44 protein-coding genes and 1 pseudogene (1 of these 45 running past the window's edge) are annotated in these 57,671 nt (G+C 32.8%); 24 read left to right on the forward strand and 21 right to left on the reverse strand.

Features of this window, described 5'->3' with window-relative positions:
• The 5 genes from MODO_RS19320 to MODO_RS04800 all read left to right on the forward strand — a co-directional run.
• A partial coding sequence (locus MODO_RS19320; RefSeq protein WP_059050776.1) for a hypothetical protein occupies window positions 1-3,904 on the forward strand: 3,904 nt, incomplete at its 5' end.
• A 26-nt stretch (window positions 3,905-3,930) separates the two neighbouring features.
• The gene (locus MODO_RS04785) at window positions 3,931-6,417 is read left to right on the forward strand and encodes a phage tail-like protein (protein WP_016649266.1); all 2,487 of its coding nucleotides are present in this window, start codon (window positions 3,931-3,933) and stop codon (window positions 6,415-6,417) included.
• A 53-nt stretch (window positions 6,418-6,470) separates the two neighbouring features.
• Window positions 6,471-9,038, forward strand: a complete 2,568-nt coding sequence (locus MODO_RS04790; RefSeq protein WP_059050944.1) for a phage tail-like protein — start codon at window positions 6,471-6,473, stop codon at window positions 9,036-9,038.
• Between the two features lie 956 nt (window positions 9,039-9,994).
• The gene (locus tag MODO_RS04795) at window positions 9,995-10,924 is read left to right on the forward strand and encodes a PorP/SprF family type IX secretion system membrane protein (protein WP_059050779.1); all 930 of its coding nucleotides are present in this window, start codon (window positions 9,995-9,997) and stop codon (window positions 10,922-10,924) included.
• A 30-nt stretch (window positions 10,925-10,954) separates the two neighbouring features.
• On the forward strand, window positions 10,955-12,964 hold the full coding sequence (locus MODO_RS04800) for an OmpA family protein (RefSeq protein WP_059050781.1): 2,010 nt from the start codon (window positions 10,955-10,957) through the stop codon (window positions 12,962-12,964).
• Window positions 12,965-13,115: 151 nt separating this feature from the next.
• Here the strand turns inward: MODO_RS04800 and MODO_RS18960 are convergent, their stop codons facing one another.
• Both MODO_RS18960 and MODO_RS04805 read right to left on the reverse strand, forming a co-directional pair.
• Window positions 13,116-13,448, reverse strand: coding sequence for a HipA N-terminal domain-containing protein (locus tag MODO_RS18960; protein ID WP_081316889.1), 333 nt, complete (start codon window positions 13,446-13,448; stop codon window positions 13,116-13,118).
• Window positions 13,445-13,648, reverse strand: a complete 204-nt coding sequence (locus tag MODO_RS04805; RefSeq protein ID WP_059050783.1) for a helix-turn-helix transcriptional regulator — start codon at window positions 13,646-13,648, stop codon at window positions 13,445-13,447. Before MODO_RS04805 ends, MODO_RS18960 begins: the two co-directional genes overlap by 4 nt.
• Window positions 13,649-14,251: 603 nt before the next feature.
• Here MODO_RS04805 and MODO_RS04810 point away from each other — a divergent pair.
• Both MODO_RS04810 and MODO_RS04815 read left to right on the forward strand, forming a co-directional pair.
• Entirely contained in the window at window positions 14,252-14,719 is a 468-nt protein-coding gene (locus MODO_RS04810) for a hypothetical protein (protein WP_059050785.1), read from the forward strand.
• A gap of 154 nt (window positions 14,720-14,873) precedes the next feature.
• Complete coding sequence (locus tag MODO_RS04815) at window positions 14,874-15,332, forward strand: hypothetical protein (RefSeq protein WP_059050787.1); 459 nt, start codon at window positions 14,874-14,876, stop codon at window positions 15,330-15,332.
• 63 nt (window positions 15,333-15,395) lie between these two features.
• Here MODO_RS04815 and MODO_RS04820 read toward each other — a convergent pair whose 3' ends face one another.
• The 5 genes from MODO_RS04820 to MODO_RS04840 form a co-directional block, all read right to left on the reverse strand.
• Window positions 15,396-15,983, reverse strand: a complete 588-nt coding sequence (locus MODO_RS04820; protein ID WP_006263808.1) for a DUF3347 domain-containing protein — start codon at window positions 15,981-15,983, stop codon at window positions 15,396-15,398.
• Window positions 15,984-16,234: 251 nt separating this feature from the next.
• Complete coding sequence (locus tag MODO_RS04825; RefSeq protein WP_059050789.1) at window positions 16,235-17,821, reverse strand: efflux RND transporter periplasmic adaptor subunit; 1,587 nt, start codon at window positions 17,819-17,821, stop codon at window positions 16,235-16,237.
• Between the two features lie 3 nt (window positions 17,822-17,824).
• Window positions 17,825-19,303, reverse strand: coding sequence for a TolC family protein (locus tag MODO_RS04830; protein ID WP_059050791.1), 1,479 nt, complete (start codon window positions 19,301-19,303; stop codon window positions 17,825-17,827).
• Between the two features lie 305 nt (window positions 19,304-19,608).
• Complete coding sequence (locus MODO_RS04835; protein WP_059050793.1) at window positions 19,609-23,424, reverse strand: efflux RND transporter permease subunit; 3,816 nt, start codon at window positions 23,422-23,424, stop codon at window positions 19,609-19,611.
• A gap of 354 nt (window positions 23,425-23,778) precedes the next feature.
• Window positions 23,779-24,207 carry a hypothetical protein gene (locus tag MODO_RS04840; RefSeq protein ID WP_059050795.1) on the reverse strand — a complete coding sequence of 143 codons (429 nt, stop codon included), beginning with the start codon at window positions 24,205-24,207 and terminating at the stop codon, window positions 23,779-23,781.
• A 402-nt stretch (window positions 24,208-24,609) separates the two neighbouring features.
• Between MODO_RS04840 and aqpZ the strand changes: the two genes are divergently transcribed.
• The 4 genes from aqpZ (at window position 24,610) to MODO_RS04855 (ending at window position 29,490) form a co-directional block, all read left to right on the forward strand.
• Window positions 24,610-25,311 (forward strand): aquaporin Z, encoded by a 702-nt coding sequence (gene aqpZ / locus MODO_RS04845; RefSeq protein WP_006263803.1) that lies wholly within the window; start codon window positions 24,610-24,612, stop codon window positions 25,309-25,311.
• 1,202 nt (window positions 25,312-26,513) lie between these two features.
• Window positions 26,514-26,648 carry a hypothetical protein gene (locus MODO_RS19680; protein WP_016649270.1) on the forward strand — a complete coding sequence of 45 codons (135 nt, stop codon included), beginning with the start codon at window positions 26,514-26,516 and terminating at the stop codon, window positions 26,646-26,648.
• Window positions 26,649-27,064: 416 nt separating this feature from the next.
• Window positions 27,065-27,796, forward strand: a complete 732-nt coding sequence (locus tag MODO_RS04850) for an outer membrane beta-barrel protein (protein WP_059050797.1) — start codon at window positions 27,065-27,067, stop codon at window positions 27,794-27,796.
• 14 nt (window positions 27,797-27,810) lie between these two features.
• Complete coding sequence (locus MODO_RS04855) at window positions 27,811-29,490, forward strand: S41 family peptidase (protein ID WP_059050799.1); 1,680 nt, start codon at window positions 27,811-27,813, stop codon at window positions 29,488-29,490.
• 289 nt (window positions 29,491-29,779) lie between these two features.
• Here MODO_RS04855 and MODO_RS19175 read toward each other — a convergent pair whose 3' ends face one another.
• Window positions 29,780-30,016: a hypothetical protein gene (locus MODO_RS19175; RefSeq protein ID WP_144964295.1), complete on the reverse strand. Its 237-nt coding sequence runs from the start codon at window positions 30,014-30,016 to the stop codon at window positions 29,780-29,782.
• 445 nt (window positions 30,017-30,461) lie between these two features.
• Between MODO_RS19175 and MODO_RS04860 the strand changes: the two genes are divergently transcribed.
• The 6 genes and pseudogenes from MODO_RS04860 to MODO_RS18890 all read left to right on the forward strand — a co-directional run bounded on the left by MODO_RS04860 (window position 30,462) and on the right by MODO_RS18890 (window position 35,022).
• A complete protein-coding gene (locus MODO_RS04860; RefSeq protein ID WP_006263798.1) occupies window positions 30,462-31,028 on the forward strand; it encodes an HPP family protein in 567 nt (188 codons plus the stop codon).
• Window positions 31,029-31,136: 108 nt separating this feature from the next.
• On the forward strand, window positions 31,137-31,451 hold the full coding sequence (locus MODO_RS04865; protein WP_059050801.1) for a transposase: 315 nt from the start codon (window positions 31,137-31,139) through the stop codon (window positions 31,449-31,451).
• Window positions 31,445-32,338, forward strand: a complete 894-nt coding sequence (locus MODO_RS04870) for an IS3 family transposase (RefSeq protein WP_115283926.1) — start codon at window positions 31,445-31,447, stop codon at window positions 32,336-32,338. Before MODO_RS04865 ends, MODO_RS04870 begins: the two co-directional genes overlap by 7 nt.
• Before the next feature lie 293 nt (window positions 32,339-32,631).
• Window positions 32,632-32,925 carry a transposase gene (locus MODO_RS19560; RefSeq protein WP_235811654.1) on the forward strand — a complete coding sequence of 98 codons (294 nt, stop codon included), beginning with the start codon at window positions 32,632-32,634 and terminating at the stop codon, window positions 32,923-32,925.
• Window positions 32,926-33,112: 187 nt separating this feature from the next.
• Complete coding sequence (locus MODO_RS19565) at window positions 33,113-33,481, forward strand: IS1595 family transposase (RefSeq protein WP_006263795.1); 369 nt, start codon at window positions 33,113-33,115, stop codon at window positions 33,479-33,481.
• Between the two features lie 89 nt (window positions 33,482-33,570).
• A pseudogene (locus MODO_RS18890) lies at window positions 33,571-35,022 on the forward strand (IS1182 family transposase).
• A gap of 195 nt (window positions 35,023-35,217) precedes the next feature.
• Here the strand turns inward: MODO_RS18890 and MODO_RS04890 are convergent.
• Complete coding sequence (locus MODO_RS04890) at window positions 35,218-36,504, reverse strand: chloride channel protein (RefSeq protein WP_006263793.1); 1,287 nt, start codon at window positions 36,502-36,504, stop codon at window positions 35,218-35,220.
• A 254-nt stretch (window positions 36,505-36,758) separates the two neighbouring features.
• Between MODO_RS04890 and MODO_RS04895 the strand changes: the two genes are divergently transcribed.
• Both MODO_RS04895 and MODO_RS04900 read left to right on the forward strand, forming a co-directional pair.
• Complete coding sequence (locus MODO_RS04895) at window positions 36,759-37,619, forward strand: bestrophin family protein (RefSeq protein WP_006263792.1); 861 nt, start codon at window positions 36,759-36,761, stop codon at window positions 37,617-37,619.
• 419 nt (window positions 37,620-38,038) lie between these two features.
• On the forward strand, window positions 38,039-38,626 hold the full coding sequence (locus MODO_RS04900; protein ID WP_059050808.1) for a Crp/Fnr family transcriptional regulator: 588 nt from the start codon (window positions 38,039-38,041) through the stop codon (window positions 38,624-38,626).
• Window positions 38,627-38,689: 63 nt separating this feature from the next.
• Here the strand turns inward: MODO_RS04900 and MODO_RS04905 are convergent, their stop codons facing one another.
• The 8 genes from MODO_RS04905 to MODO_RS04940 form a co-directional block, all read right to left on the reverse strand.
• The gene (locus tag MODO_RS04905) at window positions 38,690-39,472 is read right to left on the reverse strand and encodes an ABC transporter permease (protein WP_006263790.1); all 783 of its coding nucleotides are present in this window, start codon (window positions 39,470-39,472) and stop codon (window positions 38,690-38,692) included.
• A gap of 2 nt (window positions 39,473-39,474) precedes the next feature.
• Window positions 39,475-40,176, reverse strand: coding sequence for an ABC transporter ATP-binding protein (locus MODO_RS04910; RefSeq protein WP_006263789.1), 702 nt, complete (start codon window positions 40,174-40,176; stop codon window positions 39,475-39,477).
• The gene (gene nosD / locus MODO_RS04915; protein ID WP_016649276.1) at window positions 40,160-41,413 is read right to left on the reverse strand and encodes a nitrous oxide reductase family maturation protein NosD; all 1,254 of its coding nucleotides are present in this window, start codon (window positions 41,411-41,413) and stop codon (window positions 40,160-40,162) included. The genes MODO_RS04910 and nosD overlap by 17 nt, the downstream gene beginning before the upstream one ends.
• 36 nt (window positions 41,414-41,449) lie before the next feature.
• Complete coding sequence (locus MODO_RS04920; RefSeq protein WP_016649277.1) at window positions 41,450-41,887, reverse strand: nitrous oxide reductase accessory protein NosL; 438 nt, start codon at window positions 41,885-41,887, stop codon at window positions 41,450-41,452.
• 1 nt (window position 41,888) lies between these two features.
• Window positions 41,889-42,497 carry a hypothetical protein gene (locus MODO_RS04925; RefSeq protein ID WP_006263786.1) on the reverse strand — a complete coding sequence of 203 codons (609 nt, stop codon included), beginning with the start codon at window positions 42,495-42,497 and terminating at the stop codon, window positions 41,889-41,891.
• Window positions 42,498-42,586: 89 nt separating this feature from the next.
• Window positions 42,587-44,545: a Sec-dependent nitrous-oxide reductase gene (gene nosZ / locus MODO_RS04930; protein ID WP_059050810.1), complete on the reverse strand. Its 1,959-nt coding sequence runs from the start codon at window positions 44,543-44,545 to the stop codon at window positions 42,587-42,589.
• Between the two features lie 22 nt (window positions 44,546-44,567).
• Complete coding sequence (locus MODO_RS04935; RefSeq protein ID WP_016649278.1) at window positions 44,568-45,092, reverse strand: c-type cytochrome; 525 nt, start codon at window positions 45,090-45,092, stop codon at window positions 44,568-44,570.
• A gap of 296 nt (window positions 45,093-45,388) precedes the next feature.
• Complete coding sequence (locus MODO_RS04940) at window positions 45,389-45,727, reverse strand: hypothetical protein (RefSeq protein ID WP_147285760.1); 339 nt, start codon at window positions 45,725-45,727, stop codon at window positions 45,389-45,391.
• Between the two features lie 607 nt (window positions 45,728-46,334).
• Here MODO_RS04940 and MODO_RS04945 point away from each other — a divergent pair.
• Entirely contained in the window at window positions 46,335-46,916 is a 582-nt protein-coding gene (locus MODO_RS04945) for a Crp/Fnr family transcriptional regulator (protein WP_016649281.1), read from the forward strand.
• A gap of 231 nt (window positions 46,917-47,147) precedes the next feature.
• Entirely contained in the window at window positions 47,148-48,011 is an 864-nt protein-coding gene (locus tag MODO_RS04950) for an SDR family oxidoreductase (protein WP_059050813.1), read from the forward strand.
• A 104-nt stretch (window positions 48,012-48,115) separates the two neighbouring features.
• Here MODO_RS04950 and MODO_RS04955 read toward each other — a convergent pair whose 3' ends face one another.
• The 4 genes from MODO_RS04955 to MODO_RS04970 form a co-directional block, all read right to left on the reverse strand.
• On the reverse strand, window positions 48,116-49,696 hold the full coding sequence (locus MODO_RS04955; protein WP_059050814.1) for an MFS transporter: 1,581 nt from the start codon (window positions 49,694-49,696) through the stop codon (window positions 48,116-48,118).
• Between the two features lie 113 nt (window positions 49,697-49,809).
• A complete protein-coding gene (locus tag MODO_RS04960; RefSeq protein ID WP_016649284.1) occupies window positions 49,810-50,928 on the reverse strand; it encodes an HlyD family secretion protein in 1,119 nt (372 codons plus the stop codon).
• A 118-nt stretch (window positions 50,929-51,046) separates the two neighbouring features.
• Window positions 51,047-52,366: a TolC family protein gene (locus tag MODO_RS04965; protein WP_059050816.1), complete on the reverse strand. Its 1,320-nt coding sequence runs from the start codon at window positions 52,364-52,366 to the stop codon at window positions 51,047-51,049.
• A gap of 91 nt (window positions 52,367-52,457) precedes the next feature.
• On the reverse strand, window positions 52,458-53,324 hold the full coding sequence (locus MODO_RS04970; RefSeq protein WP_059050818.1) for a helix-turn-helix domain-containing protein: 867 nt from the start codon (window positions 53,322-53,324) through the stop codon (window positions 52,458-52,460).
• Window positions 53,325-53,561: 237 nt separating this feature from the next.
• Here MODO_RS04970 and MODO_RS04975 point away from each other — a divergent pair, with 237 nt between their 5' ends.
• The 3 genes from MODO_RS04975 to MODO_RS04985 form a co-directional block, all read left to right on the forward strand.
• A complete protein-coding gene (locus tag MODO_RS04975; protein WP_059050820.1) occupies window positions 53,562-54,110 on the forward strand; it encodes a sigma-70 family RNA polymerase sigma factor in 549 nt (182 codons plus the stop codon).
• 266 nt (window positions 54,111-54,376) lie between these two features.
• On the forward strand, window positions 54,377-55,297 hold the full coding sequence (locus tag MODO_RS04980) for a FecR family protein (RefSeq protein ID WP_059050822.1): 921 nt from the start codon (window positions 54,377-54,379) through the stop codon (window positions 55,295-55,297).
• A protein-coding gene (locus MODO_RS04985; RefSeq protein ID WP_059050824.1) for a SusC/RagA family TonB-linked outer membrane protein crosses the window boundary here: on the forward strand, window positions 55,294-57,671 show its 5' portion. 1,039 nt of this gene lie beyond the right edge of the window; the window shows 2,378 of its 3,417 coding nt (coding positions 1-2,378); it begins with the start codon at window positions 55,294-55,296; the stop codon falls past the right edge of the window. The genes MODO_RS04980 and MODO_RS04985 overlap by 4 nt, the downstream gene beginning before the upstream one ends.

Here is a 57,671-nt window from a genome sequence, read left to right on the forward strand (position 1 = left end):
AAACGCTAAGTTTTCTTTTGATGATACAAAAGCAAATTTAGTAATCACAGATTCAAAAGGTGGAGTGGTTTCTATTTCAACCGATGAGTTAGGCGAGACCATTGCTAAGAACAGCGTATTTGTTACTAACCTTACAGAGAACAAAGAGTTTATAACAAAACTTATTGAAAATAAAGAGTTTATAACAGAGATTACAAACAATCAGGAGTTTATAGAAAACGTAATTAATAAACTAGAAGGTCAGTACGGAAACGTAGGATATGACGTTGCTAAGAATGAGTTTTTCTATATTGATACAGACGGAAGTGTTAAGCCAATATCTTGGTCAGATCTAGATACTGTAAACGCTAAGTTTTCTTTTGATGATACAAAAGCAAATTTAGTAATCACAGATTCAAAAGGTGGTGTAGTTTCTATTTCAACTGATGAGCTAGGAGAGACCATTGCTAAGAACAGCGTATTTGTTACTAACCTTACAGAGAATAAGGAGTTTGTAACAAAACTTGTAGAAAACAAAGAGTTTATAACAGAGATTACAAACAACCAGGAGTTTATAGAGAATATCATCAATAAACTAGAAGGTCAGTACGGAAACGTAGTTTATGATGAGATTACTAAAGAGTTTACTTATATAAAACAAGATGGTAGTGTGGGGGTTATTGACTGGTCAGCAGCGGTTAAATCTGTAGAAACAGAAACAACTCTTATAGCAGAGAAAGATGCTAGTGATAAGTTAACAGGGAAGTATACTTATACTAACGAGAAAAACGTAGTTACTCAGATAGATGTAGTACAATCAGTTATTGATAATAGCAAAACTATCTTTGAGGATAACTCGGTTATAAAAGAGATCATCAACCAAATCGAGAAAGAGGCAGCTCCAGGTACGGTAACAGTTGTTGAAAAAGATGGTGATTTTATCTTTACTTGGAAAGACACCTCTGGTGTAGAGCATACAACAACAATTAAAGAGATTGTATCTAAGTTTGAGACTCTAACTTTATTAACAGGGGCAAATACAGATGATAAAGCTTTACTTGTTTACACAGATGAAGATAAAAAAACTCATGAGTTAGATTTAACGGTTCTACTTCAAAACAGTAGTGTGTTTAATGAGTTTTTGAAAAACTTTGTAAACTCGGTTAGTGTAGATGAGACAATCACGGCAATTGTAGCAGAGCAAAAAGATGGAAAAAACACAGGTAACTATGATTACTATAACGAGGAGCGTGCACTAGCAGGTTATAAACCACTTCGCATTTCTGTTGTTAGCGATGTTGAGAACAATTTCCAAGAGATCATCAATAATAAAAACGTTCAAGAGATCTTAAACAAGTATATCACAGATAACGTAGAAGGAAACGTGACCTATGAAGGAGGTAAGTTCTATGTAACTGTAAAAGAAGGAGATACTTACAAAACAGAACAGATCAATATTGAAGAAATTGTTAAGTTATCAGAAACAGAAACAACTCTTATAGCAGAGAAAGACGCTAGTGATAAGTTAACAGGGAAGTATACTTATACTAACGAGAAAAACGTAGTTACTCAGATAGATGTAGTACAATCAGTTATTGATAATAGCAAAACTATCTTTGAGGATAACTCGGTTATAAAAGAGATCATCAACCAAATCGAGAAAGAGGCAGCTCCAGGTACGGTAACAGTTGTTGAAAACGATGGTGATTTTATCTTTACTTGGAAAGACACCTCTGGTACAGAGCACACAACAACAATTAAAGAGATTGTATCTAAGTTTGAGACTCTAACTTTATTAACAGGTGCAAATACAGATGATAAAGCTTTACTTGTTTACACAGATGAAGACAAGAAGATTCATGAGTTAGACTTAACGGTGTTACTTGAAAACAGTAGTGTGTTTAATGAGTTTTTGAAAAACTTTGTAAGCTCGGTTAGTGTAGATGAGACAATCACAGCAATTGTAGCGGAGCAAAAAGATGGAAAAAACACAGGTAACTACGATTACTTTAACGAGGAGCGTGTACTAGCAGGTTATAAACCACTTCGTATTTCTGTTGTTAGCGATGTTGAGAATAATTTCCAAGAGATCATAAACAATAAAAACGTTCAAGAGATCTTAAACAAGTATATCACAGATAACGTAGAAGGAAACGTGACCTATGAAGGAGGTAAGTTCTATGTAACTGTAAAAGAAGGAGATACTTACAAAACAGAACAAATCAATATTGAAGATATTGTTAGGTTATCAGAAACAGAAACAACTCTTATAGCAGAGAAAGATGCTAGTGATAAGTTAACAGGAAAGTATACCTATACTAACGAGAAAAACGTAGTTACTCAGATAGATGTAGTACAATCAGTTATTGATAATAGCAAAACTATCTTTGAGGATAACTCGGTTATAAAAGAGATCATCAACCAAATCGAGAAAGAGGCAGCTCCAGGTACGGTAACAGTTGTTGAAAAAGATGGTGATTTTATCTTTACTTGGAAAGACACCTCTGGTGCAGAACATAAAAAAGGCCTTGTTGAGCTTATTAAAGAAAACTCTACAGTGGCTAGTTTAGTGTTAAAGGATACTGGAAACACTAATAAAGTTAAAGCTGGGTTTGTTTTTAATAGCGGAGCTAATAATACAGCGGATGTTGTTTTTGCAGAAACTTTAACTGAATTAGAAAAAGGTTATAGAACACATAATGTAAATGGAGAAGATATTGATCTAAAAGAGTATTACTTTATCGATGAGACTAGAAATAGAGATGATGTTATTATTAAAGTCTCTGAAACAATCATAGATGAGTTTGATAAGCTTGTTAAGTTTGATAAGGTGAAAAATACTTTAAATGAGTTCATTTCTAATGTCTCAGGTGATGTATCAGTACTTAAAGTTGGAGAAGATATTGTTATTAAGGATAATAAATCTCAAGTAGAGGTAAACTTAACTAACCAGATTAAAGACAAGGAGACTAAAACTACCCTAGAGGCTGTTAAGTATGATATGTATGTTTACATGGTAGAGGTTAATGGAGAGTATCTAGAGGAGCATACTGATGTTAAACGAGAAGGAGAAACAGCCTTAAGAGAATACCAAGCCACTAAATATGTTTATACAAATGAGTTAGGAATAGAAAAAGAGATAAAAGGTAGCGAACTTTTTGGAGCAACTGGAAGCGGATCAGGTAGTTTAGAGACTCTTACATCTTTGTCTTTCGATGCGAAGTATGGGGAAGATTTAAATGCAGGACAAGCCGGACGACCAGCTCTTATTTATAAAGATGAAGAAAAGAATATTTCTCCAATTTTCATAGATCAAATGTTCCAATCATCAGAAACATTAACTTCTTTAGAGGCAAAAGCCGATACAAGAGAATTAATTTATATTGATGAGCAGAAAAATAAACACTTTATATCATATGATGTTTTAGTTCAAGAGCCTTGGTATACAGGTCAGGATCAACAAGCAACTAAAAATGATCAAGATATCTATACTATGGGATGGGTAGGAATTGGTTATAAGGAAAAATCAGGTGCTCCAAATGAGAAGCTACGTGTTAATGGTAGTATTACTGCTACTAATAGTTACTATGCGGATTATGTATTTGAAAGCTACTTTGATGGATATTCTAGTTTAAAATATGATTATAAGTTTAATGACCTAAACACGGTTGATAGTTATATTAAATCTAATAGACACTTACCTGGTATTACACCAATTAGTGATTTAGAAAAAACTGAGACAGGATACTCATTTAATGTTTCTGAGTTATCAATTCAACTGCTGGAAAAAACAGAGGAGTTATTCCTACATGTAATTGATCAACAAAAAGAACTAAATGCAAAAGATAGTGAGATTAAGGACCTTAAAAAGGATGTTAATGATCTAACTAAGCGTTTAGAGGCTTTAGAGGCATTACTTAAATAATTAAATATTAATCAAATATTATATTGATGAATAGTATAAAAATAAATAAAGTATCTATTAATTCATTTATCTTATTGATTGTAGCTATGTTTTTTAGCATAGCTACATCATTTGCTCAAAATGATTTATATACAACAAAGATAAAAGATGGTAGTGTGGCCAATAGCAGTGCTGCCGCTAGTGAGAATACGGTGCTAGAACTTGAGAGTGTTAGTAAAGGTTTTTTATTACCACGTTTAACCACCTCGCAGCGTAATGCAATTTCAATTGCAGATAAAGAAAGAGGAAATGGACTTACAATCTATAATATTGATACAGATTGTGTTAACTATTGGAGTAAAACAGGAAATAGATGGTTGAGTCTTTGTGGATCATTACCTCCTGCAATTATGGATATATCTAATTGTAATGCTATAAAATTAAGCGCTTCTGGAAGTGATATGTTAACTCAAGGTAAATACTTAAGAGAAACAGATGTATTATATATAACTGTTAAGGTAGAAGAACCAGGATCTTTTAATATCAGCGCGGTAAGTAACAATGGTTATTCTTTTTCTAAATCAGGAACCTTTGATACAACAGGTGTGTATACTATTGCTTTAGATGGTCTAGGAACTCCTTTACAGGCTAATGAACAAAGTGGTGATTTAATATCATTTAGTTTTAATGGTAAACCAGCTCCAACAAATTGTATGTTTAGTATTAAAGTGAAGTCTTCAGCCCTTAGTTTCACACTAGAGCCTCAAGATGTACAAGCTAATTGGGATGCTTATATAGGTGTGCCGTTAAATGCAAATGATAACAGAATAGATCTTACAGTTAATGTAACTGCTTTAGGTTTTTGGAGAATTACAAGTAATAGTGAAAATGGAATGTCCTTTAATGGAACAGGAGAGTTTACCAGTACAGGAAGCCAAACAATCTCTGTTGTAGGACAAGGAATTCCGGTTAAATCAACACCAATAGGCAATCCAAGTATATTTAATTTTACTACAAATTCAAGTGCTAATAACGCACCTACAAATGTTAAGGCTAGAGTTAATGTAAAACCAGTATCTTATAATTATCTATGTGATGACCCAAATAATAAAATAGAGTTTAGAGGTGAGTACAAACAAGATGTTAAACTTGGAAGAAATAATGCTATTTTGTTGCCTGTTACAGTTTTAGCTCCAGGAACTACCACTATTGAGCTTATTGGAACAATGCACGCAAGTAGTGGAAATACGCAGGTTAAATACACAGCTAAAGACGTATATCTTAGTTTTAATAAATCTCGCAACGATGTTCAATACGTAACTTTATATCCAGAAGAAGTATTAGTACCTAGAGGGGTTAGTGCAATAACTTTTGATTCAGCTTTAAATAGTAATATTTGTACTACTTTCCCTGAGATAAAGGTAAAAGAACAAGTGGTTCGCTATAGTGTGGAGTGTAGTAGTGTTGTTGTTAATGGAAATTATTTAGTGGACACAGATATTAGCAAAAATAGTATTTCACTAAAAATAAGTGTTGATTATCCAGGGGATTATTCCATTGTAACAAATCAATTAAATGATGTGAGTTTCTCGGCAAGTGGAACTTTTGATAAACCAGGACAGTATGTGGTGGAGTTAAAACCTTCCGGTAATTATAAACAATCAGGACGTTTAACCTATATGATTACAACAGATAGTCAATCTGGAAGCACAGTATGTTCAACAACTGTTAATGTAATAGATAGAGATATAGTTATATTAACCTTAGGAAACGTAAACTATGGAGCTAGTCCATCAGCAAACACCTATGCGGGAAGTGCTATTTTAAAGAGTATTAAAAACTTCGGACCAAACGGGATTGTTAAGGTAAATAATATAAGAGTGTTAACCACAGGTCTTCAAGGAGAATCTCTACGCAGTTATATTATCAATAATAAAGTAGATATTATCCATAATGTGATTGGGTATAATGCTAATCAAGCTACTTTAAATGTTTTTGATTGGTTTGTGAAAACTGAAAAAGGTGTACTGATTATTAGTGATGAAAACACTGCTCATACCTCTAGTAAACAGTTTATGGAATCTCTAACAGGACAGAGCATTGGTAATGCAAGTGGTAAATTTACAATGATTAATCCTGTTTTAGACTCAGCTCAAGATGAATCTATTGTAAAAGGACCTTTTGGTAGTTTAAAAGACAAGTACATTGGTAATGACGCGTCTAATGGATGGTATTTTGATGGAGTTAGATCAAATACTGAGCTTACCCCACTTATTGTTAGAAATGATGGATCAGGTGATACATGGGGATTAAAACATAAAACTTTAGGTTTTGCTTTCTTCGGAGATGGAGGATGGGTAGTTGGTACTATGACAAACACAAGTACAAATGTTTGGCCATCTAGATACACAGCAGATGGAACACCTATTGGTAAGCCTTACGATAAAGGGTCAACAGTGTATAACAGTGTTCTTTATGCAAATCTAATGGCATGGGCGATAGAATATGTAAAAGAAAATAAATCAGTGAAGTAATTAAGAATTAGGCTAGAGCATTTGTGCTCTAGCTTATTTTTAAAAAAATGCTTATGAGAAAAAATAGAAAATTTAAAGATATAATCCTGTTTTTTTGTTTAGTTATTTTAAGTGTATTTACATCTATAAATGTACAAGGACAAAGAAAAGGAGCTCAGATTTCAGATAGTTCTGTTTTACAGAATACTCTAGATCCATTATCATTTAGTATACTGGATTTAAGTTCTGTAGAACGTGGTTTTCTTCTGCCTCGTATGACAATGGAACAGCGTCAGGCAATACCTGTGAAGAATGTACAACCAGGGCTGATGATTTATAATACAACAAGAGATTGTATGGAGTTTTTTAGCGCAACAAGAAAGCAATGGCTAGGACTTTGTGGAGATGGAGAACCAGCCGAGTTTGTAATTACAGATGCAAGTTGTGGTAAGATTCGAATTGAAGGAAACTATAACGAAGGAGTGTTTTTACAATCACGTGCTAACTTGATTGCTATGGAAGTAAATGTTTCTACCCCTGGAACTTATCAAATAGAGGCAGAGGCATATAATGGAACAGAAAAAAATGGCTATGCTTTTTCCTCAAGCGGTATTTTTCCTTCACCAGGAACATACAATGTTTTTTTAAGAGCAACAGGAACTCCTAAAAAAGGTTATCCAAGAGATAATACAGGTAAGCCTACAAGTGTAGGAGATATAATTAAGTTTAAATTCAACGGTAAAGATATAGATTGTCAAACAAATATTTTTGTAGAGAAAGAATCTTTACAATATCAGATAGATAGAGTTGTACCATCTGGGGAGTTTTACACAGGTGTGAGTTTAAAAGACAAGCGTAGTGGTTTTTTAGATGTACATATTAATCAAATCACAATGGGAGGAATCGTAGAGATTCATACTCCTGAGATTAATGGTATTCGCTTTATAGGAAAACGCGCTTTAACCAGCGCGGAGGTAGCTTCTAAACAGGCTATAATTAGGCTCTATGGTGAAGGAATCCCTTTGCTGCCTCGTACAACACCTATGGACTTTATTAGTAATTCTTATGTTAGGTTAGAACTAGGGGAGTCGCCTAAGGTAAAAGCGGCAAATGTAGATATAGAAAGATTAAACTTTGATGTGCTTTGTGATAATACAGGTCAATACACAATTAGTCATCAGGGAGAGTTTGAGTATAATGAGCCTTTGACAAATGATCATAAATTCAATGTACCAGTTAAGGTATTAGCCCCTGGAAGAGGTAAGCTTGTAGCTACAGTAGATGTTACAGGTAGCGGCTTTGGACAACAAACCCAAAAGATTGAGTTTAGTTCAGAGGTGGTTGATTTTGAGTTTAATTCTCTAAGGGATGATGTACAAAATGTAGTGCTAACTCCAGTTAATGGAACTGGTAAGCCAACTGTATCTAATAAAGATATAACCTTTAAATTTAAGATGCTATCAAAAGGAGCTCATGAGTATGATACTAGTTATCCAATCGAGAACAATGATAGAGATATTGTGGGATGTGAATATAATGTGCCTGTAACAGGAGCTCCTGTGCAGTATGAAATACTATGGAATAATATTCAAATAGGAGGAAAACTCAGACCTTACTCAGTGGCAACTAACGCTAATTATATAGATGTACCAGTTAAGATTATCTTCCCAGGTGAAGCTGTTATAGAATCTGATGTTCAGGTAAATGGAGTAAGTTATAAAGGGTCAAAAGTATTAACAGATAATGATATTAATACAAATGGAGGAGTAACAACTATTCGATTACAAGCCACTGGTAGACCAGAGAAGGCCGATCAATCTGTATTTACTTTAAAAGGAAACAGTATTGGTAATAATCCTCAAATAGGACCTGTTACGGTACCTATTTTGTATAGACCAATGGTTTTATTATCCTCTGGAAATAGTTCAGGATATCGTGTAGATGCAGGAACAAAAGCTGGCTTGTTAAACAATAAGGATTATTTTGGTCCTAATGGACTTGTTAAAATAGAAAGCTTAATTGTTGTTTCAGGAAGTCATACATCAGCTTCAACGTTCTCAACTGCTTTAACAAATAGTAAAGTAGATATAGTTATAGGAACACTAAACTTTGGATTTGATAATACTAAAAATAATGTTCTTTATGATTTCTTAGTTAATCAAAAAGGAGCAGCAATGATTAATAATGAAGCAAATGAATCTTATGCTGCGGCATTTATAAATTTATTAGCAGGAGGAGGAAGTGCAACTATTTCAGGACAAAGTACATTCCATACTTTAGTAAGTATTAATGATCCGCTTCTTGTGGGGCCATTTGGAGACTTAAGAGGCTTAACCCTTGGGGAGGATGTAGCAGGTAGAACAGTTAATAATTTACCGTCTTCTTATATTGCCTACGATGCAGATCCAAACAAACGTTGGGTTATAAGACACAATAAGTATAATTTTGTTTATACAGGAGATAGTGGGTTTATGCAACCAGGTAATGTTTATGGAGTTAGTGGTAATTCTACTAAAGCAACTGTAACAACAGGTAGAGGATCTGCAGGAAATGGTAGTCTTCCAACTTATAATAGTCACTTTACAATGAACTTCTTGGCCTATGCAATTGATCAAATTCAAAGAGATAGACCAAATGAGTAAAAAAATAAAAGAGAGCTGAAAATAGCGCTTTTTAGACAGAAGAGGTAAAATAGGAATAAATGTGTTCTTAGTTTACCTCTTTTTTTTGGTTTATAAAATTTAAATAAGAATCAGTAAAGCAAAATTAATGAGTCTTAGGTTAGTTAAAACTTTATTTTTATAGACTAATTAGAGGGTATAGTAATTAATAAATTAAATGAAGAAAAAGCGTGTATATACTTGTGATGTATCTACTATGTTTTAAGCTAATAAATCAAATAATTCTCCCTTTGATTCTAAGGGTAATTATTTTAAGTATAAAGCTAATTATCACCAGAGAAAGTAAAATAAACACAAAGGAAAGTACCATAAGAAGTATCACAAATACAATCGGATTATTTTGGCTAAATAAGGCCATAGTGTAGGATTACCTGGATTAGAGGTGATCTTTTTTTGTTAAAAGATTCCAAGTTTACGGCTTTTTTTTACCTATAAAATCTTATGTAAAAAGTTGTAATACGACGAAAAACCTCTTGTATTGACAAGAAGCTTAGAATATTTATTAAAAACTGGATAAGAATACTTTAAAAAGTTGTACATAAGGTGAATTTATGCAAATTGTGATATTCGTTTTTTTAAGCAGGTGATTTTTATGTGGATATTGTCTTGTGTGATTAAGTGTTTTTGTATATGTGATTTTTGGTGATTAATTGAAAAAACCTGCAACTAGGGATTGTTTTAAGATTGTTGTAATTTTTTTTTAGTTTTTCTTTTTTTTCGGTATTTAATAGGGTTTTATTCAATAATGATTAGTTAATTGTTTGTTTTACAGGCTTTTTGTTATTTTGTTTTAAGAAATAGTATTGGTAATTAATGAGAACAATAGCAATCCATTTTGTTTTTTAACATTTAAAAATATGGATTGGGTATGTTCTTTGTTAAAGCCTATTTACTAGTAATAAATAACAAAAAAGGTTATGAAAATAAAGGTAGATATTAAAAAGATAGGAGTGAGTTTACTGACTTTAGGATGTTTTACAACTATGCAAGCTCAACAAGACCCTCAATTTACACAATATATGTATAATACCTCAAACATCAACCCTGGGTACTCAGGTACTCGTGGAGTGCTTAATGTTTTTGGTATGTATAGAGCACAATGGGTAGGGCTTGATGGATCTCCTCAAACAGCAAATATATCCATAGATACTCCACTTGGGAAAAATGGACTCTCAGGAGGTATTAACTATACCAATGATAGAATTGGAGCTATGTCAGAGAATAACTTTTCTGTAAACCTAGCCTATGCGGTAGATTTAAATGACCAGTACAAATTATCATTTGGTTTAAAAGCAACAGCAAATCTTTTAAATTTTGATAAAGACAAGCTTGATATATATGATCCAAGTGATGTTTCTTTTGTTGATGTTAATAATAAATTTAGTCCAAATGTAGGAGCAGGATTGTACCTATATTCAGATAAATCTTATCTAGGGGTGTCTGTGCCTAATTTTATGACTACAGATAGAACAGAGAACGAGGGGCAAAAATTAATGCGTCAAAAAATGAACTTTTATCTTATGGGAGGATATGTTTTTGAACTTAATCCAAGTTTAAAATTCAAACCTGCTTTTTTGGCTAAGTCTGTTTCTGGCGCTCCTATGCAGGTTGATTTAACAGCAAACTTCTTGATTATTGATAAATTCACACTAGGGGCATCTTATCGTTGGGATGCTTCTGTAAGCGCTCTGGCTGGATTCCAAATAAATGAAGGATTGTTTATAGGATATTCTTATGATGCTGATACCACTAAATTAGCTAGATACAATTCTGGATCACATGAGGTGTTTCTAAGATTTGATATTTTCAATAAATACAATAGAGTAACCACAGCTCGTTTCTTCTAAAAAAGCTATAAATATAATATAAGAAAAAGAATGAAAAAGATTTACAAAACAGGGTTTATAATGTGTTTAAGCTTGTTTTCTTTGACCAATTTTGCCCAAAACAGTTATGTTAAAAAGGCAAATAAGCAAATACAGAAAATGGCTTATGCCGAGGCAATTACTACTTATGAAAAAGCAATAGCAAAAGGTAAGCAAGCAGATGATATACTTTTTAATTTAGCCAAGGCTTATTATGAGAATGGTATGTACTTGCAGGCAAATCACTGGTATAAAAAATTGTTTGAAAACGTAAGTCAGGCTAGTGATATAAAAGATATAGAGGCTTACTATAGATACATTCAAACAATTAGAACAACAGGTGATTATTTTTTAGCAAACTCAAAGATGGAGCTATTTGCCGAGAAGGCCCCTGGAGATTCTAGAGTAAAAAAGTATTTGAGTAATCCTAACTACTTAGAACAGGTTAATACCAATAGAGATGGGTATAGGGTAAAGCAACTAAATAGCGTAAACACCCCAGGATCTGAGTATGGCTCTGCATTATATAAAGGAGAAATTGTTTATGCATCATCGGCTAAAAAAGGTAAACAAAAAGGTATTCACTCTTGGACCAATGATCCTTATACTAAGCTTTATTCTGCTTCGGTAAGAATTGATGGGTATATTGGCAAGGCGAAACCTTTTGCTAGAAAACTAGAAGGGAATTATAATGAGGCTAATGCTATTTTCTCAGCCGATAGTAGAACCATGTATTTTTCTAGTAATAATCGAGCAGATAAGAACGTGAGATACTCAGATAAAGCTTTACTAGTTAATCTATATAGAGCCTATAGCTTTGGATCAGGAAAATGGGGAGATGTAGAGAAATTAAGTATTAATGTAGAACATGCCAATACAGCTTCTCCTGCTTTATCACCTGATCAAGATTGGATTTATTTCTCATCAGATAGACCCGGAGGATACGGTCAGTCAGATTTATATAGGGCTAAAGTATTTAGAGATGGATCTATTGGAACTCCAGAGAATTTAGGAGATAAAATAAATACAGAAGCTAGAGAGAGTTTTCCTTTTGTGAGTTCTGATAATGTATTATACTTCGCCTCGGATGGTCATCCTGGATTAGGAGGGCTTGATCTTTATGGAGTACAGATTTATCAGGATGGAAGCTTTGGAGAGGTAGTTAATTTAGGTAACTCAATTAATAGCCCTTATGATGATTTTGCTATGTATTTAGATCCTGAGGCTAAATTTGGGTTTATTACCTCTAACAGGCCCAATGGAAGTGGTAAAGATGATTTGTATTATGTGAGAATGAAATTAGGAACTGAGCTTAATATCTCTCAAGATATCACAGGAAAGATCATTGATCAAAAAACTAAGCAACCAATTCTAGATGCTTTTGTGTTTTTATATGACAGTAAACATAGAATGATAGAGCAAATAGAGGTTGACAAGCGTGGTGAATATGTTTTTAAAGACGTAAAAATAAACAGAGATTACTATGTGTCGGTAAAAGCAACTGGCTATGTATCGGAAGAAAAATCAGTAGAAGATGTTACATTAACAGATGTGAAGGTTGTGAATTTTCAGCTTTTAAAAGATCCAACTCTGGATATTGATCACTATAACAATTCTGGTGAAGCACAATTCTATAAAGAGATACAAAAAGGAGAAGATCTAGGTAAACGTTTAGCACTTGCACCAATTTATTTTGATCATGATAGCGCTATAATTAGAATTGATGCTCAGTTTGAGCTTGCTAAAGTAGTTATGATGATGAAAAATAATCCAACTATGAAAATACAGGTTCGTTCACATACAGATAGCAAAGGGTCGGATGCTTATAATATGGGATTATCAGAACGCCGAGCTCAAACAACAGTTGATTGGTTAATCTATCAAGGTATTAATCCTTCTAGGTTAAGCGCTAAAGGTTATGGTGAGACTAATATTATTAATCATTGTCAGAATAATGTTCCTTGTTTAGAAAAAGAACATCAACAAAATAGACGTAGCGAGTTTATTATCATGGAGTTATAATATGTAGTCATTATAAAATAATATGTAGTAAGTAGAGCTACCTTCTTATAAAAAGAAGGTAGCTCTTTTTTTATAGGAGATTTTTCTTTGTCTTTTGAAGTGTTTTTTATAGAAAAGAAGTTGAAAATAGATAGAGATTTTGGATGTACAATTATTCATGATTTTCCGCCTCCATCGGATAAACTGAGACAGCTCCAATAGTGTCTCTACATAAGTTGATTAATAATTCAGATCGGTCACGTGGATTAAGCTTCCAATGTTTTTCTCCGATGTCTAGTAACCAACCTTCAGGAATTAACCCATCGAAAAAAGGAAAAAGTACATTACTATGATAAGTTTCTTCAGATAAGGGTAAACTAATTGGCTTAGGATTAGTTGTTTTTAGATAATCCTTTTCATAGTAAAACGAGTAACCATTATCTGTTTCAAGAAGATAACCAGCTAATTGATCTTGGAAATATATTTTCGCTTGTCTTACCTTTATTCTCTAGTTTTATCAATTACACCTACTTCTTTACCAAATAAAGCTAGCACATCGTTTACTTTGTCTAAACGGAGTGTTTTTTTGCCTTGTTCTAAATCACGTACAAAACGCAGTCCTACACCAGCATTTAGTGCTAAATCCTCTTGTGTAAGCTTTAATTCTTTTCGTTTTTGCTTTACAAATAATTGTATTGAATCCATATTTATACCTGAAAAGGTATAAATATACATAAAAACATTATATAATACCTCTTCGGGTATAGTTTGTACTTAATTTATTTTTTTATACCCGATAGGTGTTATTTTATGAGTTAAATAGAAAGTGTTTTTAGTTGGAAAATTCTTAAAGAATAAGCTTCTATTTATATGTTTTTTCCTCTGATAAGTTTAAGTCAAAGATTCTATTTTTTCATTCTTGATTAGAAAGAGGTCAAAAATAGTATTGGTACAAACAACGCACTACTTCTATAAGTGCTTCTGCTGGTCTATGGAAAAAGAGTCCTTTCTCTGTTGACATACTATTTCAAACAGAGATACGCAACCTAAAAACAGAGGAAGAAACAACGATTAACCTTTATGAATTAACAAGTTATAACTATTTGCCAGAAGTAAAGTTTAATTATGTATTGTCTAGAAAATGGCAAGCTCAATTACAGCTCTCTGCTTAATTGACTACTTTAAAAGAAAAAGAAAATAGATATAGTTATAATAGGGTAAACGATGATTTTTCTGGTGTTTATGATTATGTTAAAAAAGGAGAGATAAAAACCCTATGTACTAGATGAGAATCAATATAGAATTGAGGTGAGTACTACTTATAGACATAGTCAGTTCTGGTTATACAGTTTAGGGGTGAGTTACCAAAGAGACAGCTATGATGAGTATTATAAGCAGACACTTTTTAAATCTCAACTTGATAAACAAACTCCAAAGGCTGAAGCTAAGGTACTTTATCAAAAACAAAAATATCAAGTAGGAGTAGGAGTGAGTTTTGAAGCTCAGAAATCACAAAAAGCTTTTACACAAGAAGATACTACTTTTCAAAGTTTGTATCAAGAGATTTACCTTCCTGCTTTTAGATATCGAGCGATGGATAAAAATTATTTGACACTAGAGCTAGATTATATGTACAGTCTAAAAGAGAGACAGCAGATAGGAGCTAGATTTACTTTAGGTAAACTATGGGCAGATAAAAGTGAGTTAATACTAAATGACCAGGCTTATAAAGTTAGAGTTCATCAAGTTTATATGAGTTTATATTTTCAGTTTTAGTACGTATAACAATAATTAGATTTTTATAAGTATCTTGCTATCAGTCACTTTTTTTCTATAGATATGTAAAGCTGTAAGGACGAGTCATTTATAGGGTATACCTTTGTCGTTTCTAAGGAAACGAAAGAAGTAGTATTAATAAAAAAAATATGAAATGAAAAGAATTGTTCTATTACTAATGATGGCATCTATATCTCTTTCTTGTTCTTCTGATAATAATGAGGTAAATGAGAGTGAAATAGTTGATGGAATTTCTACCTCAACTAAGATTCAAACACCAAAATGGCTTCAAGGAAATTGGAGGATAAGTGGGGGGACTTCACCATTTGTTCCTGGTTTTAGTATTTCTTTAAATGAGTTATGTTTCATTTCTCTAACAACAGAATGTTTTCAAGAGATGATTAATCAGGCTTATCAAGTGAATCCTGATGTAGTCAAAGTAGAACAAGAATATAGAGAAGGATTACAACAAGGGTATAGAGAAGGATATTATCACCTATCTATTTACCTTAATAATACTACAAAAGAATTTATATTTACTGAAAAAAGTAATAGTGAGGTTAGATATAAAATGGAAAATGTAAAAGGTACCTTATTTAAAGTTTATGAATAATATTCCAATAAAAATAGAAAGGCTGTCCACATCGGACAGCCTTTTATTATTTAGCCTATAAGCCTATTTAGTTTCAAATGTGATTTTGTTTTGATTAGCACCACATTTAAGCATTGAAGAACCGTATAATGGGTTAGATAGGTCTTCTACATCACTTAGCCATTGACCACCTTCACCGTTGTTGTACATTGGGCAGTATTGTTCAAATACTACTCTGTCTGTTCCTACCGTATTGATTAGTTTTACTAAATCTTCTGTTAGGTCTTCGAATTCTTCTCTTTGTACTTTGATGTCTGCTACGTCAATCTTAGTAGCTGTTTCTACTAATTCTTTCACTAGTTCTTTTGCCTTAGCATCTTCTGTTACTACTGCATTAAGATTAGTTACTAATGTTTTACTAGCTGTCGCAGCTTCTGCTTGATTGTCTTCTTGAAGTGCTTTTTTAACTAAGAAATAAGCATCAAGAGTAGATTGTAATACAGCAGATTCTTTTACTGTTGTTACTTTTTCAGCAGCGCTAGCTGTAGTGTGATCATCGTGATCATGTCCTGCGTGTTCTTCTGTTGTTGGAGCTGTTGTTTCTTGTTTTTTGTCATTACATGCAGTAAGTGTGAAAGCTAATACTGCAAAACTTAAAATTACTTTTTTCATTTGATTGTTATTTGATATTTGTTCTTTTTATTTCAAGTCACAGATTATAAATCTGCGACAACATCTTTTTTGTCAAGTAAAGTTAGAAAAAAGAAGGTAGAGTAGGTCTACATTCTTTTTTCTGTTTTTTGTGTGTTGTTATAGACATGTATATACATTTTGGACAAACCACATCACATTATCTAAGTATCTAATACCTTAAAAGGCACCCATTCCTAATTCTTAACTCTTAATTTGAGCGAAGCGACTTACTATCTTTCGAATTGGCAACAGCTGTGTAAGGCTTTATAATCTGCATCTGTAGCTTTGTCTAGTTCTGTATCATGTCCTACCTTGGCTACAGCTTTAGATATAGCTGCTTTAGAGGTTAGTTTTTTATCAAAGTTAAGGTGTAGTACCTTTTCTTTTACATCCCAAGAAGCAGTAGATACCCCTTTTACTTTTTTAGCAGCGGTTTCTATTCTCTCTTTACACAGGTCACAGTTTCCTTTTACTTTAAGCATGGCATGTTCTAGATTAGCACTTGCTGTAGTGCTGTGATCATTACCATGATTAGCGTGACCTGTAGCAGCAGGAGCATTATCATTGTTCATCATACTGCGTTTTCCTTCTAACTGCGCACTAGCATCAACGGTAAATACTCCATTAGTTACGATTTCTTCTCCGTTTTCTAATCCTGACATCACTACGTAGTTTTCTCCTAGGGAAGGTCCTAATACGATTTCTCTTAGCTTAAAGGCAGGAGTAGCAGTATTCGGTTGTTTTACATAGATTACAGAGCGTTTACCAGTCCATAGTACAGAAGATTTAGGAATGACCATTTCTTTATTGTACTGTTTTAAAGGAGCTGATATTTTTGCACTCGCGTACATTTCAGGTTTAAGGTTATTATTTCTATTATCTGTTTCAACCCTTACTTTTGCTGTTCTAGAAGTAGCGTCTATAATAGGGTTGATAAAAGCAATTTTTCCTTTAAATACTTCTCCTGGCAAACTCTGCAATGTATATTCTAATATATCTCCTTCTTTGATAAATGGAAGGTCATTTTCATAGGCATCAAATACAGCCCATAGTTTAGATAAATTAGAAATATTATAAAGCACAGTTCCTTGACTGATATAATCACCTTGGTTAACATTTTTTGCCACGACAATACCACTTGTATTTGCATGTACAGATACATAAGGAGAAACATTCCCTGTGCTTAAAACTTTGCTTATTTGAGCTTCAGACATCTTCCAAATGCGCAATTTCTCTTTAGCTGCGTCTAATAATAAGGGCTGTAAGTCTTTTAACTTAGCGGCTTCTAATAACTCTTGTTGAGCGGTTAGTAGATCAGGAGAATAGATAGTAGCGATTAGTTGTCCTTGTTTTACAGCTTCTCCTGTAAAGTTAACATATAATTTCTCAATACGACCATTGACATGTGAAGTTTGAGATTGTTGTAATCGCTCATCTACTTGTATGGTTCCATAGAGTTGAATGTCTTTTACAGCATCTTGATGCCCTACCACAGTAGTCTGTATATTAGCTAGTGCTACTGCTTCTTTAGACATCTGGATTGCCTGATCGTCTATTGCATCATCACCACCATCAGAAGACTTAAGCGGAATTAAGTCCATAGCACATAAAGGACATTTCCCTGGTTTATCCATTTTGATTTGCGGGTGCATAGAACAAGTCCATACCGTATTTCCCTCTTCTGTAGTAGCTGGTTCTCCATTGTGCTGATGCGATCCTGCACCACCAAAGACCATCCATCCTAATAATAACCCTACAAGTAATATTGCACTATAACGTACAATATTGTTTTTGAATATATTTCTTATTTTGTCCATTGCCTAAATATTTTGTGTGTTGTCACGTATTGCTAATAATTTTTTGATAGAAGCTACCATGGTATTGTAGTTAGCAATTGCTTCTGCTTTTTTTAATTGGTAATCTAATAATTGACGTTGTACTTGTATTACATTGGTTAAATCACTTTTACCTGTTACAAATTCTTTGATAATAAGGTTATAGGTCGTCTCAGCTAATGTAGTTTGCTTCTCATACAAGGTGACAATTCGTTCGGCATCATCTAATTGACTTTTGTATCCATAATACTCACTTTTTAAAGTATTGTAAGTGTCTTCGAACTTCTGATCACTAGACTTCCACCATAGTTTACCTTCTTCTTGTTGAGCTTTATACTTTTTGCGGAAGATAGGAAGGCTAACTGTTACCATCGGCATAATCATATCTTTCCCATTCATATCTCCCATAGCCAGCATTTTATCATTAGTCTTTCCGATAATCATATACTGCAATCCAAGCCCTATCATAGGGTAGCTCATTTTCTTGTCCATTTCTGCTTTTGCTTTATAGGCAAGACCTTCTTCTGTGATCATTGAAAGCATAGGATTATTAGCCTCTATGGCAAGAAGAGCATCTTGCTCTCCATAGATAAAGGAAGTTTTCTCTATTTCACCTAATACTACTTCATGGTTTGCTTCTCTGTTTAAAAGAGCATTGAATTTTGCTTTCTCTGCTTTTAATTGAGAGTGTAAGCTTTCAATATTATTCTCTATCTCTATAAGCTCTAATCCGATACGCAATACATCGGACATTCCTGAGGCGCTACTGCTACCCATTTCGCTCATACCTACACCAGATCCCATAGAAGAAGACATTGCTGGTGCGCTACTAGCAGTAGCGCCACCACCCATACTCATTCCCCCCATACCTGCTGATGTAGAAGCGGATGGAGTAGAGGCAGTCTTAGTGCTTACTTGTGGAGTTGCACTTGGTTTTGCTGTATTTGAAGGAGCAGAGAACTTTCTAAGAGCTAATTGTTCTAATTGTTGTAAGAGTTTTTTGTTCTCTTCATTATTTCTTAATTGTTCGTTTAGCTTCTGCATGGCATACCACTGGGTATGTACTTGTAAAGTAATATTATCAACGACTTCTTTGTACTGCTCATTTTGCATATTAGCCATGTGACCAGCTTCTATGCGGGCACTCTTACGGGTACCAAACCAAGGAAGCATCTGCATGATACTTACATTACCAATAGAGCGTCCACCGACAATATCCATAGGCTCTGTATAGAAGTCCATAGATAGTTCTGGATCCTGAAAAGCACCTGCTTGTGGAATCTTTTGTAAAAAGGCTTCATGAGCAAATTTCTGTGCTTTAATCCCTGGGTTATTCTCTATAGCTACATTGAGATAGCTTGATAGAGAGTCTTTAGGCTGCTGCTGCGCTACAGCCGTAGCAGTGAAGCTAGTCACTGCTAAGAAGGCCGAAGCTAAATATATATACGTTTTATTTTTGTTCATTGTTTTTTTTAGTTTACGGTTTACAGTTCACAGTTTATGTCGTCACGGATTGGAAATCCACACCATCATACTTCGTTTAAGTTGCCCAAAGTCGGGAGACTTTGCGCAGCGAGTATAGTCACAGATTGCAAATCCACATAATCATACTTCGTTTAAGTTGCTCAAAGTCGGAAGACTTTGCGCAGCGAGTTATGTCCTGAATGTGACACGCATAATAATGCGTCTCTACCTTAGTGTATTGTGTGCCGACAGTGTGTATATAATGCCCGTAGGGCAACCATTCTTAATTCCTAATTCGTAATTAATTAAGCGGAACGCTTAATTGCCCATTCTCTCCACCAACATTGGAATACGGGTACTACAAACATGGTCATGGACTGTATTAGCATTCCTCCGAACGTAGGGATGGCCATTGGCACCATAATTTCAGCTCCTTTACCCGTAGAGGTCATCACAGGAAGAAGTGCAATTAGAGCAGTAGCAGTAGTCATCGCCGCTGGTCTTACACGTTTTAGCCCTGCGTATACTACTGCTTCTCGAATCTCTTCTTTAGTCTTAGGATCTCTTGCCTCGAAGGTGTCATGTATATACGTTCCCATTAGTACTCCATCATTGGTAGCTAATCCGAATAAGGCGATAAAACCTACCCAGACTGCTATACTCAGATTGATATTGTGCATTTGGAATAAGTCTCTCATATTCATATCTCCGATAGAGAAGTTCATAAACCAAGGCTGTCCGTATAACCAAAGTAAGATAAAACCTCCTGCAAAGGCTACAAACACTCCTGAGAAGTGAATAAGCGATGCCGCAATGGTTTTAAACTGGAAGTACAGAATCAAAAGAATCGCTAATAAACTAAGTGGTACGATATATAGTAATCGCTGAGAAGCTCTTTCTTGTTGCTCATAATTACCAGCGAACTTATAGGTTACTCCTTTTGGCAGGGTAAGCTCACCAGAGGCTAGCTTAGCTTGTAATAGCTTATCTGCCTCGTGTACTACATCTACTTCAGCTTTTCCTTCTATTTTATCAAAGATGACATAACCAAGTAAGAAGGTATTCTCACTCTGAATCATCTGTGAACCTTTAGCATACTCTATATCCGCTACTTCGCTTAAAGGGATTTGAGCTCCTGTAGCAGTAGGGATTAACATTTTTGCTAGTTCTTCTGGGTTATCTCTTAATTCTCGAGGATAACGCAATCTTACTGGGAATCGCTCACGTCCTTCTACAGTAGTGGTCAAGGCCATTCCTCCGATAGCAGCACCGATTACATCTTGCAAGTCAGATACAGTAATTCCGTATCTAGCCATATTATGTCTGTTTAGGTGAATCTCTACATAAGGAGCACCTACGGCGCGATCATAGAACACAGTAGAAGGCATAATAGAAGGGATATCTTTAAGCGCAGTCTCTAATGCTTTTCCACCTGCTTCTATAGATTCTAAATCTGGTCCAGATACTTTTAATCCCATTGGCGCACGCATACCTGTTGATAGCATCACAAGTCTTGCCTCGATAGGCTGAAGTTTAGGAGCCGAGGTTAGTCCAGGCAAGTGAGATACATTGACAATTTCTTGCCAGATATCATCTGCTTTCTTAATCTCAGGGCGCCATTGACGGAAGAACTTACCATCTTTGTCTATAATTAAACTATCTCTAGGGATAAGTCTAAAACCATCTTCTACATTATAAGTCGTTCCATTGATGAGTTCAAACTCTCCTTGTTTATTCACTTTAAATCGTTGTCTATGCCCATTGTCATCTAGGATATACTCTGATCTATAGTTGATCGTATTCTCAAACATCTGAGTAGGAGCAGGGTCTAGAGCAGAGTTTACACGTCCCCATTTACCTACTGTTAATTCTACTTCAGGAATATTGGAAATACGTCTATCTAGTGTACCGATAAACTGAAGGTTCTGTTCAATACCTGTATGAGGCATACTTGTTGGCATCAGTAAGAATGAACCTTCGTTAAGACTAGGCATAAACTCCTGTCCAATACCAGGGAAGGTCTCTGTTGATTTTTGCCAAAAAGCAGTTTCTCTAAATGATTTCCATCCCACAGTCTCAAAGCCTTTGGCTACAAAACCAAAGCTCTTGTCTGCACCTAACCATACTAGCATTCCGAATAATAATGTTAGAATAGGAATACTCATGAACTTCCAGCGGTGGGTAAGTGCCCATCTTAAGATTTGTTCATAGTAAATCACTAATAACCACAATACACCTAATATAGATCCGATAGCTAAGAATACAAAGACAAAGTTTAGTCCTGTACTCTGCTGCGTCCCTAGTGGTAGCCATTCTACTGTAAGGTAGTATAAAGCCACAAATAGGGTAAGGGCTACATTGATATAATTCGCTATTGTATCTCCTTTCCAGCCTGGTGTAAACAGATTATTAATAGCTACTAATGTTAGCGTCACAGCGATAAACTCGCCTGTGTAGATCCACAGTCCTATACCTACTACAGCTAAGATATAATTGGCTATTTTGCGTACTTTTTGTTTGTCTATTTTAATAGAATATACATAGTATGCTATCGTAGGAAGCACGATGATCCCTAAGATAAATGCTGATAATAGAGCGAAGGTCTTGGTATAAGCTAAGGGTTTAAACAGTTTTCCTTCTTGGGCTTCCATTGCGAATACCGGTAAGAAACTGATAATCGTGGTTAGCATAGCTGTTGACAATGCACCTGATACTTCTGATACCGCTTTTGTAATAAGGTTGACAAAGGCCATTCCCTTACTTTGTATTCCTTGGGCTCGTTCTTCTTCCATGTACCTGATGATACTCTCGACAAAGACGACGCCAACATCCACCATAACTCCAATAGCAATAGCAATACCCGATAGGGCAACGATATTGGCTTCTATCCCCATATACTTCATAATGATGAAAGTCGCTAGTACTCCTATGGGTAGAATACTAGAGATAATTACTGACGCGCGCAAGTTTATAACCAATACGATTACTACGATGATACAGATTAATATCTCGTGTGCTAAGGCTGTTTCTAGTGTACCTATTGTTTCTTGTATTAATCCTGATCGGTCATAGAAAGGAACTACGGTTACTTTAGATATGGTACCATCAGCCAGTGTCTTTTGAGGAAGCCCAGCTTCCATCTCTTTTATTTTAGCTTTTACGTTACTAATCACATGCATAGGGTTAGCTCCATAACGAGCTACTACAACACCTCCTACAGCTTCAATGCCCTCTTTATCTAGACCACCACGACGTGTAGCTGGCCCTAAGTTAACGAAGGCGACGTCTTTAATTTTTACAGGAACATTGTTTCGTACTGTCACTACAGCGTCTTCTAGATCCTTGACATTTTTAATGTATCCAAGACCGCGTACTAAGTACTCTGCTTTATTAATTTCGATGGTCTCTGCTCCGATGTCCAAATTACTTTTCTGAATCGCAGACATCACATCCATTACAGATACGTTATAAGCGCGCATCGCATCAGGATTTACTTCTACCTGATACTCTTTTACATATCCCCCGATAGAAGCTACTTCAGAAACTCCTTCTGCAGCAGATAAGTTATATTTAGTGTAGAAGTCTTGTACCGTGCGCAGCTCGTCTGGATCCCATCCACCTGTAGGTTCTCCTGTCTGAGGATTACGCCCTTCTAGGGTGTACCAATAAACTTGTCCAAGTGCAGTAGCATCTGGACCTAATGAAGGGATTACTCCTTCTGGTAATGTACCAGCAGGTAGAGAGTTTAGTTTCTCTAAGATACGCGAGCGGCTCCAGTAAAATTCTACATTCTCTTCAAAAATGATATAGATAAACGACATCCCAAACATAGAGCTACTACGCACTGTTTTTACACCAGGAATACCCAGTAGAGAAGTCGTTAGCGGATAAGTGATTTGCTCCTGAATATCTTTAGGAGAGCGCCCCATCCACTCGGTTGCTACGATCTGTTGGTTTTCACCGATGTCAGGTATAGCATCTACTGGCACAGGATCACTTGGCAACATATTTTGGTGCCAGTTAAATGGAGCTGTTATTAGTCCCCATACAATAACTACTACCAGTAGTAATAGAGTGATTACTCTATTGTGTAAGAAGTACTTAATGATTTTATTAAGCATAAGATATATATTATACTGTATTAATAAATGACATCTGCTAATCCTTTATTTTATGCAACAATAGGTATGCCATATGCTTAGGCATTATTTATAAACCTAAAATCCGATAAAAATAAATTAGCGATGATAACTAAAAAGGTAATTATCATTTGATCCACAGGTAGGTACTATTACTTCTTAAGAAGGGATATTTAAGTATTTACGTTGCTATATACTTACTATGTGTACATAGTAAGGTAAGTACTTTAAATAATACTTTCTTATCTAGTAATAGAGTGAAATGGTGTGGATGAAGTAACTAATATAAAAGTAACCTAAAGGTATAGGTGTGAACTAGTTACTTTTTTTAGAATATCATATACGATAAATACAGATATAAGACAGGGGGTCTATATCTTTATACTTAAATCCAGAAGGAGAAACAGAAAGGGGAGAAACAGATACTAAATCAATAGATTTTAAATCTTCTAAGTAATTAGAGTTAAACCATTTCGATTTAATATTAGCTGTTTTAGCCTTTGTATCTTGAACAACTTTAGGTGTTTGTACTTTTAATTCTGTAGAGGTAACTAATACTCGTGAAGCAACTGTACAACAAGGCATATTCATATCCATACCGCGAGAACCTTGCTCCATATCACCACTACAACAAGACATACTACCTTCACTACTTATCTCCATACCACAAGTCATCACCTCCTCCGTGCAAGACCACTCTATAATAGGGCTAGCCGTCACTAGGAAGGATAAGAATAGGAATAATATGGATAGATATTTCTTCATTTAATGTCTAAATTGTTCAAAACGATGTGACAAAGATACTTGTTTTTTAAACATATAGATAGGCTTTAAGTAATTTTTACAGACGTAAAAGCACTTTTATTTTTATACTTATACAATTATTGTTATTTGTTGTATAATTCTTGTCTATTATTGGTTTTACTTCTTTTTGACACTTGTGAATAGTATCCCTATTAGGGTTAAAATTTTAAAAACTCAATAATGAGTTTTTGATGCTAGACTTAGTTAGATTATTTTATTGAAGCTTTTTACTCTTATTTTTTTTGTTTTTAATGGTGTGTTAATATATTTGATTTATTCTTATTTATAGTGTTAAACCATATTCGCACTATGTGACTATTATTATTTTAGACAGTCTTAATAGTAAACATAATTTAAATTGCTATGAAAAATTATTTTGCTGAGTTCTTCGGAACTTTTTGGTTAGTATTAGGAGGGTGTGGTAGTGCTTTATTTGCTGCAGGGGTACCTGATGTAGGAATCGGATTTGTAGGGGTGTCTTTGGCTTTTGGACTGACGGTTTTGACTATGGCTTATGCGGTAGGGCCTATTTCAGGAGGTCATTTTAATCCTGCTGTATCTATAGGAATGTATATAGGGGGAAGATTTTCAGGAAAAGAAATTCTACCTTATATCGGTTCCCAGCTAGCAGGGGCAATATGTGCTGCAGTTGTATTATACCTAATCTATATGGGGAGTTCAGTTTGTTGTATTGATAATACGTTACCAGGAGCATTTGCTGCCAATGGATATGGGCATTTATCACCTAGTGGTTTTAATCTACTATCTGCTTTTGTTACAGAGTTTGTATTAACAGCTTTCTTTATTCTAATTATTCTAGGTGCTACAGATAAGAAAGCAAGTGGTAAATTCGCAGGGATAGCCATTGGACTAGCGTTAACTTTAATTCATTTAATCTCTATTCCTATTACCAATACTTCTGTGAATCCTGCTCGTTCTATTTCGCAAGCACTTTTTGCAGGAGGTGAGTATATTCCTCAACTTTGGTTATTTATCACAGCACCTATATTAGGAGCTATCGTAGGAGGGGTGATTTATAAGTATCTTTTAGAAGAAAGAAATTAAGAGATCCTGTTTATATATTGGGATTTCATGTTTAGTTAAATGTATCTCCGTTTAATGACATAATTCATTGAAAAGTCGTCTATTAAGCAACGTATAGAAAACAAAATATATCATAATCCAATATGTTTGCTCAATTCATAATGGAATAAAGAGATGAATTAACAACAATTTGTTTGTGGAGTGTTTACCAAATATTTAAAATACTATCTAAACTAGTTTAGGATAAAAGGAATTGATACCTAATTGTTATCAAGAGCTAATTTCAACACAATAATAAATTATAGTCAAAGGATTTTTTAATGTATTGATTTTAATATAATTCAACTTGAAAACGTTTTACAGTTGCGCAGTTAAATTTTAAAAAAAACAAGCTTAGTTATATAACTTTTAGGCTTTTAAAGCATCTAAATTAATTATATGCAGTAAAAAGTACCATTAGTAAGCTTGGTTTCTTTTTAGTACTATGTAGTTGTATTTGTTTTTATTTTGAATATTTGTTAATTAATTAGGTTGCTGTTTGTTTTTAATTCTTTGGTTAATTAAAATTGCTTAATAATGTTAAAAAGTAATTTTAGGTGTAAAAAAATATTTTTTTTATTTAAAAAAATGTACTTTTAAAGAGTAGAACAACAAGCTTGCGTTGTATGAGAAAAAGATGGTTTTTATTTTTTTTAGCCAATTAGTAAAATGTAACTATAATACACAATTTTTTTTCTTTTCAACCTAAAGAGACACACTCTTAACCAAGTCGTCTGTATTAGTAAAAGGCTACCTTAGTTATTTTAAGGTAGCTTTTTATATTTAATGTTTTTTTATATCGAAGTCGTCTTGACTTTTGAAAAATAAAGAAGATGTATAAAAATTTGAGTACCAAAACAAACAAAAACTACAACCCTGTGTACCCAGTACTTCATAAAAATAATATAGAATTAGATATAGTACTATGCTTATCCCTAACCAAAAGAGGCTTTAAATTAAAAACCGACTGTATGAGATAGTTAATGCTCTACTATCTAAACTAAAATAGGTATTTAAGTGGAGTTATTTACCTGTTAAGGCTTTATTTAGGGCTTATGTATAAGCAAAAATATCTCTATCAGAATTGTTTATTAATGCCGATTCAGGTTTTGATTCACAGAAGCTTAGAAAAATATTGACTGATAAAGGTAAAATCTAAATATCTAGTATCTGTCCAAAACGAAATGGAAAATGGACAAGATAATGAAGATGATTATTTTGAAGAACAACTATACAAAGAAAGGTATGCTATTGAAAGAAATAATGCTTTTATTATCATAGGATTAAAGAAATTCTGGAATACTAAAAAGTTAAGATAGTCTTATTTTAAGGTGTCATTGATTGAATGTCTAGACAATTACAAATGTCTTAAAGAGATTAATACTAATACTTATTGGGCATTTTTTAATTGTTTGTTTCTTTTTAGTTTGCTTTTAAAAATACTCTACCAATTCGTAGTATTCTCATTTTTAATAAAGTCAATTATCTCAAAACGTATGTTTTTTAAAGAACCTACAAACTATAGATTATGTAATAAATAATTAATATAACATGTTGAGTTATAATTATTATAATTAATTATTATGTTTAATAAATTATTTAAAATACATGTTAATCGGTTAATTGTGAAGAAAAAAAAATATTTTTAAGTTATGTGTGTATAAAGTTTGGTTAATTTTGTTTTAAATATAACTTATTTTTAACTACTTTAGATTAACTAAATAAATAATAAATTATGATTTCAACAAAATTTGGTAGCTTAACAGCTATCTTTCTCTCAATGTTTAGCATGAGTCTTCATGCGCAAACTGAACAAAAAGAAAACCGATTCAAAGTAGGGGTTGATTTAGGGTATACTAATACTTCATTAAATGCTAATATTTCGAATCTAGTAGACTCTAAGTATAATTCTCGTGGAGGTTTTGGAGTTAATGTTTCTGCAGAGATGGCCGTATGGAAGAATATATTTGTGTCTACAGGAGTTTCTTATCTACAAAGAAATTATGAATTTGAAAGAACAGGGTCTCGCGAGGGGTGGTATTCTAAGTATAGTAATGATTTTATATCTGTACCATTATTAGTTGGTGGATACTTAATTAACAATCCATATAATACTAATGGAGTTTGGGTTAAAGCAGCAGGAGGTATCTACACTGAATATTGGGCAAAAATGAAAACTAAAGGACAGTACCCTGTTTTTTCTGAGTTACAGCCTGATGGTTCGTTTAATTATACGACAGTTTCTGAAAAATATGATTTTAAGAAGAATGAAAATCAGTTACGCAGATTGTCTATGGGGTTACAAGGACAGGTTCAAGTTGGTTATGCCATAGATAAAATAGATGTCTACCTAGGCTATAATTATCTTTATGGTCTTACAGAGACTTATAAATACGATAGTCCAGGAAATAAAAAGAACACTAGAGATTCACACATGATTTCTATAGGAGCTGCTTATAAATTTTAATAAAATTACACACGATGAAAAGAGTAAAACATAAAATAACAATATTTGGTTTATCTATATTATCACTATCTTCACTAACAGTTTTGAACTCTTGTTCTGCTGATGATATCACAATTACTGATTCGAGAAGATTTACTGCAGGGGATGTAAAATCTTATGCCGATTTATTTGAAGTTTTTTGGAAGACAATGGATCAGCAGTATAATTACTTTTATGAGCAGAAAGATCAAGAAGGTTTAGACTGGGATAATGTATATAAGACATATTACCCTAAATTCGCCGCTCTACAAACTTATGGTAGACCTAATGAGGACGATGGTCAAATACATGAAGATTATTTAACTGCTTTTCGCTACTTCAAAGAGATCACACATCCAATAATAGATCGCCATTTTTATGTTGATATTCAGTTTCCTGCAACTAATAAGAATATTATTAGAACAGAAAGACTCTATGGAGGAGTACTTGATACGGTAAGACCTTATGTGTATCCATTTGCTCAGAAGTATAACTATATGAAAGATAGAGTGACTGCTAATGCATATAAGTCTAATGTAGGTAGTTTTGGAATCATTGCAGGAAATTTAAAATCTAATCCAGATATCTGTTATTTTTCTTTTAGTCAATTTGCAGTAACTAATAATTTAAAAATAACATTAGCGAATAATTATTTAAATCCAGGAAAAGGCAATGCACTATTATTGACTAAAAATATTTTAGAGACCTCTGATAAATTAAAGGCTATTGAAGATGTGAATATGCGTAATGCTATTAAAGAGGTAACCTTTAATATACTAGAAGAATACAATGAATATTCTAATTCAAAAGCGTATAAAGAATTTATAGAAGAAGCAGCGAAGTTTAACCAAACTGAAGTGGTTAGTAATGAACTAATGCTTGCTGCCCAAAATGCTCTAATAGCCTATAATGCATTGCCTAAATATAAAACGGTTGCTCCATACGGAAGCTTATATAATGAAGCGACACAATTCTATGTAGGTGAGTTTATAGGTCTTATGGATAATCATGTTAATTTTGGTTATAGATTTCCAGAATTAACAGGTGCTTTAACTCAAGTTTTAACTAGAGGAGAGTTTTATCAGAAGTTCTTAAACCCATTACATACTGGGGAAATTAAGAAAATAATAATAGATCTACGTTCTAATGGTGGTGGAGCTGTTGTAGATGCACGTTTCATTTCAGATCGTTTTATTACTAAAAATGCTGTATTTGCTTACCAAAGAACAAGAGAAGGAAATGGTAGATTCAATTATACTCCATGGGTAGAGGCTAAGACTAAACCGCATAATTTTGGGATTCCAGCTAATATTCCTATTGCTGTTTTAACAGATAAAGGTAGTGCAAGTATGTCTGAAATCACTACATTAATGCTGAAGTCACAAGGAAATCATGTAGTAAGTGTAGGAGACTATAGCGCTGGAGCAACAGCAGGATTAGGTGCTGTAGATGATTTTAATGGAGGTACTAGAGACGAGATTGCGGGAGGTAAATTAAAATTCTATATGCCATTATTAGCTATGAAAGACACTGAGGGTGTTATAGTAGAGGGTGTTGGTATCAAACCAAATATTCAAGTATCTCCACTAACAGATAGTGAAGTAGCGCAAATGAGCTCACCTACTTTTATAGATAGAGTTTTAAATGAAGCAATTAATTATTTAAACTCTAAGTAATTAATTCTTTAAAATTAAAGATATGCCCCAAAAAGTGTTTAACTTTTTGGGGCTTTTTTATGAATAAGAGAGGCTTACTGGTGTAGTATCCTTAAAAAAAGTTTTATAACGAGGTTTTCTAGTGTAACTCTTCTCAATTAATATATTCTATCTACTAGAATATGGTGGTTTCATTTTAAAAGTTCGTTTAGTGTCTTATTGGTTTCATTAATTTAGAATAGAAATAATTATTAAGAACTCACTTTTATTATTGCGTGAATTAAATACTCACACACAATTAATACAATCTTTACCAAACCCAATCAATAAAAGTATTGATAAGTTCTTTTCGCTCATTTGTATTTGAATTACCGCGTTTATCTAACATTTTAAATAGTATTGGAAAACACATGTTCTTATAACTAATACCTAGCATTAAGATGTTTATGTCTTGTTTGCCAAACTTCCAATTGGTGCGATCCATCACAAGAACATAAGATTCCTCAGTAGAAATAAGTGCAAATATTAGTCGAGATATCCATTCCAATTTCAATTCAGCTGAAGATATAAAACGCTAAAATACGTCTATAGTTACTACTAGTTTCGGCACAGTTGTCAAGTCCAGTTGATACTTTAGAAAAATTCACAGACTTTACTTTGCATAGAGAGACGATAAACAAACAAATAAGTCGGATCCTAGCTAACCCTAATTTACCTTTAAAATTAGCTTTTAAAGTTGTTTGAAGTTCTGTATTTTTGTACTCTAGGCTGTTGTTTGTTTTTAAAGGCATTATGTCAGAAGTAAACCTTTAATATACTGAATTTTAGCCTTTTTTACAAATTACCCCGTCCTTTATTTATCTTAAAATCAACTATTTAATACTTTTGTCGTGTACTAAGAATTATATTATATAAAATAATTTTTTAATGTTGCGATATAATATATTTGTAAGTACGTATAATTTGAGCAAATGTCAATAAAAAAGAATAAAATGTATCGCAGAACTCGTTATCTGCTTTATAAAGAAACACTGGTAGACTTTAGTGAGCATTTTTGGGCCTTTATAGGTTCATTTATAGGTTTAGGTATTATTAGTTTTTTGCATTTTAAGGAGTTTTCTAAGCAAGACCTTACATTCTTGGTGGGATCTTTTGGAGCAAGCTGTGTGTTAATTTATGGAGCTATAGGTAGTCCACTTGCTCAACCTAAAAATTTATTTTTTGGTCACATTATTTCTGCAATAATTGGTGTTACTGTATATAAGTTATTTGGACAATATGTATGGGTAGCAGCTCCTTTGGCAGTTTCTCTATCTATTATAGGTATGCAAATGGCTAAATCACTTCATCCACCAGGAGGAGCTACAGCTTTAATTGCTGTTACAGGGGGGAATAGTATAACCAGTTTAGGTTATGAATATGTATTTTCTCCCATAATTACGGGTGTTAGTATTTTGTTTATAGTGGCAATTATTTTTAATAATATTCCACATAAACGACAATATCCTGTAAAATCTTATATTAAAATTTATAAGGTAAGGAGAAGAAAAATTCGGTAAAAAAGAACAAGGAAAAAGTTTTTAGTTTTATTCTTTACCGAATGAAGTATATTAGCCCCTAAATAAGCTGGAGTGAAATTAGTAAATTAATTACATAACTTTGGACTTATGAAATACAAGAAATGGAGCTTATCTGAGAAGCTATCAATTTTACAAGAAGCAGAAGAAAATGGGGCAATAGAAAGTTGTCGTAAACACAGTTTAAGTACAGGTACTTTCTACTCATGGAAGAAGAAATTCGATTCTCAAGGAGAATCAGGATTAAGACCTGCTGTTTCTGACAAATCAAAAGAACTTAAAAAAGCAGAAGAAGAAAATAAGATTCTTCGTAAACTACTAAGTGATAAAGAAATAGAATTAGAAGTTCAACGTGAACTACTAAAAAAAAAGTTTGGGACATCCGATCCAAAAAAGATCTGGTAGAATACTTTTATAGTAAATATCAAAAAAGTAAAGCTAAACTAATACATTGGGTTGGCTTAAGTGAAAGCACGTACTACTTCAAGGGTTCTGGCAAGTCAAAAGGTAATAAAGCTACTTTATTAACCTATCATAAAACCCAAGGTTGGGTTAATGAACAAACTGTTGTAGAGGCAATTAAAGAGCTTTTAAGGGGTGATTTTATGGATTGTGGTTACCGTATGATGAGCGAGTATCTTAAACGCGAAGGGTACACCATTAACCATAAAAAAGTATTTCGTATCATGAAAAGCGCCAAGCTTTTACAAACTCGTATAACTAGAGATCATTCGGATAAGAAGTACGTTAAGCATCGTAAAGTAAAGACTACAAGACCCTTAGAGTGTATTGAAATGGATATTAAGATGGTATGGATACCACAAAAAGGTAAAAATGCTTATTTACTTTCTGTAATTGATGTACACAGTCGTAGAATATTAAAAGACTACTTCAGCTTTAATATTAAGCAGAAGCAGGTAATAGAATTATTGTCAGGGCTTTTTGAAGAGTTAGATTACCCTAAAAATGTGGTTATTAGATCGGATAATGGCAGTCAATTTATTGCCAAGAATGTAAGAGAATATCTTTCCTTAGTAGGTGTATCACAAGAATTTACACACGTCGCAACACCAGAGGAAAATGCTCACATAGAAGCCTATCACGGTACTTTAAAAAGAGAGGTTTTTACTAAATTTGAATACTTTACTTTTGGACAAATAGAACAAATATTAAAGAAGTACGTAGTATTTTATAATAACAAAAGACTACATGGTTTGCTTGGAAAAATCACTCCAATAGAGAAATGGGAAAAGGACAAACACTTGATTTGTAGCAGAGAAAAAGTAGCCTAAAACATTATACTTTAAAAATTTAAAAATACTCTAGGTTTATAGGGGGCAAAACATGAAGTTAGTATAATTTCATACTTTATTTATGGAATGTTGATCCCAATAATTAAAAAAGATAAAGATTAATCGAGGGCACTGAAAAAGTCCTAAAATAGTATGAGGGTTAAAATAAGAATCTAAATGATTCTTATTTTAACCCTTTGTTTTTTTAGATATGCCCCATAAATAGATAATATTAAATGTATCTCCGTTTAATGACATAATGGTATATTTGCATTCTAAAAGAGAGAAATCATATGGCCAATCTATTTACCTTTTCAGCCGAATTTACAAGTGAAGAAGCATGCCGTTTGCACTTTAAAGAACAACGCGACAAATTAGGAGTCACTTGTCAAAGATGTGGTCATGACGCCCACTATTGGATTCAAAGTAGATGGAGTTATAAATGTAAGAAATGTCGTTCTCGTATGACTTTAAAAAGTGGAACAACAATGGAATATTCTAAGTTATCTTTTCTAATATGGTATAAAACAATGTTCTTAATGACAGCGACCAAGAAAGGCTTTTCTACTTTAGAAATTCAGAAGTAATTAGGACTAAAAAGATATGAGTCAGTATGGGCAATGGTACATAAACTTCGCAATGCAATGGGCAATAGAGATAGCAAATATACTTTAGAAGGAATGTTAGAGATGGATCAGGGGTATTTTAAAGTATAAACATCTGAAATAGAGAAGTCTAAAACAAAAAGTGGTCGTGGCTCTACAGGTGTCCAAAATGTTGCAATTATGGCAGAGAGTACAGTTTTTAGAGGACATAAAAACTGGTGAAAAACAAAATCATGTACGCTTTTTTAAAGCTGTTGTTTTAGAAGATCATAAAGCTGAAGGTGTTAATGAAATGATTAAGAAAAATATTCAAGAAAGTAGTATTGTCTTAACTGACAAGAGTACTTCTTATGTAGATATTTCAGATTTTGTTCAGATACATATCACTGAAAAATCATCAGAACAAACAACAAAAGAAACTCTTAAATGGGTACATATAGCTATCAGTAATGCCAAAAGAAATCTACTGGGAAATTACCATAAAATTAAACGAAAATATCTTCAAGCGTACTTAGATGAATTCGTTTATAAACCTTAATAGAAGGTACTTTGGTGATAAGCTCTTTGATAGGCTTATTATTGCCAATATTACTGCTTATGACTAAAAACGGAGATACATATAATATTATGATCGGTCATCAAGAAACAATATCTTTTAGTAAATATTCAGAGTTATATGACATGTTGGTTCCTAAAAACAACACTTTACGTAAGATAAATGATTTAGTTGACTTCAGTTTTATCTATGAGGAATTATCAAGTAAATATAGCTCTACTAAAGGCCGAATGGCTTATTTCCCTATACGCCTTTTTAAATATCTATTATTAAAGACCATATTTGATATATCCGATGTAGATGTAGTAGAACGCTCACGTTATGGCTTGTCATTTAAATATTTCTTAGATATGACAATTGAAGAACCTGTCATAGATGCAAGCACCTTGACTAAGTTTAGAAAATTACGCCTTGAAGATACTGCCCTTTTAGAATTATTGATTAGTAAATCTGTAGCCTTAGCAGTAGCAAAAGGAATAATCAAATCAGATTCTATAATAGTTGATGCAACTCATACTCAAAGTAGATCAAATTCAACATCATCGATAGAGTTCCTAAGATATCGATCAAAGAACTTACGTAAAGTTGTTTATGAGACAGATGCTAATCTGAAAGATCAATTACCCGCTAAAAATACAGATGACATTGTGGAAAATGAAATGACTTATTGTAAAGAACTACTTGATTGCTTAGAGGAAAGACAAACTATTAGTAGTTTACCGAAAGTAAGTGAGAAAATCAATGTTTTAAAAGAAGCTTTAGAAGACAAGACGTGCAAGAGCAACGCGATCTATCTAAAGATCAAGACGATGGAATAGGTTATAAATCTAAAGAAGAATCTTTCTTGGGATACAAAACTCATATAGCTATGAGTAAAGAACGTATTATCACTGCTGCAATAGTAACTTCGGGTGAAAAAGGAGATGGTCCAGTATTACCTACATTAATAGAAGAGTCTATTAAAAATGGAATGACTGTTAAATCTGTCATAGGAGATCGGGCATACTCTGGAAAAGACAATTTAGTATATGCAAAAGAGAATAAAATTAAGGTCATTTCTAAAGTAAACCCAGTTATTAGTCAAGGAGCAAGAAAAAAGAAGACCAATTTGATTTTAACAAAGATGCTGATATGTTTGTCTGTCCTGCTGGTCATTTAGCTATTAGAAAGGCCACTCAAGGCAAAAAAGAGATAACGTTAATCAAGTCAAAACATATTATTTTGATGTAGAGAAATGTAAACAATGCCCTTTAAGAGAGGGGTGTTATAAACCAGGGGCAAAAACTAAATCATATTCTGTTTCTATATCAAGTCAAACACATTTAGATCAAATAGCTTTTGAACAAACACAAGAGTTTAAAGAACAATCGAAACATCGCTACAAAATTGAAGCTAAAAATGCCGAACTAAAGAATGTACATGGATATGATACAGCGATTTCTTATGGCTTAACCTCTATGCAAATGCAAGGTGCCCTGGCTATTTTTACTGTAAACCTAAAAAGAATACTGAAATTACTATAAGGTGATTCTATAGGATCTATTATCATGTATAAAAAAGCCTATTTATGCTTAAATAAGCTCCAAGATATTTAACTCAATTTAATTAAATAAAAAAACGCTTTAAAGAAAGGTTCTATTAAAACTCTTTTAAAGCGTCTTTTTTGTGCCTTTGAAAACGAAAAACTCAGAAATAGCTCACTTTTTCAGTGCCCTCGATTAATCTCTATCTTTTTTAATTATTGGGGCGTGTTCTAAGTAAAAATCGTAGGTATATACATTATAGGGTAAGATTAATTTTGAAAAATAATTTGCAGTAAAACTACACAAGAATAATGGTAAAAATAATAAGTACCCATTAGGTACTAAATTACATACTAAAATTATAGCTGTTAATGGAGCATAAATTGATGCAGATAAGGTAGCAGCTGCTCCAACTAATGCAAAATTTAATAAAATTAACTGTAAATCAAAGTAGGTGTTACAAATTTGAGCAAACAAAAGACCTAAAAATGCGCCAGCAACTATACTTGGTGCAAATACTCCACCATCTCCACCAGCTCCTAGTGTTAAGGATGCAGCCAAAGGTTTTATTAATATTAAGATAGCTAAGGTATATATTGGTATTGAATCAAGGTTATTTAATATACTCTTTAATCCGTGATAACTATCTCCATATAATGTTGGAAGTATAAAAATAAATAAACCAACAGAAATAGCACCAAGATTTACTCGTACAAAATTATTATTAATATTACCAAATATTTTTTTAATTCGTGTAACAAGTAATGTAAAATAAATAGATAAAAGTGCAGCTATTAAACTTAACAATAAAAATAATGGAATTGCATAAACATTCCACTTTTCTATGTGTAATGGGATTAAAGGTTTATAATTAAATAATAGTAAAAATATCCAAGATAATATTGCAGATGTTCCGCAACTTAAAAATAAGGTTTTACTTTTTTTTCGTGCAATTACTTCTATTGCAAACAAAAATCCAGCTAATGGACTTGCAAATAATAGAGCTACTGCCGCAGTTACTCCTGAGCAAATTAGTTCTTTTTTATAGATATTTGCAGAAAAGTGTCTGTTGTGTATTACGTTGCCAACTGTAGCTGTTGCTACTACTGATGATACTTCTATACCAGTTGAACCTCCAGTAGATACGGTTAAAAAACCATTGATTAAATGCGAGGGAATCTTAAATATAGGTAAGTGATTTTTTCGTTGATCAAGTGTTTTATATATTTCTGTAATTCCTTTATTTTTACGACCTTTGAAAAGTAGTTTACGTAAGAAGTAAATTGAAGTTATACCTATCGAAGGGAATATTATAAATAATGCTTTTTGTGTGTTTGATATAGTCTCAAAAAGGAATTCCTCTACATGTTCTGTTAATTTTTGAGTCATAAAAACTAAAACTAAACTACATATACTGATAAAACCGGAAACTAAGATTAATTTGAAAAGGTTGTGATTCGTTATTTTTTTTCTTTTATACATTGTATAATATTGATTGATATAGTGTTGTAATTTATAATTTGTTAATATATCAACTACATAAGTATGTAGTTTTGGTTACAAAAATAAGAAAAATACGTAGTAACTTTATTAGTTTTAATGAGCTAATTTTTATGTTTATTCTCTTTATAAGTTCTTTATTAAAGTTGAGAGAGTTTATAATAGGGAAGGTTAGTTATATCGTGAAATTTAGATTAGTACAATATATTTATTATGGATCAAAAAGAAAAAAAATTATGATATTATGTGATAAAAAAGATTTGGTTTTAAGAAAAACGATTCCAATACTTTTAATTATTTTTAGTTTGTCGTGGTTAGTATATTTTATGGGATATTTTTTTCCTAAAGTAGTATTGCCATTGAATGTTGAAATTTTTTCTTTTGTAGGTATATCTTTAGCTATTTTCTTAGGTTTTTGTAATAATGCTGCATATGATCGTTTTAAAGAAGGTAATAAACAATTAGCTAATTTAATGTCACATAGTAGATCTTTAACTTTTCAAATTCTTAATTTAATAAAGGAAGATTCTAATTTTACAATTCAAGATAAAAGAAATGGAGTTAATATCATTGTTGCTTTTTGTTATACACTTAATATAGAGTTAAAAAATAAGAATAATTGGAATGATTTAACTCCGTTGATCGCAGAAGATATATATAATAATTTGCGTCAAAAAGAATTTAAGTCAGCTTATCTTTTGAATGAATTAACAAATTGGACAAATGAACAGTTTATTAATGGGCGAATTGATTTTATTATACGTGCTAGAATGAATCATAATATTGAAGAATTATCAAAAGTGTTAGGTGCATGTGAACGTATTGTAGATACAAAAATTCCCTTCGTATATTTTGTATTATTGCATAGGACTATTTATATTTTCTGCTTTCTCTTACCTTTTGGCTTATTAGGCTCAATGTCTTGGTTTATGCCTTTTTTTGTTTTTTTTATATCATATACGTTTATTAGTTTAGATGCTGTGGTTGCTGAAATAGCTGAACCTTTTAAAGATAGAAAAAGTGATTTGTTGTTAGATCAAATATGTAATGATATTAGTTCTTCATTAAATGAAATTTCTAAAATTTTACCCCAATAGGTTATTAAGTTTTTTAGTTAAAGTAGTTCTTTTTGGTTTATTCTAATGTCAAATCCTTTTTGTGGTATTTGTACTTAGTCAAAATCTATTAAATAAGTTTCTATTCTCTAATCTTCTAAAAAATAGAGTGAATTAAAATTCCAATAATATTAAGTTTAGCTTTTTTAACTATACGATTAAAATAAAGGGTAGAGTTCAAAAACTAACTAAATTTTAGTAATAACAAAGGTTATTGTATTTATAATATTATAAGTTATAATTGAGAATAAAATCGGATAAATTTGTTTTATTGTAGAAATATTTTTTTGATATGATTTATATGTATTTATTGATATTTTGAAGAGTTTATTCGTATTATTAATATGTTTTAGGGAGAATATGTTGTAAATTTAGAACATATAATATTAAAACTTATTTTTATGATTGATGCTGAAATTTTACTACGTTACAATGGATTTATTAGGGAATTTAATAAGTCAGATGTTATTGTTGTTCAAGGTGAAGAAGCAAAGTATTATCACCAAATAGTAGAGGGCAAAGTAAAGATGAGTAATTTAAACGATGAAGGTAAAGAATTTATTCAGGGAATATTTTCAGATGGAGAAAGTTTTGGTGAACCGCCTTTGTTTATAGGAATTAATTACCCAACTAGTGCAATTGCTCTGACTCATAGTAGTATAATTTTAATTGCAAAAGAAGATTTCTTTAGATTATTAAAGAAAGAGAAGGAATGTTGTTATGAGTTATTGCAATTTTTATGTTATAGGTTGTATTATAAGTCTATTATGGCACCTAAGATATCATGTAATAATTCAGAAAAAAGGGTATTAACATTACTTGGATTTGTAAAAAATAGACAAAGAGGAAAAGGTGAATTACGTATAGAGTTAACACGCCAACAAATAGCTGATATGACAGGATTAAGAGTTGAAACTGTTATCCGAGCAATTAAAGAACTTGAGAAAAAGCACTTGCTTCGTATAGAGAGAGGTAAATTATTTATCTAAAAAAAGATCAACAGAGCCATAGGCTCTGTTGATCCAACATACTCAAAAATAAAAAAAATAACACTAAAAGTTTTTCTTTTTAGAAGTTAAATAAATAGAAAAAACTGGAATAGCTGCCCATAATAAAAGAATAAAAAACGATATAGTACTACCCAAATTGTCTCCAAAGAATTTCTTGAAAACTGCACCGGTATACCCTAGAAGTGCTGATATATCAAGTTTTAATATGATTAAAATACGAGATAAATCTATAGGATTTAGAATAGTACCTATTAGTGATATATTTTCTAAAGGGTAATCTCCGAAGATCATTAATATACTCAAAAATATACCATCGTATATAACAGCTAAAAAAAGCCATAATAAAATAGAGAATCCAAAACCTTTTATCTTATTCTCATTTTTTAATCCAATATTATAGGCTAAAGCACTAAAGATAAATGTCAGAAAGGTACCTGTAGTGAGCAGTAGGATAAAATGAGTAATGATATCTGAGGCGAATAATCCGTAACATATAAATGGAATACCTAATCCAATAAGTAAACTCATAGATAAGGATAAAGCAACTCCTAGATATTGGCCTATAAAAATAGATGATCTTTTAATGGGTAATGCTAGTAATAACTCAGTGAATTCCTTAGAATCATAATAGTACATAATTCCAAATATTGTACTTATCAGAGGGACTAGCACAATAATTATATTCATAAGTGTAATAATTGCTTTCCCTATGTCATTATTTAGGAATAGTAGAACAAATCCTAATGCTAGATAGAATAGTAAGTAGATATAACTCCATCTACTTCTGATCAGATCGTAGAAACTATATTTAAGAATTTTAAGCATAATTAATTGTCAGTTAAAATATTAGCAATGGCATGTTCAAAATTATCTTGTTTAGTTAAATTTTTGAGTTCTTGAATAGTACCATTAAAGTAAATCTTTCCTTCAAGTATAAAAACAATTTTATCAGAGACCTCCTCTACAAAGCTCATAATATGTGAAGTAACAAGTATTATTTTACCTTTTTTCTTCTCTCTAATTATAAGTTCTTTTAAGATAATTAATGCAGCTGGGTCTAAACCTGTAGTAGGTTCATCAAGTATTAGTATAGGATTGTCAAATAAGAATGTAAGTAGGAGGTTTACCTTTTGTTTTGTACCACCAGAGAGTTTGTTTAGTTTTTTGTTTAAGAAAGGAGAAAGCTTAAAAATATCAATGTAATAGCTTTCGTCAATAGATTTTTCATTTCTAAGATCTTTAATCATTTTGATTAACTCTAATACCGTGATATTATTCGGAAAGTTTGCTATCTGAGGTAAGTAGTCAATATCTTTTCTATAGTTCCAATTTTTTGATATTTCTTGGTCATTGATACATATTGTCCCTTTATCAGGGAACACCATACCCAGTATGCATTTATTCAGAGTTGTTTTACCACTTCCATTAGGACCCAAGATTGCTATGACTCCTTCTTCTATGCTTAAGTCAATACCTTTTAAAACTTGTATTTCTCCAAATTTTTTATGTAAATCATTTATTGCTATCATGTTTAATTTGTTTTATAAAAGGTTTAGAATCAATTAGATTGTCAGGTGTGAATACAGGTGCTACTTTTTCAGAGAAATCAATAATATCCACAAATAGACTGCGTAAAAAGATTATAGATTCAGGTGTTTTATTTACCACATAAGAAAATAGTCGAATAGGTCTATACGGGACATCGCCTATACCATCTTTATCAAGATCATAACCTGAATAGTTACTCCAGTAGTTTCCTTCAAAACTATTCTGATTCAATTGACCTTGATATAGTAAATCAAAAGAGTTATTTAGGAAGTTGTTGTTGTTGACTTTATTTTGATAATTAGCTCCCTTAGAATTGATAGCCCATCCGTTGTTGACAAAGTCATTGTGAAGATATTCCACTCTATTAGATCCTTCAATATTTATTGCTGTTGTATTATTTTTAAATAGATTGTAAGAAATACTCGTATCATTAACTTCTTTTAACAGTACTCCGTATGCAGCAGATCCCCAATTATCACTAAAGGTATTATGATACATCTTCATAAATTTAGAAAACATAATAGCAACGCCAGCACCATTCTTTGTAAAAGAGCAGTTAGAGACTGTATCATTATTAGAAAACATAAAGTGGAGTCCATATCTAACATTTTGTTTACTAATGTTATTATCTATTGTACAGTAACTTGAGAATTCTAGATAGATACCGTCCCTAACTTTCTCTACATAATTATTCTTTATTTCTATATAGTTGCTATACCAGAGTTGTATGCCATTTCCAGAATTAAACTCGCTCTTAGCTTTTCCATAGATCTTGTTATTTAAGACTTTTCCATTTTTAGATTTTTCTAAGTAAATACCAAAGAATAAGTCTTCAATGATGTTATTTTTAATTACAAAGTTTTGACTTTCTCGTACTCTAATTGCGGCATAATCTTTAATATAGCTAGTACCCACATTAATGATTTTGAAGTCTTGTATTGTCACATCATTAGCCTTTACTATAAAAATTTCTCCTTTGTTATCACCATCTATAGTTGCGTTGTTTCCTTTTATGGTTAGAGGTTTATTTATTAAAATATCTGTTTCCTTATATGTGTCTGACTCAACATTTATTACATCGTTGTCTTCGGCAAGTTCAATAGCTTTCTTAATGGATGTAATAGTTGAATTTCTACTGACAGTGATAGTCTTAGCAACCCCACAAAACCCTTGTGTAAGTAACAATAAAAACAGAAAATTTTTAAATATTAGATTCATAAGTATGTGAGATTTTGTTTGAATAGGTGACGATTTTTAATGTCTTTTTATTTGTTTAACAATATCTGTATAGGTGTATATTTTGCCAGAGTTTTGTTCTATAAGTTTTTGTGCTTCTTGATTTGTCTTGGTCGCAGATAAGAATGCCCCCATTGGGCTTGGGATGTTCTTAGAAATAATAAAAGTAGCTTCTTTAGCAGGGATTAAAGTACCTGGATTTGTAAGATCAGAAACAAGTATATGTAAATAAGGTCCTTGATTTTGTTCGTTTTCCGCTGTATAAGAAATCATGCATTCAATTGCGTCAAACTTATAGTTCTTTCCTTTATCTGTGACTACCTGTGAGGCATGCTTGTTATCTACTATCCCCATTTTACAGAAATCACAATTGTCTACTCCATATTCGATAGGAGAGATTTTAGCTGTACATGAACAAAAAAGAAGTATAATACCAATTAAGTAATAAGTTTTCATATTAATTGTTTTTTATTTTTCGGCCTATTAAGTAAGCAATAAAAGTTAATAACATACCGAATGCCATTAAATATGCCCCTGTATGAGGATAAGAATATGCATCAAAGTTTAAGATTTTTCGATGACCAAATAGGGGAGGTTCATAGGTAAGTGGATTACCAGCTGAATCTACCATTTTCATAATGGCATGTGGATCTAAATCACTTCCATATTCTATTAACCAAAGATTGAAGTCATACATGCCTGCTATTCCTAATACAGCCATTAAAATCAACCAACCTAAGAATAAACTGGGTTTTACTTTATTAAATAATCCAGCTATACCAATAGCAATACCTAAGACAGCCATTGAAGCGATTACAATAGGAAAGACTGTGAATTCCCACATTTGTTCAGGTTTAGGAATTGTTTTCATTCCAATATAGTGATTAAGACCATCTATGTTTTGAAGATCAAATTCTTGAACACCTTTAATCCCATCTATATATATGTCCATACCTAAAGGGATGGGATATTGAGGGGCTCCTAGTTCTATATTCCACAAGGGGAAGTAGAATAACGATAATAGTAAAGATGAACCTATTATCATTAATATGGATGAATTTCTCATTTTACATTTTTTAATAAAGGACAAAGCTTATAAGCTTTGTCCTTTAAAGAATTAAATAAAATAATACGTATAATTTAGAGGATGGCTACTTATTCATCATCTAACGACCATGACAATTCAATTTTAGAATCGGCAGGTGATACTCTAACATAACCTTGCATTTCTTGGTGTAATGCAGAGCAGAAATCTGTACAGTAGAACGGCCAGACTCCGACTTGTTTTGGTTCCCATACAATAGTTTCTGTTTTACCAGGAGTTATAAGTAACTCAGTTGTATTAGCTCCTAACATTGCAAAACCGTGAGGAACGTCAAAATCTTGTTCTAGGTTTGTAATATGGAAGAATACTTTATCTCCAACTTTAACACCTTCAATATTATCAGGAGTAAAGTGACTTCTAATCATAGTCATGTATACATGTACTTCATTCCCTTTTCTAATAACTTTAGTGTCTTTAGGTGACTTAGCTACTGCAGGGTGTTTATTTTCATCCAGTTTGTAGATTTGTCTAGATTTGTTTTTAATTTTATCTGCTTTAATAGCAGCAGCGTAGTGTGGTTCTCCAATAGTTGGGAAATCGAGGATTAACTCCATTTTATCCCCTGAGATATCATACAATTGAGCTGAGTGGTTAAGATCAGGTCCTACAGGTAAATATCTATCCTTAGTTATCTTATTCATTGCTACCATGTATTTGCCATCAGGTTTTCTAGAGTTACCACCAGGGATCATTAAGTGACCTACTGAGTAATAAGTAGGTTTTCTATCAATAATCTCCCAAGTTCCTAATTTCCATTTAACTACTTCTGAAGAAATAAAGAAAGTAGTATAAGCATTTCCTTTTCCATCAAATTCAGTGTGAAGAGGTCCTAATCCAGGTTGTTCTACTACTCCTGCAAGTACATCGTCAAATTTTAGAATAGGCAATCCATAAGCTTCACCATCAAACTTTTTCTTTTCGATTGCATCTAACATTTTAGTAAAAGAGTGAACGGTTAGGTTAGCAGATAATTTTCCATTTCCGATAATGTATTCTCCTGAAGGATCAACGTCACAACCGTGAGGTGATTTAGGAGTAGGAAGTAGGTAAACTAATCCAGGAAGCTCACTAGCATCTAAGACAAGAACTTCTTCTTTCATTGTACTTGTAGCAGTGTGAGTATTATTGTCAAACTTGTTATGAGCATATTTTGCAGGCATTTTTTTACCTTTCCCTGCTTTGATATATTCTTCTGCTTTTTTCCAGTTTACAGCAGCTATAAAGTCTTTGTCATTTTGTGATGAATTGACCTCTAGTAAGCTATGCGCTTCTTCTGTATTATAAGTAGTAAAGAAGAACCATCCATGAGATTTACCTCTACCAGGGTGTGCTAAATCATAGTTAAAACCAGGCATTTGAATTTGGAAGGCTAAGTCCATATCTCCTGAATCTTGATCAACTTTGATAAAAGATAATGACCCTTTAAAGTTACCTTTATAATCTTTAATAGGCATATCTCTTTGTGGAATAGGTACAGAGAATCTAGTACCTGCTACTACGTATTCTGTGTTTTCTGTTACAAAAGAAGAACTGTGGTTACCAGCACTATTCGGAATTTCTATAATTTCTGCTGTACTGAAATCTTCTAAGTCAATTCTAGCAATACGCGGAGTATTATTACCATTGATAAATATCCATCTTCCGTCAAGCTCTCCATTTGTTTGAGAGATATCAGGATGGTGAGAGTCATCCCAAGGTACGAAGCCATGAGAAGTCATTAACATTGGTTTAGTCTCTTCACTATATCCATATCCTTTTTCCGGATCTTGTGAGAATACAGGAATTACTTTAAAAAGCCTTCCTGATGGTAGGCCATAGACAGATAATTGTCCACTAAAACCACCAGAAAAGAAACCATAGTATTCATCATATTCGCCGGGTGCTACATATACTTTTTCAGCAGCATTAGAAGATATTGCTCCCTTGTTACTTTGTTTTGAATTGCTACAACCAATTAAAAATAAAGAAAGAAAACAACTCGTTAATAATATATTAAGGTTTTTTTTCATAATTGATACTTTTTATATATTTCTAAAGTGTTCTGAAGTATTCAAGAACCGCTCGTGCATCTTCTTCTGACAGGTTCTGATTTGCCATTGGAGCTCCGTTAAATTCTTTTAAAAGGTCTTTTGCTAAAGGATCCTTCTCTAACATCTCTTCTGGTTTAAGAATCATATTCATGACCCATTCAGGAGAGCGTCTTTCAAGAATTCCTTTTGGTGCAGGACCAATAAATTTCTTATCAAGTTTGTGGCAAGCAGTACACATATTTTTGTAGATTTCCTGTCCTTTACTTGCCATGGCTTGATCTATATCACCTAATTTTACTTCTTTGATTGGACCAACACCTTTATTGTTTAATTCAACACGTTCTGAAGCTGGTAAATTACTATCATTTGAAGCAGTTGTCTTTGTTGATTGTTCTTCAGTTGTTTCTATCTTTCTTTCATTAGTTATAATATTTTCTTCTGTATTATTTGTTGATTTATTATTACAAGATACTATTGTAATACAACTAGTAGCTAATAGGAATAATGAAAAGGATTTTGAAATCATTACAATTAATTTTTAAATGTTATGTGACCAAAATTATATGGTTTTCGCATCATAATTTATGATTCGAATCACAAAGTGAGAAATAAAAGGACAAAAACATCTTTTTTTAGAAGCTCAAATTCTAAGTATAGATAAAATAGGATCGAATCGTTACTATAAGGGGTGAAAATTGGTGAATATAGAGTAAAAATGGTCTTATTTATTTTAGGTATAAATAAAGAGTTTTAGAACAAATTGAGAAGTATTATTAGAACAGTGTAGGTATATCTGAATTTGTTTTTAGAATATATCATCGTTTAATGTGTAACTATATTCATTTGCTTATCATTTAGATAGCTAATCCAATCCTCTCCAACAAACTCTCTATCTGCTAATACACAATTAATACAATCTTTACCAAACCAATCAATAAAAGTATTGATAAGTTCTTTTCGCTCATTTGTATTTGAGTTACCACGCTTATCTAACATTTTAAATAGTATTGGAAAACACATATTCTTATAACTAATACCTAGCATTAAGATGTTTATGTCTTGTTTGCCAAACTTCCAATTGGTGCGATCCATCACAAGAACATAAGATTCTTCATTAGGTATAAGTGCAAAAATAAGTCTTGAAACCCATTCCAATTTCAAATCAACTGAAGATATAAAGCGCTAAAATACCTCTATAGTTACTACTAGTTTCGGCACAATTGTCAAATCCAGTTGATACTTTAGAAAAATTCACAGACTTTACTTTGCATAGAGAGATGATAAACAAACAAATAAGTCGGATCCTAGCTAACCCCAGTTTCCCTTTAAAATTAGCTTTTAAAGTTGTTAGAAGTTCTGTATTTTTGTACTCTAGGCTGTTGTTCGTTTTTAAAGGCATTATGTCAGAATTAAACCTTTAATATACTGAATGTCAGTCTTTTTTACAAATTATCCCGTCCTTTATTTATCTTAAAATCAACTAATTAATAATTTTGTCGTGTACTAAGAGAAAATATATTTGCTTTATTCTTTTTAGCCAGTGAGTAAAACGTAGTTCTTGCACTTTAATTTTTTTCTTTTCAACTTATAGAGGCGCAGTCTTAATCAAGTCGTCGATATTAGTAAAAGCTACCGTAAAGATTAGGATAGCTTTTCTGTTTAAGAAAAAGGGATAATAAATTATCCTTAATGGAGTAGATAAGTGATTTATTGCTCTAAAAATAAAATTAGGTTCTGTACCTTGCTTGTATTTTAGAAGTATATAGAGATGCAAAACAAACTTATAGATTATATCAAGACCTATACACCACTTACTTTTCAAGAACAGGAATATCTGATATCCCATATTGTTTATAGAAGTTATGCTAAGCAAGAGATCTTATTTCAAGAAGGAAATGTATCTAACGAAATCTATTTTGTGACTAAAGGTTGTGTTAGGCTGTATTATAAGGTTGATGAAATAGATAAGACGGGGTTCTTCTACACCGAAGGACAGTTTATCTGTGCTGGCGAGAGTTTTACCTATAAAGTAGAGGCTAGTGAGAATTATCAAGTATTAGAAGACACAGAGTTATGTGTATTAACTAGAGATAATATAGAATCTCTATTGAAGTTAGCTCCTGTATTTGAGATTATCGCTCGTATTGCAGTAGAGAATGAATTATTAACAGCACAGCGTATTATTCGCTCTTTTGTTACCCAATCTGCCGAAGAGCGTTATAAAGAACTCTTAGCTCATCAGGGAGAACTTTTCTTACGTGTACCCCAGCAGTATATCGCTACCTTTTTAGGGGTATCACCAGAGACGTTGAGTAGAATCAAAGCTAGAGTTTTAACCCAGATTAAGTGATAGAGATATAAACGAAAAGTAATTATACAAAATAGGTTTGAATTAGTGATATAAGTATACTGTAGTATGTTTTTTAGAGTTAATGAAACAGATATGAAGGCAAAATGTTTTGAAGTATTTGGCTAATGCTTAATCTGGGGTTAAAGTAATTTCTTTTCTTGACGATAGTCAAGAGCTTTTTTGGGTTTAGTTATGCAACTTTGTGTAGAGAAATAAAAACAGCAAAGTAAGATGACCAAAAGAGTTTTAGTAGCAGGAGCAACAGGATATTTAGGCGGTGAATTAGTGAAGGAACTAAAAGCAAGAGGATATTGGGTAAGAGCTTTAATCCGCAACTCTTCACAACGCGATAAAGTCGTCCTAGCTGATGAGGTATTTATTGGAGAAATAACAATACCTCAAAGCATAAAAGGAGTTACACATACAATAGACTATGTGTTTTCTACCCTAGGAATCACCCGTCAGAAAGAGGGAATGACATATATGGATGTCGATTATCAAGGAAATTTAAATCTATTACACGAGGCGTGTATCACTGATGTAGAGCGCTTTTTATACGTATCTGCTATCAATGGAGATAAACTACGTCATTTAAAGATATTTGAGGCAAAAGAAGGTTTTGTGGATAAACTTAAAGAATCAGGTCTAGACTATAGAGTAATTCGGCCTAATGGTTTTTTTTCAGATATGCGCGATTTCTTAGAGATGGCTAAGTCGGGTAGAGTTTACTTATTTGGTAAAGGGGATAAGAAGCTCAACCCTATTGATGGACGTGATCTGGCTAAGGTATGCATTGACAAAATGGAAGGTACCGAGAGAGAGTGTAGCGTAGGAGGTCCTGATATAGTAAGTCATAGAGAATTGGCCTTACTAGCTTTAAATGCATGGGGTAGGGAAGAAAAAATCACCTATATTCCTGATTGTATACGAGTATGTATCATTAAGCTATTGCGTCTATTTACCTCTTCTAAGACCTATGGACCTTATGAATTCTTCTTGACAGCGATGGCAGAGGACAATATTGCTCCCTGTTATGGAAATCGTCATTTGAAAGATTTCTTTAATCAAGAAGGTGTAGTTCATAGAAAGAATTAAAAATTAGGAGTTAGAAATTGTTTGCCCCTTGGTTTAAATTAAAAGAACCTCTAGTTCTTTGTTCTTTAAAAGAAGCAGTGTACTAGAGATTCAAAAGTACAAATCTATATATTGTTAGGGAGCTGGTTTTCGATACTCTCTTTATCTTTTTTGCTCATCATAAGATTACCTAGTTTATTGATATACACACGAGTTTTCAGTGTGCGTATTCTACCGTAGTGGTGGAATAATACATATAATAATACACCTATACTCGCGATATTAATATACCCATATACTGTCTTGGTGGCAGCGAGTACCCCGTTTAGTTGGACAAGGGATAGATTAATACCAGACCCTGACCTTAATAACATGGCATCGTCTAGGTATACGGCTAAGTTGTTTAGACTTTGGATTTGGAACTGGTATTGTGTCCAGCTGTATAATGCACTAAAGATCCCTACAGCGATAAATGTACGCCATAGAATAGCAAACCCGATTAGTCCTAACATACTAGCCAAGTCTAATTTATCTAAGGTGTAATACCAAGTGGTAACAAAGATGACTCCCATTCCATATCCTTTAAAGAACATGGGTAGATACCACATCGAATAGCTGAATTCTGTTGCCATAGCAAGGTACATCATCACACTGTACATAAGAAATGCTGAGAATCCTGAGAAGACTAGCATGCGTATAGGGATTTCGTTTTTATACCAATAATAACAGACAACTGCCGCAGTAATAAGCCCCGGAATTAATAAGAGATTTAGAGAGGCATTGGTCATGGGATTATATCCTAATATACCTACGGCAAATATATTCTGTATCGTAGCGGTGGCAAGGTACATCCCTAAACACAATAACATAATCGTTCCGTGTCTTACATTGTTCTTCTTAAAGGCATTTAAGGGCAGGAATGGTCTTCTAATTAACTGCTGGCGAATGACAAAAATAAATAAGAGGATACCAAATAATAATAAGGCATATCTTATGATCTCTGAGTCAAACCAAGCTTGTTGTTTACCAAAGGCTAGGATATAGGCTAAGGTCATGAAGGTTACATTGAATAAAAGGATGCTAATCCAGTCAATGTAAATAAAAGGGACCTTGCGCATAAAGCGTTGATTGTGCTGAAATACAATACAAATCAATGCAGCTCCAAAGCACATAATAGCTAGGTTCATATAGCTAATCTGCCAGCTGAATATAAAACTTACTTTCGCTACAAAGTAACCTGATAATTGGGTGATAACTAGTAGGGCAGAGTAGTAGATACTGTAGAATATTCCTCTGTTACCACCTACGCTTAAAAGCATCATAAGGGGTAATACTACCTCCATCATTCCCATCATTTTAAATACTCCTATTAGATAAGAACAGGCTATAATAATATAGGGTTGATGTGTAGTGGATTGTACCAAATATAATAAACCACACATGGTGAGTGAGGTTACAAGAAGTTCTTTTGTTCTGAATCGCGCTTTGATTCTAACAATAAGAGGCATGACCGTACCTAGACCTATGGCATAGGCATAGTTAGCCCATAGGTAGTACTCTGTCATCGAGCCTGTACTACCCACGATATTGGTGATATTAGTGGTATATATTCCACTAATACTACAGAACACAGCTGCTATGATTACAATGAGTAATAGCATGACTGGTTTTGGTACCCAAGAGTGAAATAATCCTTTGTTATACATGTTTGTTTTTTGTGAAATCGTGAAATCGTTTTTTTTGTGATGTTGTTTGAAAGACAATTTCACTATTAAAGTTGAGTAAAGACTGTTAACTGTCAACTGTCCACCGTTAACTCTTAATTAGCCAGTTGTATATTCATATTCATCCCCGCTTTAAGGTTAGCGATGTTTTCTATATCATTCGTATCTGTAAATTCGATACGCACTGGGATACGCTGTTGTACCTTGACGAAGTTCCCCGTAGAGTTATCCGTAGGCATACTAGAATATCTAGAACCTGTAGCAGCAGAGATAGCCGTTACTTTTCCTTGAAAGCGTATTCCTTTTACAGCATCAGCTGTCATGTCGATAATACTACCTATTTGGATATTGTTCATTTGAGATTCTAAAAAGTTGGCTGTTACCCATTTCTCATTATCTTTTACGATAGTAGTAATTTGCTGGCTAGGCGAGAGTAGTTGTCCTTCACTGATTAGTCTTCGTCCCATCACCCCATCATAAGGAGCTGTAATCACTGTGTATGACAGGTTTAGTTTAGCCATATCTAACATTGCTTTTGTACGTTTGATATCTGCTTCATTCAGGGCAAGACGTGTTTCTATCTCTGATACTGAAAGTTTGGTTGTGTTTTGTTGTTTTATTAAACTTTCATAAGCAGATTTAGCAGCTTGGTACTCCGTTTTTACTTGATCATATTGTTGTTGGGTAACAGCCTCAGCTTGTAATAAATTCTCGTATCTTTTGTTGTTTTGTTCTGCGTTCCACAATCTTGCTTTTGCCCCTTCAATATTAGAGCTAAATACCCCGATATTATTTGATGCTGTATGAATAGAGGAGTTAGTTACTTTCTTAGCAGCTAATGCGCTTAAATAAGCTGCTTCAGCTTGTTCTACTTGCGTTAAGATTTCTCTATTGTCAAGGATAACTAGTGTATCTCCTTTTTTGACTTGCTGATGTTCGATGAATTTGATCTCTTTAATATAAGCAGATACACGGGTATTGATAGGGTTAATGAACTCTTCTACCTGTGCTGATTCTGTGTAATCTCTATCGTTGATGTGAAAGTATTTAGTCAATAACCAGAAGAAAGCGATTCCTATTACCGCAAATGTTAGGGTGTTGACTAAGAGTATCTTTGTTTTCTTCTTTTTTTCTTTTTTAGCTTTATCCTCTACAACTTGCTCTACTGGAGCTTGAACTGGTTGTTCAGTAGTTGTATTTTCTTTATTTTCCATTGCTTATTTTGTTTTTTTGTGAAATCGCGAAGGTGTGAAATCGTTTTTCTATTCCCTTTTTTTCCGTTTCCTGATTCCTTACCAGCGTAGGCACTAATTCTTAATTGCCCGCAGGGCGTTACAGTGTCCCTGTTGACTTTAATAAATTGTAGTATTGGTATAATACGTTTATTTCTGCATTGGCGTACTGAAGTTCGGCTTCTAATTTTGCATTAGTTGCATCTGTCATCTCTGCTTGTATAGCCAATTGGTTTAGGTATTTAGCCTCTATTATCTTATAGTTCTCCTGTGCGAGTTGTTGACTTTTCTTTAATAGATTAGCGTTTTGTATAGCCTCATCGTATTTGGTATAAGCCGCATTGACTCCCATTTCTAATTGTTGTTGTACAAGGGTGAATGTTTCTTCAGCTTTGTCTTTTTGAAGTTTCTCTAGTTTGACCTTTTTGGGTGTTTTATATAAATTGTCAATATTATAAGTTAGTGATACCCCTACTTGCCAAGCGTTAGAATACATATCCATCACAGGATTAGTTGTGGTGATAGGTCTAGTCATATTATACCCACCTACTGCAGCTAGAGTAGGATACTTATCTGTATTGGCAATCTCTATCTTTTTTTGTGCCGCTTCGACTCCTTTTTCTACTCTTTGTATCATCGGATGTTGCGCATAGGCTAGATCTAGATAATAGTTATAATTCCCTTCTAGTGGTCTGTGTACAAGAGCTTCATTAGGCGTTATTTTACTTGAGGTCGGCAGTCCTAGTGCAATCGCCAAATTATAGTTTAGAATCGATAGAGTATTATCTACACTTAACAGGGCTTGGTCCATATTCTGAAGGACTAATTCACCTCTGATTACTTCATTACGTGTCATCATCCCTTCTTTATAATATCTATTGACATTCTCAAGGCGGATTTGGGCTAATCTTTTATTGTTTTGATAAACTTGCTCTTGATGAATAAGCTTATATACATCTAGGTAGTTAGAAATAACTAAGAACTTAATGCTTTGTTGATCTTGTACAAGGTCTAGAGAGGCAAGCTGTTCGCCTATCTTAGCGAGTTCTATATTCTTATTAATCGCTCCCCCTTTAAATAGCAGTTCAGATGCCTGTACTGCATAGCTATTGCCAAAGTGAGGCATGTCTTTAGTCATGACTTTACTGAAATCTCGGTCTAATATAAGGGCATCTCCTATATAAGAAGCATTGGCAGTGAATGCAAGATTAGGTAAGCGCTGTTGTTTAAGTAATTGAGTTTGTTGTTCGCTAATGTTTTTGTTTAATGCAGAGACTTTAAGTTGTTGATGATTTTCCATCGCTAAGTTCACCGCTTGTTCTATACTAAGTGTTTGGTCGCTTACTTGGCTATATATTGAAGTATATGAGAGTAGTAGTAAGCCTAATCCACAAAAGTATTTGTGAATATTTCTTTTCATTTTATTTGTACTTTATGCCGACAAAGTTAGCTCAGTAGTACATGGTATAAAATGATTGAGAATATCAAAAAAGATGTTTAAAAGTATTATTCTATAACTTAAACATCTTTCTATACTGAGTTGGGCTGGTACCTTGATGTTTTTTAAAGAAGTGAGCGAAAGCATACTGATCACTAAATTGAAGTTTAGTAGCTAATTGTTTGATAGGCAAAGTAGTAGTGGATAACTGTGCTTTAGCTTCGTTAAATATAAACTCATTAATGATTTCTAAAGGTGTTTTTCCAGAAGTTTCTTTAACGACTGTACTTAGGTGTCTAATAGAGAGTTGTAGTTTATCTGCGTAGAACTGAACAGACTTAGTCTCTAGGTAATAATCAGAGACTAGCATCACGAATTTATACGTGATCTTTTGCTGTGAGGTCATCTGATTAATAGAATCTTCACTTCTAGGCGTGGCTACGCTTACTAGGTGGTAGAGGATGATATTAAAATAATTTTCTATAATGTATTGACCATACTCAATCTCCTTGAAGTGCTCCAGGTAATAACCCAGTGACTCTACATTGGTCCAGAAGATCTCTAGTTCTTGTTTGCTAATGTGGAAATTGCGTTGTAACTGTGTTTTTAAATCTCTATATACTTTTAATCGGTGAAGCTTAAAAGAAGCAGTTTCTAAGAAATTTCGATCATAGCTAAGTAGTCTCAGTTCTGCATCTGGGCTTATCTCTAAGATTTCGTATACGTATTTGACATCAATAAGGAAGATAGAGTTCTCTATGATTTCGAATTCATTAATCTGTTCTCTTATTCTTAGTCTTCCTTTTTTAACAAATAGAAAGGAAGAACGAGTGGGTCTATAGGGATGCCCAAAGTTGGCATGATCAAAGATGTTTTGTTGATCGTATATCTGTACATGTATAAATGAAGAATTGGCTGTCTCTATATTTCCTTGAAGCATAAGGATGGTTTTATAGGTGCAAGGTAGGGAAAAAATAGGGAGTATAGGCTCTTTATATGTAAGTAGAATACTCGCTGAAAGAAGCGATCTGATTAGAAATATTTTAGGGATACGGAGTTATAGAGGTAGGGGGAAGTTTTCAATTTAGTATCTATATAATATAATTTTTTGTTAATGATTATTTAATTCTTATTAGTTGTGCAAGCTATACTTTAGCATCGATTAATCAGACATAAGATGGCACTATCAAGAGATCAATGGGTTGATATTAACTACTATAAGTATTGGGATATATTGTATTATCTATCTTGTAATATTACGAGAGATAAGGATCTATCAGCTGATATAGTTCAAGATGTTTTTGTGAATATATGGAATAATTACAGCAATTTGATAATCGATAATTCTAAAGCTTATTTAATACAATCTGTTCGTAATAAAAGTTTAAAAGCTATTAGTACAACTAATTTTAATACTGTTCAGTTAGAAGAGGTATATAATGTATTAGTAGATAATGAAATATTAAGTAGAGAAGAAGAAATAATGTTCAAGGAACAATTAGTTAATATGATATATAGTAAGGCTCAAGAAGTACTACCAGAGAAGTGTTATCAAATATTTGTTCTTCGATATAGTAATAAATTGAGTTATAAAGAAATCGCATTAAAACTTGGGATATCAGAAAGTACTGTAGATAATCAAATTAGTAAAGCTTTAAAAAGTATTAAGAGTTCTTTACCTTATTTGGTAGATTATATTATTGTGATAGGTTATTTGATTGGGTAACCCAGAATTAGTACTAATTAAATATAGCAAAGTTATTTTGCTTCATAGCTTTTCTCTTAGTTCTAAAACTATACTAGAGTATGTAGGGGGTATTTATTTAGGTGTGTTTTTTATAATTGTTTTCGTTTATCAGTTTATACTTTGTTCTGAGTTGAAAAGCAATGTTATCTAAGTGTTACTCATATTAAGAATAAGTTAAGCGTTTGTTTTTGCATAGGGAGTTATAATAATAGAGGACTCTTACTTATGTAAGACAATCTTAAATTATGCAAAATAAGTTTAAACATTTTTTAAATAAATATTTACTAGGTACAGCTAACTCTACAGAAAAAAAAGTTGTGGAAGACTTTTCTGATAATTTACAGAAAAGACCATTAATAGAATTAAAGACAATCCAAGAGAATAGTAAACTGAGAAGCTCTATATATAATAGTATAAAGTATAAAACTAGAGAAAGAAAGCGAAGAAAGAATTATAGATTATTATCAATAGGTTTTTCACTCTTATTAGTGGTAGGTTTAACAATTTATCAAAAGAATATTTCTGTTAATAATCAAGAATTAACATATTCTACTTCTAATGAGTTAGCTAAACATATTATTCTACCAGATGGTACTGCTGTAACGCTAAGTAGTAACTCTACATTAATCGTGTCAAATGAGTTTAATCAATCAAACAGAGAGATTAAATTACTAGGTGAGGCTTATTTTAAAGTTGCTAAAGATGCCTCAAAACCTTTTATTATTTCGTCAGATAATTTTGAGACACAAGTTTTAGGAACTTCTTTTTGGGTGAAACCAAATATAGTAGAAGTCTCTACAGGGCGAGTAAAAGTTAGTAATTCGTTAGATATTGAAAACTATGTTATTTTAACTGCTGAGCAAAAGGTTTTGCTAAAAGATCATAGATTATATAAAAACACGCTAGATGCGTTTTCTTGTATTTCCTCCACTTCATCTTATCTCATGATGAATAATATCACCCTTACACAGTGGAAACAAATAATAGAAAAAGAGTTTGATATCCAGATACACTTCCTGGAAGATATTATTTCAACAAAAGAATTTATTCAAGCAGACTTTAGAAACTCTACTCTAGCAGATATCGTTCAGAGTGTCAGTTATATGTATGATTTTGATTATAAATACGAAAATAAAACTATAATTATTAATAACACCAAGAAATGAGATTAAATTACTATTGCCGGTTAAGAGTAGAGACATATCTTTTTTGTCTTTCTTTATTGAGTACAGGCGTTTATGCTACTAATCAGACAGTTTCTGATAAGACAAATGTACATGTCTATGTAAGTAATTCTTCTGAAACAGTGAAGAGTTTATTTGAAAAAATAGAACTACAAACAGCTTATAAAGTAGTCTATTCTCCCTCTACATTAGATACCTCTATTCCTCTTAGATTTACTAGTAAAGAACGTGAACTAGAGAAGTTGTTAGAGGATATTGCCTTAAGAACAGGATCTACATATAAGATATCAGATAAATTCATCACTTTTAAATCACAATATGTTATTTCTAAAGGAGATAAGGTTAATACAGGTCAGCAAAATAATAAGACTGTTGTCAAAGGGGTAGTTAAAGACATTCATGGACTAGCACTTCCTGGAGCGACTGTAAAAATAAAAGAATCTACAGAGGCTGTAGCTACTGATCTAGATGGTAGTTTTATGTTAGAAGTAGTCCAGAATAAACCGATCATATTAGTAATAGAGTATATAGGATATGATACTAAAGAAATTAAGGTAGACAATCCTGAATATACTTCTATAGTCCTAGAAGAAGATGCTCGTAGTTTAGAAGAAATTGTAATCACTGGTTATACAACAGAGAGCAAGCGAAATATTACAGCTGCTATTTCGACTATTAATGTAGATGGTATTAAGGATGTTCCTAAGGCGGATGTAGCCGAGATGTTACAAGGTAGAGCTTCAGGGGTACAAGTCATGAGTGATAATAGTCCAGGTGGAGGGAACTCTATTCGAATAAGGGGGTTCAGCACTATTAATAATAATGAGCCATTAGTAATCGTAGATGGAGTACCTGTAGCTAATGGGTTGAATTCGATTAATAGTAATGATATAGCTTCAATGCAAGTATTAAAAGATGCTGCTTCATCTTCTATCTATGGTTCTAGAGCGGCTAATGGAGTGATTTTAATTACAACAAAGTCAGGAGGGAGAAATGAAAAAATATCTATAGATGTAAGTAGTTTTACAGGTGTTCAAAGTGCTTTTAACCTACCTAAGATGCTAGATGCTCAGCAGTACGGTGATATGTTATGGCAAGCTTATAAAAATGATGGTGTTGCTCCTAAACATGATATTTATGGAAATGACCCTACCAAAGCAACTATTCCGCTTTATTTAAATAAAGATAAAACTATCAAAAGTGGTAATGTAGATTGGGTTAAAGAAATATTTAATCCTGCTACGATTCAGTCTCACAATATATCATTAGCAAAAGGAGGGGAGCACTCTAGTCAACTTTTTTCGTTAGGGTACTTTGATCAACAAGGAATCATAAAAGACACTTATTTTAAAAGATTTTCAGGACGTTTTAATTCAGATTATAGATTCTTTGATGGGATCTTGACAATAGGGGAGAATCTTAATGCCTCATATACAGAAAATGTTGGTATCGGTACTAATGCAGCATTAGGGTCAATAGTATATAATGCATTTATGTATCCTTCTATAGTGCCTGTTTATAATGAGTTAGGAGAGTTTTCGGGTAATCCATTAAATGATATTCAAAATCCTAGAGGGCGTTTAGATCGAAATAAAAATAATAAAACAAAGGAGCTGAGATTATTAGGTAATTTATTCGGAGAGTTAAAGTTAAATGATTTTACTTTTAGGTCGTCTATAGGGCTAGATTATGTAAATATAAATGGAAGGAACTTTTCACCAAAGTTTAATGAAATACTAGTTATTAATCCAGTTAATTCACTATCTACTAGAAATTCGTTTAATTATCAGTTTACTTTTACTAATACACTGAGTTATAAGAAACAATTAGGCAATCATAATTTTGATGTATTATTAGGACAAGAAGCTGTCGAGTATTACTATGAAGGTTTTTCTGCTTCAAGACAGAACTTTATGTATGAAGATCCTAATTATTGGTTTTTAGATTATGGTACAGCCAATCAACTAAATAGAGGTAATGCTAATGGGTGGTCATTAAATTCCTTCTTTGGTAAAGTTCATTATAATTATGATGGGAAGTATATTGTATCTGCTACAATGCGTAGAGATGGAACTTCACGATTAGCTAATCACAAATGGGATACTTTTCCTGCTGTGTCACTTGGTTGGAGGATAGATAGAGAAGACTTTTTTGATTTAGGAGATACGTTTACTTCATTTTTACTTCGTGGTGGCTGGGGAGTTACAGGAAACCAACAGGTACCCTCTTACTCAACTATAAAAAGTTATTCTAGTAATAGCTATAATTCAAATTATGATATTAATGGAGGACAGTCATCTGTTGAGACAGGTCTGATTCAATCTAGAGTACCTAACCCAGAGCTAAAATGGGAGAC

The sequence above is a fragment of the Myroides odoratimimus genome, assembly GCF_001485415.1.
Lineage (GTDB): Bacteria > Bacteroidota > Bacteroidia > Flavobacteriales > Flavobacteriaceae > Flavobacterium > Flavobacterium odoratimimum.

Bases quoted from the DNA above. Each gene is read 5' to 3' on its own strand.
- MODO_RS04865 (WP_059050801.1), top strand. From the start codon at position 31,137: ATGAAATACAAGAAATGGAGCTTATCTGAGAAGCTATCAATTTTACAA.
- MODO_RS04965 (WP_059050816.1), bottom strand. From the start codon at position 52,366: ATGAAAAGAAATATTCACAAATACTTTTGTGGATTAGGCTTACTACTA.
- MODO_RS04835 (WP_059050793.1), bottom strand. From the start codon at position 23,424: ATGCTTAATAAAATCATTAAGTACTTCTTACACAATAGAGTAATCACT.
- MODO_RS04955 (WP_059050814.1), bottom strand. From the start codon at position 49,696: ATGTATAACAAAGGATTATTTCACTCTTGGGTACCAAAACCAGTCATG.
- MODO_RS04945 (WP_016649281.1), top strand. From the start codon at position 46,335: ATGCAAAACAAACTTATAGATTATATCAAGACCTATACACCACTTACT.
- MODO_RS04935 (WP_016649278.1), bottom strand. From the start codon at position 45,092: ATGATTTCAAAATCCTTTTCATTATTCCTATTAGCTACTAGTTGTATT.
- nosZ (WP_059050810.1), bottom strand. From the start codon at position 44,545: ATGAAAAAAAACCTTAATATATTATTAACGAGTTGTTTTCTTTCTTTA.
- MODO_RS04980 (WP_059050822.1), top strand. From the start codon at position 54,377: ATGCAAAATAAGTTTAAACATTTTTTAAATAAATATTTACTAGGTACA.
- MODO_RS19565 (WP_006263795.1), top strand. From the start codon at position 33,113: ATGTTGCAATTATGGCAGAGAGTACAGTTTTTAGAGGACATAAAAACT.
- MODO_RS04860 (WP_006263798.1), top strand. From the start codon at position 30,462: ATGTATCGCAGAACTCGTTATCTGCTTTATAAAGAAACACTGGTAGAC.
- MODO_RS04895 (WP_006263792.1), top strand. From the start codon at position 36,759: ATGATATTATGTGATAAAAAAGATTTGGTTTTAAGAAAAACGATTCCA.
- aqpZ (WP_006263803.1), top strand. From the start codon at position 24,610: ATGAAAAATTATTTTGCTGAGTTCTTCGGAACTTTTTGGTTAGTATTA.
- MODO_RS19680 (WP_016649270.1), top strand. From the start codon at position 26,514: ATGGAAAATGGACAAGATAATGAAGATGATTATTTTGAAGAACAACTA.
- MODO_RS04820 (WP_006263808.1), bottom strand. From the start codon at position 15,983: ATGAAAAAAGTAATTTTAAGTTTTGCAGTATTAGCTTTCACACTTACT.
- MODO_RS04830 (WP_059050791.1), bottom strand. From the start codon at position 19,303: ATGAACAAAAATAAAACGTATATATATTTAGCTTCGGCCTTCTTAGCA.
- MODO_RS04840 (WP_059050795.1), bottom strand. From the start codon at position 24,207: ATGAAGAAATATCTATCCATATTATTCCTATTCTTATCCTTCCTAGTG.
- MODO_RS04850 (WP_059050797.1), top strand. From the start codon at position 27,065: ATGATTTCAACAAAATTTGGTAGCTTAACAGCTATCTTTCTCTCAATG.
- MODO_RS04855 (WP_059050799.1), top strand. From the start codon at position 27,811: ATGAAAAGAGTAAAACATAAAATAACAATATTTGGTTTATCTATATTA.
- MODO_RS04960 (WP_016649284.1), bottom strand. From the start codon at position 50,928: ATGGAAAATAAAGAAAATACAACTACTGAACAACCAGTTCAAGCTCCA.
- MODO_RS04910 (WP_006263789.1), bottom strand. From the start codon at position 40,176: ATGATAGCAATAAATGATTTACATAAAAAATTTGGAGAAATACAAGTT.
- MODO_RS04800 (WP_059050781.1), top strand. From the start codon at position 10,955: ATGAAAAAGATTTACAAAACAGGGTTTATAATGTGTTTAAGCTTGTTT.
- MODO_RS04900 (WP_059050808.1), top strand. From the start codon at position 38,039: ATGATTGATGCTGAAATTTTACTACGTTACAATGGATTTATTAGGGAA.
- MODO_RS04905 (WP_006263790.1), bottom strand. From the start codon at position 39,472: ATGCTTAAAATTCTTAAATATAGTTTCTACGATCTGATCAGAAGTAGA.
- MODO_RS04925 (WP_006263786.1), bottom strand. From the start codon at position 42,497: ATGAGAAATTCATCCATATTAATGATAATAGGTTCATCTTTACTATTA.
- nosD (WP_016649276.1), bottom strand. From the start codon at position 41,413: ATGAATCTAATATTTAAAAATTTTCTGTTTTTATTGTTACTTACACAA.
- MODO_RS04825 (WP_059050789.1), bottom strand. From the start codon at position 17,821: ATGGACAAAATAAGAAATATATTCAAAAACAATATTGTACGTTATAGT.
- MODO_RS04950 (WP_059050813.1), top strand. From the start codon at position 47,148: ATGACCAAAAGAGTTTTAGTAGCAGGAGCAACAGGATATTTAGGCGGT.
- MODO_RS04795 (WP_059050779.1), top strand. From the start codon at position 9,995: ATGAAAATAAAGGTAGATATTAAAAAGATAGGAGTGAGTTTACTGACT.
- MODO_RS04975 (WP_059050820.1), top strand. From the start codon at position 53,562: ATGGCACTATCAAGAGATCAATGGGTTGATATTAACTACTATAAGTAT.
- MODO_RS04805 (WP_059050783.1), bottom strand. From the start codon at position 13,648: ATGGATTCAATACAATTATTTGTAAAGCAAAAACGAAAAGAATTAAAG.
- MODO_RS04920 (WP_016649277.1), bottom strand. From the start codon at position 41,887: ATGAAAACTTATTACTTAATTGGTATTATACTTCTTTTTTGTTCATGT.
- MODO_RS04785 (WP_016649266.1), top strand. From the start codon at position 3,931: ATGAATAGTATAAAAATAAATAAAGTATCTATTAATTCATTTATCTTA.
- MODO_RS19560 (WP_235811654.1), top strand. From the start codon at position 32,632: ATGGCCAATCTATTTACCTTTTCAGCCGAATTTACAAGTGAAGAAGCA.
- MODO_RS04815 (WP_059050787.1), top strand. From the start codon at position 14,874: ATGAAAAGAATTGTTCTATTACTAATGATGGCATCTATATCTCTTTCT.
- MODO_RS04790 (WP_059050944.1), top strand. From the start codon at position 6,471: ATGAGAAAAAATAGAAAATTTAAAGATATAATCCTGTTTTTTTGTTTA.
- MODO_RS04970 (WP_059050818.1), bottom strand. From the start codon at position 53,324: ATGCTTCAAGGAAATATAGAGACAGCCAATTCTTCATTTATACATGTA.
- MODO_RS04890 (WP_006263793.1), bottom strand. From the start codon at position 36,504: ATGTATAAAAGAAAAAAAATAACGAATCACAACCTTTTCAAATTAATC.